Origin of the sequence: Sphingomonas sp. 2R-10 (genome assembly GCF_030062225.1) — a bacterium.
In the GTDB taxonomy this organism is placed as follows: Bacteria; Pseudomonadota; Alphaproteobacteria; order Sphingomonadales; family Sphingomonadaceae; genus Sphingomonas.
In genome coordinates this window covers 56,863-111,006 of the sequence record NZ_JASCXF010000004.1, presented here as the reverse complement: position 1 = coordinate 111,006, position 54,144 = coordinate 56,863, and the positions used below count along the sequence as shown (strand labels likewise).

General features: G+C 68.1%; 62 protein-coding genes, 1 tRNA gene and 1 pseudogene (2 of these 64 cut by a window edge). 34 read left to right on the top strand and 30 right to left on the bottom strand.

What is annotated here, in order from left to right:
* The 3 genes in view from QLH51_RS03100 to QLH51_RS03090 are tightly spaced (at most 14 nt apart) and all read left to right on the top strand, a layout consistent with a single transcriptional unit that may run on beyond the window.
* Nucleotides 1-1,997, top strand: partial view of a YdbH domain-containing protein gene (locus QLH51_RS03100; RefSeq protein WP_206428782.1) — the 3' portion only. Its footprint begins 1,174 nt before the window's first position; the window shows 1,997 of its 3,171 coding nt (coding positions 1,175-3,171); the start codon falls outside the window, past its left edge; it ends in the stop codon at nt 1,995-1,997.
* Nucleotides 1,998-2,011: 14 nt separating this feature from the next.
* Nucleotides 2,012-2,188 (top strand): YnbE family lipoprotein, encoded by a 177-nt coding sequence (locus tag QLH51_RS03095; RefSeq protein ID WP_283514223.1) that lies wholly within the window; start codon nt 2,012-2,014, stop codon nt 2,186-2,188.
* A gap of 2 nt (nt 2,189-2,190) precedes the next feature.
* The gene (locus QLH51_RS03090; protein WP_125654488.1) at nt 2,191-2,574 is read left to right on the top strand and encodes a YdbL family protein; all 384 of its coding nucleotides are present in this window, start codon (nt 2,191-2,193) and stop codon (nt 2,572-2,574) included.
* Nucleotides 2,575-2,715: 141 nt separating this feature from the next.
* On the opposite strand, the gene QLH51_RS03085 is transcribed toward QLH51_RS03090, so the two are convergent.
* Entirely contained in the window at nt 2,716-2,898 is a 183-nt protein-coding gene (locus QLH51_RS03085) for a hypothetical protein (RefSeq protein ID WP_125654490.1), read from the bottom strand.
* Nucleotides 2,899-3,067: 169 nt separating this feature from the next.
* On the opposite strand from QLH51_RS03085, the gene QLH51_RS03080 reads away from it, so the two are divergent.
* The 5 genes from QLH51_RS03080 (at nt 3,068) to QLH51_RS03060 (ending at nt 5,707) form a co-directional block, all read left to right on the top strand.
* Nucleotides 3,068-3,388 carry an AtpZ/AtpI family protein gene (locus tag QLH51_RS03080; RefSeq protein WP_125654687.1) on the top strand — a complete coding sequence of 107 codons (321 nt, stop codon included), beginning with the start codon at nt 3,068-3,070 and terminating at the stop codon, nt 3,386-3,388.
* A gap of 66 nt (nt 3,389-3,454) precedes the next feature.
* A complete protein-coding gene (locus QLH51_RS03075) occupies nt 3,455-4,213 on the top strand; it encodes a F0F1 ATP synthase subunit A (RefSeq protein ID WP_283514222.1) in 759 nt (252 codons plus the stop codon).
* Between the two features lie 40 nt (nt 4,214-4,253).
* Entirely contained in the window at nt 4,254-4,481 is a 228-nt protein-coding gene (locus QLH51_RS03070; protein ID WP_055759731.1) for a F0F1 ATP synthase subunit C, read from the top strand.
* Between the two features lie 109 nt (nt 4,482-4,590).
* Nucleotides 4,591-5,082, top strand: a complete 492-nt coding sequence (locus QLH51_RS03065; protein WP_125654494.1) for a F0F1 ATP synthase subunit B family protein — start codon at nt 4,591-4,593, stop codon at nt 5,080-5,082.
* Complete coding sequence (locus tag QLH51_RS03060; RefSeq protein WP_125654496.1) at nt 5,075-5,707, top strand: F0F1 ATP synthase subunit B family protein; 633 nt, start codon at nt 5,075-5,077, stop codon at nt 5,705-5,707. The genes QLH51_RS03065 and QLH51_RS03060 overlap by 8 nt, the downstream gene beginning before the upstream one ends.
* 25 nt (nt 5,708-5,732) lie before the next feature.
* Here QLH51_RS03060 and QLH51_RS03055 read toward each other — a convergent pair whose 3' ends face one another.
* Nucleotides 5,733-5,861, bottom strand: a complete 129-nt coding sequence (locus QLH51_RS03055) for a hypothetical protein (RefSeq protein WP_283514224.1) — start codon at nt 5,859-5,861, stop codon at nt 5,733-5,735.
* Between QLH51_RS03055 and QLH51_RS03050 the strand changes: the two genes are divergently transcribed.
* The 6 genes from QLH51_RS03050 (at nt 5,806) to QLH51_RS03025 (ending at nt 10,440) form a co-directional block, all read left to right on the top strand.
* A complete protein-coding gene (locus QLH51_RS03050; protein ID WP_241217854.1) occupies nt 5,806-6,306 on the top strand; it encodes a DUF805 domain-containing protein in 501 nt (166 codons plus the stop codon). The two genes, QLH51_RS03055 and QLH51_RS03050, sit on opposite strands and share 56 nt — an antisense overlap.
* A gap of 72 nt (nt 6,307-6,378) precedes the next feature.
* Nucleotides 6,379-6,699 (top strand): DMT family transporter, encoded by a 321-nt coding sequence (locus QLH51_RS03045; RefSeq protein ID WP_125654500.1) that lies wholly within the window; start codon nt 6,379-6,381, stop codon nt 6,697-6,699.
* Nucleotides 6,700-6,847: 148 nt separating this feature from the next.
* Entirely contained in the window at nt 6,848-7,156 is a 309-nt protein-coding gene (locus QLH51_RS03040; protein ID WP_206428784.1) for a hypothetical protein, read from the top strand.
* Nucleotide 7,157: 1 nt separating this feature from the next.
* Nucleotides 7,158-8,147: an oxidoreductase gene (locus QLH51_RS03035; RefSeq protein WP_125654502.1), complete on the top strand. Its 990-nt coding sequence runs from the start codon at nt 7,158-7,160 to the stop codon at nt 8,145-8,147.
* 174 nt (nt 8,148-8,321) lie between these two features.
* Nucleotides 8,322-10,253, top strand: coding sequence for an excinuclease ABC subunit UvrC (gene uvrC / locus QLH51_RS03030; protein WP_125654504.1), 1,932 nt, complete (start codon nt 8,322-8,324; stop codon nt 10,251-10,253).
* Nucleotides 10,231-10,440, top strand: a complete 210-nt coding sequence (locus QLH51_RS03025; protein WP_125654506.1) for a type II toxin-antitoxin system CcdA family antitoxin — start codon at nt 10,231-10,233, stop codon at nt 10,438-10,440. Before uvrC ends, QLH51_RS03025 begins: the two co-directional genes overlap by 23 nt.
* Nucleotides 10,441-10,570: 130 nt before the next feature.
* Here QLH51_RS03025 and QLH51_RS03020 read toward each other — a convergent pair whose 3' ends face one another.
* Entirely contained in the window at nt 10,571-10,795 is a 225-nt protein-coding gene (locus tag QLH51_RS03020) for a hypothetical protein (protein ID WP_125654508.1), read from the bottom strand.
* 190 nt (nt 10,796-10,985) lie between these two features.
* On the opposite strand from QLH51_RS03020, the gene QLH51_RS03015 reads away from it, so the two are divergent.
* From QLH51_RS03015 to QLH51_RS02990, 6 genes are all read left to right on the top strand, one after another.
* Nucleotides 10,986-11,942, top strand: coding sequence for a polysaccharide deacetylase family protein (locus QLH51_RS03015; RefSeq protein WP_125654510.1), 957 nt, complete (start codon nt 10,986-10,988; stop codon nt 11,940-11,942).
* Nucleotides 11,939-12,850: a GNAT family N-acetyltransferase gene (locus QLH51_RS03010; protein WP_206428785.1), complete on the top strand. Its 912-nt coding sequence runs from the start codon at nt 11,939-11,941 to the stop codon at nt 12,848-12,850. Before QLH51_RS03015 ends, QLH51_RS03010 begins: the two co-directional genes overlap by 4 nt.
* A 331-nt stretch (nt 12,851-13,181) precedes the next feature.
* The gene (locus QLH51_RS03005) at nt 13,182-13,466 is read left to right on the top strand and encodes a hypothetical protein (RefSeq protein WP_125654512.1); all 285 of its coding nucleotides are present in this window, start codon (nt 13,182-13,184) and stop codon (nt 13,464-13,466) included.
* A gap of 46 nt (nt 13,467-13,512) precedes the next feature.
* Complete coding sequence (recO, locus tag QLH51_RS03000; protein WP_125654514.1) at nt 13,513-14,244, top strand: DNA repair protein RecO; 732 nt, start codon at nt 13,513-13,515, stop codon at nt 14,242-14,244.
* Between the two features lie 63 nt (nt 14,245-14,307).
* Nucleotides 14,308-15,351, top strand: a complete 1,044-nt coding sequence (gene leuB, locus QLH51_RS02995; RefSeq protein ID WP_125654516.1) for a 3-isopropylmalate dehydrogenase — start codon at nt 14,308-14,310, stop codon at nt 15,349-15,351.
* A 105-nt stretch (nt 15,352-15,456) separates the two neighbouring features.
* Nucleotides 15,457-16,569, top strand: coding sequence for a glycosyltransferase family 2 protein (locus QLH51_RS02990; RefSeq protein ID WP_125654518.1), 1,113 nt, complete (start codon nt 15,457-15,459; stop codon nt 16,567-16,569).
* A 178-nt stretch (nt 16,570-16,747) separates the two neighbouring features.
* On the opposite strand, the gene QLH51_RS02985 is transcribed toward QLH51_RS02990, so the two are convergent.
* Nucleotides 16,748-17,980 carry a glycosyltransferase family 39 protein gene (locus QLH51_RS02985; protein ID WP_125654520.1) on the bottom strand — a complete coding sequence of 411 codons (1,233 nt, stop codon included), beginning with the start codon at nt 17,978-17,980 and terminating at the stop codon, nt 16,748-16,750.
* A 110-nt stretch (nt 17,981-18,090) separates the two neighbouring features.
* Here QLH51_RS02985 and QLH51_RS02980 point away from each other — a divergent pair, with 110 nt between their 5' ends.
* Complete coding sequence (locus QLH51_RS02980; protein ID WP_125654522.1) at nt 18,091-19,314, top strand: SAM-dependent methyltransferase; 1,224 nt, start codon at nt 18,091-18,093, stop codon at nt 19,312-19,314.
* A 79-nt stretch (nt 19,315-19,393) separates the two neighbouring features.
* Here the strand turns inward: QLH51_RS02980 and QLH51_RS02975 are convergent, their stop codons facing one another.
* From QLH51_RS02975 to QLH51_RS02945, 7 genes are all read right to left on the bottom strand, one after another.
* Nucleotides 19,394-20,143, bottom strand: a complete 750-nt coding sequence (locus tag QLH51_RS02975; protein WP_125654524.1) for a helix-turn-helix domain-containing protein — start codon at nt 20,141-20,143, stop codon at nt 19,394-19,396.
* Between the two features lie 96 nt (nt 20,144-20,239).
* Nucleotides 20,240-20,509 (bottom strand): HPr family phosphocarrier protein, encoded by a 270-nt coding sequence (locus QLH51_RS02970; protein ID WP_125654526.1) that lies wholly within the window; start codon nt 20,507-20,509, stop codon nt 20,240-20,242.
* A complete protein-coding gene (locus QLH51_RS02965) occupies nt 20,506-20,913 on the bottom strand; it encodes a PTS sugar transporter subunit IIA (protein ID WP_125654693.1) in 408 nt (135 codons plus the stop codon). Before QLH51_RS02965 ends, QLH51_RS02970 begins: the two co-directional genes overlap by 4 nt.
* A gap of 23 nt (nt 20,914-20,936) precedes the next feature.
* Nucleotides 20,937-21,827 carry an RNase adapter RapZ gene (gene rapZ, locus QLH51_RS02960; RefSeq protein WP_125654528.1) on the bottom strand — a complete coding sequence of 297 codons (891 nt, stop codon included), beginning with the start codon at nt 21,825-21,827 and terminating at the stop codon, nt 20,937-20,939.
* Nucleotides 21,827-22,234, bottom strand: a complete 408-nt coding sequence (locus QLH51_RS02955) for an HPr kinase/phosphorylase (RefSeq protein WP_125654530.1) — start codon at nt 22,232-22,234, stop codon at nt 21,827-21,829. Before QLH51_RS02955 ends, rapZ begins: the two co-directional genes overlap by 1 nt.
* Nucleotides 22,231-23,805: a sensor histidine kinase gene (locus QLH51_RS02950; protein ID WP_125654532.1), complete on the bottom strand. Its 1,575-nt coding sequence runs from the start codon at nt 23,803-23,805 to the stop codon at nt 22,231-22,233. The genes QLH51_RS02955 and QLH51_RS02950 overlap by 4 nt, the downstream gene beginning before the upstream one ends.
* Before the next feature lie 165 nt (nt 23,806-23,970).
* Nucleotides 23,971-24,681, bottom strand: coding sequence for a response regulator transcription factor (locus tag QLH51_RS02945; RefSeq protein WP_125654534.1), 711 nt, complete (start codon nt 24,679-24,681; stop codon nt 23,971-23,973).
* Between the two features lie 339 nt (nt 24,682-25,020).
* Here QLH51_RS02945 and QLH51_RS02940 point away from each other — a divergent pair, with 339 nt between their 5' ends.
* The 3 genes from QLH51_RS02940 to QLH51_RS02930 all read left to right on the top strand — a co-directional run bounded on the left by QLH51_RS02940 (nt 25,021) and on the right by QLH51_RS02930 (nt 27,103).
* Complete coding sequence (locus QLH51_RS02940) at nt 25,021-26,628, top strand: phosphoenolpyruvate carboxykinase (RefSeq protein WP_125654536.1); 1,608 nt, start codon at nt 25,021-25,023, stop codon at nt 26,626-26,628.
* A gap of 114 nt (nt 26,629-26,742) precedes the next feature.
* The gene (locus tag QLH51_RS02935) at nt 26,743-26,925 is read left to right on the top strand and encodes a hypothetical protein (protein WP_164516053.1); all 183 of its coding nucleotides are present in this window, start codon (nt 26,743-26,745) and stop codon (nt 26,923-26,925) included.
* Nucleotides 26,915-27,103 (top strand): hypothetical protein, encoded by a 189-nt coding sequence (locus tag QLH51_RS02930; RefSeq protein WP_125654540.1) that lies wholly within the window; start codon nt 26,915-26,917, stop codon nt 27,101-27,103. The genes QLH51_RS02935 and QLH51_RS02930 overlap by 11 nt, the downstream gene beginning before the upstream one ends.
* 197 nt (nt 27,104-27,300) lie before the next feature.
* On the opposite strand, the gene QLH51_RS02925 is transcribed toward QLH51_RS02930, so the two are convergent.
* Nucleotides 27,301-28,050 (bottom strand): YaaA family protein, encoded by a 750-nt coding sequence (locus tag QLH51_RS02925; RefSeq protein ID WP_125654542.1) that lies wholly within the window; start codon nt 28,048-28,050, stop codon nt 27,301-27,303.
* A gap of 187 nt (nt 28,051-28,237) precedes the next feature.
* On the opposite strand from QLH51_RS02925, the gene QLH51_RS02920 reads away from it, so the two are divergent.
* Nucleotides 28,238-29,542, top strand: a complete 1,305-nt coding sequence (locus QLH51_RS02920) for a tetratricopeptide repeat protein (RefSeq protein ID WP_125654544.1) — start codon at nt 28,238-28,240, stop codon at nt 29,540-29,542.
* A gap of 690 nt (nt 29,543-30,232) precedes the next feature.
* On the opposite strand, the gene QLH51_RS02915 is transcribed toward QLH51_RS02920, so the two are convergent.
* Nucleotides 30,233-30,703 (bottom strand): Lrp/AsnC family transcriptional regulator, encoded by a 471-nt coding sequence (locus tag QLH51_RS02915; RefSeq protein WP_125654546.1) that lies wholly within the window; start codon nt 30,701-30,703, stop codon nt 30,233-30,235.
* 177 nt (nt 30,704-30,880) lie between these two features.
* Between QLH51_RS02915 and QLH51_RS02910 the strand changes: the two genes are divergently transcribed.
* Genes QLH51_RS02910 through QLH51_RS02900 form a run of 3 tightly spaced genes read left to right on the top strand, consistent with a single transcriptional unit; the run spans nt 30,881 to nt 34,253 of the window.
* Nucleotides 30,881-32,734: a sensor histidine kinase gene (locus QLH51_RS02910; RefSeq protein WP_125654548.1), complete on the top strand. Its 1,854-nt coding sequence runs from the start codon at nt 30,881-30,883 to the stop codon at nt 32,732-32,734.
* The gene (locus QLH51_RS02905; protein ID WP_125654550.1) at nt 32,731-33,714 is read left to right on the top strand and encodes a polysaccharide deacetylase family protein; all 984 of its coding nucleotides are present in this window, start codon (nt 32,731-32,733) and stop codon (nt 33,712-33,714) included. Before QLH51_RS02910 ends, QLH51_RS02905 begins: the two co-directional genes overlap by 4 nt.
* 44 nt (nt 33,715-33,758) lie before the next feature.
* The gene (locus tag QLH51_RS02900; RefSeq protein WP_125654552.1) at nt 33,759-34,253 is read left to right on the top strand and encodes a nucleoside deaminase; all 495 of its coding nucleotides are present in this window, start codon (nt 33,759-33,761) and stop codon (nt 34,251-34,253) included.
* 311 nt (nt 34,254-34,564) lie between these two features.
* Here QLH51_RS02900 and rplA read toward each other — a convergent pair whose 3' ends face one another.
* Complete coding sequence (rplA, locus tag QLH51_RS02895) at nt 34,565-35,263, bottom strand: 50S ribosomal protein L1 (RefSeq protein ID WP_055789759.1); 699 nt, start codon at nt 35,261-35,263, stop codon at nt 34,565-34,567.
* Between the two features lie 4 nt (nt 35,264-35,267).
* Nucleotides 35,268-35,705: a 50S ribosomal protein L11 gene (gene rplK, locus QLH51_RS02890; protein ID WP_055995235.1), complete on the bottom strand. Its 438-nt coding sequence runs from the start codon at nt 35,703-35,705 to the stop codon at nt 35,268-35,270.
* A 160-nt stretch (nt 35,706-35,865) separates the two neighbouring features.
* On the opposite strand from rplK, the gene QLH51_RS02885 reads away from it, so the two are divergent.
* Entirely contained in the window at nt 35,866-36,699 is an 834-nt protein-coding gene (locus tag QLH51_RS02885) for a hypothetical protein (RefSeq protein ID WP_125654554.1), read from the top strand.
* Nucleotides 36,700-36,814: 115 nt separating this feature from the next.
* On the opposite strand, the gene QLH51_RS02880 is transcribed toward QLH51_RS02885, so the two are convergent.
* The 7 genes from QLH51_RS02880 to QLH51_RS02850 all read right to left on the bottom strand — a co-directional run bounded on the left by QLH51_RS02880 (nt 36,815) and on the right by QLH51_RS02850 (nt 42,128).
* A complete protein-coding gene (locus QLH51_RS02880) occupies nt 36,815-37,324 on the bottom strand; it encodes a hypothetical protein (RefSeq protein ID WP_125654556.1) in 510 nt (169 codons plus the stop codon).
* A gap of 11 nt (nt 37,325-37,335) precedes the next feature.
* Entirely contained in the window at nt 37,336-38,361 is a 1,026-nt protein-coding gene (locus tag QLH51_RS02875) for a M15 family metallopeptidase (RefSeq protein ID WP_283514211.1), read from the bottom strand.
* 164 nt (nt 38,362-38,525) lie between these two features.
* Nucleotides 38,526-39,065: a transcription termination/antitermination protein NusG gene (gene nusG / locus QLH51_RS02870; RefSeq protein WP_055789753.1), complete on the bottom strand. Its 540-nt coding sequence runs from the start codon at nt 39,063-39,065 to the stop codon at nt 38,526-38,528.
* Between the two features lie 34 nt (nt 39,066-39,099).
* The gene (gene secE, locus QLH51_RS02865; protein WP_082443319.1) at nt 39,100-39,297 is read right to left on the bottom strand and encodes a preprotein translocase subunit SecE; all 198 of its coding nucleotides are present in this window, start codon (nt 39,295-39,297) and stop codon (nt 39,100-39,102) included.
* A gap of 221 nt (nt 39,298-39,518) precedes the next feature.
* Complete coding sequence (locus QLH51_RS02860; RefSeq protein ID WP_125654560.1) at nt 39,519-40,097, bottom strand: YqaA family protein; 579 nt, start codon at nt 40,095-40,097, stop codon at nt 39,519-39,521.
* A 72-nt stretch (nt 40,098-40,169) separates the two neighbouring features.
* Nucleotides 40,170-40,245, bottom strand: a tRNA-Trp gene (locus QLH51_RS02855).
* A gap of 128 nt (nt 40,246-40,373) precedes the next feature.
* Nucleotides 40,374-42,128: a fatty acyl-AMP ligase gene (locus QLH51_RS02850; protein WP_125654562.1), complete on the bottom strand. Its 1,755-nt coding sequence runs from the start codon at nt 42,126-42,128 to the stop codon at nt 40,374-40,376.
* Nucleotides 42,129-42,253: 125 nt separating this feature from the next.
* Here QLH51_RS02850 and QLH51_RS02845 point away from each other — a divergent pair, with 125 nt between their 5' ends.
* From QLH51_RS02845 to QLH51_RS02825, 5 genes and pseudogenes are all read left to right on the top strand, one after another.
* Complete coding sequence (locus tag QLH51_RS02845; RefSeq protein WP_206428788.1) at nt 42,254-42,784, top strand: regulatory protein RecX; 531 nt, start codon at nt 42,254-42,256, stop codon at nt 42,782-42,784.
* Between the two features lie 154 nt (nt 42,785-42,938).
* On the top strand, nt 42,939-43,436 hold the full coding sequence (locus tag QLH51_RS02840) for a cold shock domain-containing protein (protein WP_206428789.1): 498 nt from the start codon (nt 42,939-42,941) through the stop codon (nt 43,434-43,436).
* A 4-nt stretch (nt 43,437-43,440) separates the two neighbouring features.
* Nucleotides 43,441-43,932, top strand: coding sequence for a DUF192 domain-containing protein (locus QLH51_RS02835; RefSeq protein ID WP_125654568.1), 492 nt, complete (start codon nt 43,441-43,443; stop codon nt 43,930-43,932).
* 45 nt (nt 43,933-43,977) lie between these two features.
* Nucleotides 43,978-44,370 (top strand): NADH:ubiquinone oxidoreductase subunit NDUFA12, encoded by a 393-nt coding sequence (locus QLH51_RS02830; RefSeq protein WP_125654570.1) that lies wholly within the window; start codon nt 43,978-43,980, stop codon nt 44,368-44,370.
* Between the two features lie 215 nt (nt 44,371-44,585).
* Nucleotides 44,586-44,819 (top strand): annotated as a pseudogene (locus tag QLH51_RS02825) (DUF2155 domain-containing protein); the annotation flags it as partial.
* Between the two features lie 35 nt (nt 44,820-44,854).
* Here the strand turns inward: QLH51_RS02825 and aat are convergent.
* From aat to QLH51_RS02785, 8 genes are all read right to left on the bottom strand, one after another.
* A complete protein-coding gene (gene aat / locus QLH51_RS02820; RefSeq protein ID WP_443018812.1) occupies nt 44,855-45,601 on the bottom strand; it encodes a leucyl/phenylalanyl-tRNA--protein transferase in 747 nt (248 codons plus the stop codon).
* A 142-nt stretch (nt 45,602-45,743) separates the two neighbouring features.
* Complete coding sequence (locus QLH51_RS02815) at nt 45,744-46,793, bottom strand: c-type cytochrome (protein WP_125654573.1); 1,050 nt, start codon at nt 46,791-46,793, stop codon at nt 45,744-45,746.
* A complete protein-coding gene (locus tag QLH51_RS02810; RefSeq protein ID WP_125654575.1) occupies nt 46,790-47,383 on the bottom strand; it encodes a cytochrome c oxidase assembly protein in 594 nt (197 codons plus the stop codon). Before QLH51_RS02810 ends, QLH51_RS02815 begins: the two co-directional genes overlap by 4 nt.
* Nucleotides 47,380-47,760, bottom strand: coding sequence for a hypothetical protein (locus QLH51_RS02805; RefSeq protein ID WP_206428790.1), 381 nt, complete (start codon nt 47,758-47,760; stop codon nt 47,380-47,382). The genes QLH51_RS02810 and QLH51_RS02805 overlap by 4 nt, the downstream gene beginning before the upstream one ends.
* Nucleotides 47,757-50,282: a cbb3-type cytochrome c oxidase subunit I gene (locus QLH51_RS02800; RefSeq protein ID WP_125654577.1), complete on the bottom strand. Its 2,526-nt coding sequence runs from the start codon at nt 50,280-50,282 to the stop codon at nt 47,757-47,759. The genes QLH51_RS02805 and QLH51_RS02800 overlap by 4 nt, the downstream gene beginning before the upstream one ends.
* The gene (gene coxB, locus QLH51_RS02795; RefSeq protein ID WP_125654579.1) at nt 50,279-51,262 is read right to left on the bottom strand and encodes a cytochrome c oxidase subunit II; all 984 of its coding nucleotides are present in this window, start codon (nt 51,260-51,262) and stop codon (nt 50,279-50,281) included. Before coxB ends, QLH51_RS02800 begins: the two co-directional genes overlap by 4 nt.
* A 107-nt stretch (nt 51,263-51,369) precedes the next feature.
* The gene (locus QLH51_RS02790; RefSeq protein WP_206428791.1) at nt 51,370-52,767 is read right to left on the bottom strand and encodes a glucoamylase family protein; all 1,398 of its coding nucleotides are present in this window, start codon (nt 52,765-52,767) and stop codon (nt 51,370-51,372) included.
* A gap of 73 nt (nt 52,768-52,840) precedes the next feature.
* Nucleotides 52,841-54,144, bottom strand: the final stretch of a protein-coding gene (locus tag QLH51_RS02785) for a TonB-dependent receptor (protein WP_125654581.1). The gene runs 1,678 nt beyond the window's last position; the window shows 1,304 of its 2,982 coding nt (coding positions 1,679-2,982); its start codon lies beyond the right edge, outside the window — the gene reads right to left on this strand; the stop codon is at nt 52,841-52,843.

The window sequence follows — 54,144 nt, the reverse complement described above, 5'->3', positions numbered from 1 at the left end:
ACCGGCTGGCCTTCGTCGCTGCCAGCGGCGCGCGCGCGACGCTGCGCGACGGTCCGGTCCGCTGGGTGTCGGGCAAGGGCGTGACGCTGAACGGCACGCTGGCGACGGGCGGCGGCGGGTTGCCGGCGGCCAGCGTGCGGCTGGCACAGGCGGCGCCCGGCGCGCCGGTCACCGGCACCGCGACGATACAGCCCTATGCGGCCGGGGACGCCCGCCTCGCGCTCGCCCCGGTCCGCTTCCGCACCGCCGCCGACGGCACGACCGCGATCCAGACCCGCGCCGAACTGTCGGGACCGTTCAGCGGCGGGCGGGTCGACCGCCTCGCGCTGCCGATCGACGCGCGCTGGGACGGCGGCGGGCGGCTGCTGGTGAATACGGGTTGCGTGCCTGTCGCCTTCGACCGCCTGCGCGTGTCGGCGCTGACGCTCGATCCCGCGCGGCTGCGGCTGTGCGCGGTCGACGGGGCAATGGTCCGGCTGGCGAACGGGCGGATCGGCGGCGGGGTCGCGATCGGCGCGACGCGGTTGCAGGGGACGCTCGGCGGCACCCCGGTCACGCTTGCGGCGGCGAACGGCCGTTTCGCGCTGAACGATCTCGGCTTCACGCTCTGCGAGGTGAAGACCCGGCTCGGCAGTCCGGAGCGGGTCAGCGTCCTCGACCTCGGCACGCTGACCGGTCGCATCGCGGGCAGCGCGGTCGCCGGCGCCTTTGCGCAGGGGCAGGGGCAGATCGGCAACGTGCCCCTGCTGATCCGCGAGGCGGCGGGCGACTGGCGGCTGGCCGGCGGGGTGCTGTCGCTCGACGGCGACGTCGGCGTGCGCGACGCCGATGCCGAACCCCGGTTCGAACCGCTGCGCAGCGACGATTTCAGGCTGACGCTCAGCGGCAACGACATCCGCGCCGGCGGTACGCTGCGGCATCCGGCAAAGGGCGTGAAGGTCAGCGACGTGACCATCGTCCACGACCTCGCCACTGGCCGCGGCAATGCGGTGCTGGCGGTGCCGGGCATCACCTTCGGCGACGGGCTTCAGCCCAACGAACTGACCCGCCTGACACTGGGCGTGGTGGCCGATGTGAAGGGCACCGTATCGGGTCGCGGCGACATCGCGTGGAGCCCCGACGGCGTCACCAGCACCGGCACCTTCCGCACTGCCGGCACCGACCTCGCCGCCGCCTTCGGCCCGGTGAGCGGGCTGGCGGGCGAGATCCGCTTCACCGACCTGCTCGGCCTCGTCACCGCACCGGGACAGGTCGCGACCATCGCCGAGGTCAATCCGGGCATCGCCGTTACCGACGGCGTCGTCCGCTATCGCCTGATCGAACGGATGCGGGTGCAGATCGACGGTGGCCGCTGGCCGCTGGGCGGGGGTGAGATGGTGCTGGAACCGACGATCCTCGACTTCGCGGAGGATCGCGAACGCCGCATGACCTTCCGCGTGACCGGCGTCGACGGCGGGCTGTTCCTGCAACAGTTCCAGTTCGACAACCTCAACGCCTCGGGCGTGTTCGACGGCGTGCTGCCGATGATCTTCGACGCCAATGGCGGCCGGATCGAAGGGGGCAAGCTGCAGTCGCGCGGCCCGGGCAACCTGTCCTATGTCGGCGAGGTGTCGAAGGAGGATGTCGGCTTCTGGGGCAATCTGGCGTTCCAGGCGCTCAAGTCGATGGACTATCGCCGCCTGTCGATCGAGATGGACGGCCCGCTGGCGGGCGAGATGCTGACCGCGATCCGCTTCGCCGGGGTCAGCCAGGGGAAGGGGACGTACAGCAACTTCCTGATCCGTCGCCTCGCGAAGCTGCCGCTGGTGTTCAACGTCCGGATCAGGGCGCCCTTCCGCCAGCTGATCGACTCGGTGCAGAATTACTACGATCCGAAGCGGCTGATCGAACGCAACCTGCCCGCGTTGCAGGCCGAACAGCGCCGCCGCGAACAGGGCTTGCCACCCGCACCGCTCGACACCACCATTCAGCCCTCCGAAAGCGAGACCGTGCCATGACCGACACCGTGACGATGTTCAGAGCCTTTATGATCGGCGGCACCGCATGTCTCGCGGCCGGGTGCGTCAACGTGGCGGCGCCCGACAAGCCGATCGTCATCAATCTGAACATCAACATCACGCAGGAAGTGGTGTATCGTCTCGACGGCGAGGCGAAGACCCTCATCCAGGACAATCCAGGGATATTCTGACCATGCATGCTTTCGTCAAATACGGCCTTGCCGTTGCCGCCTTCGTCGCGGTGGCCGGGATTGCCGGCACCGCATGGGCGCAGCGCGATCCCGCCTATCAGGCGGCGCGCGCCGCGGGGCAGATCGGCGAGCAGCCCGACGGCTATCTCGGCGTCGTCGGCAGTGGCAGCGCCGATTTGCGCGCGATGGTCGCCGACCTGAACATCAAGCGCAAGGCCGCCTATACCCGCGGCGCACAGGCCGGCGCGACCGTCGAACAGTTTGCGTTCGTGAGCGGCTGCAACCTGATCGCGCAGACCAGGCCGGGGGAGAAGTACAAGACGCCGGGCGGCAGCTGGGAAACCCGCGGTGGCGGTGCGCCGGAACGTGATCCGCGCTGCGTGTGAGGGATTGAAAAAAGGCGCATCATGCGCTATCTCGATAATGCGGTATCTGATTTCAGGGATACATCTCCAGGCCCCGGTCGTGCCAGCGACCGGGGCCTTCTACTTTACGGGGCCGGCTGCCAGGCCGACCCCGTCCCGCCGCTACTTCGAGCGGGCGACCTCGATGATTTTCAGCACCAAGGTCGCGAAAGCCACCATCAGCATAGTTACGCCGATGATGACGGTTGCGGTATCGTTATCCAGTTCAATCACCTCCTTCGCGGCCGATGTGTCGACCGCGGGACCGATGTCGCGCGAATCCCGGTCGGTGAAAGTCGGCGGCAATGGTAGAGTTCGTCTCTACCATTGCCACGCCCTTCGTTCATCCTCCGGAAAGCTTTCCGCGCGAACGCTGCGGTTGACTCGAAACCGTCACCTTCCTAAAGCGCGCCTGCCTTGGCGGGCTCGCCATCCGGCGCATATCCGGCCCGACCGATAGGTCGTGGAGGGGATGATGGCGGAGAACGAGCCCGGACTAGACCCCTTGCCCGAAGATGCCCGGATCACCTCGCTCGATGAGCGATTGCGACGGGCGAAGACGGACGAGGCGATCCGGACCGGCCAGGCGCGCGACGAAGCGGGGGAGAAAAACTACCGCCTCGGCAATCGCGTGCTGGCTGAACTGATCGGCGGGATGGTCGGGGGGGCGGTGATCGGGGGAACCCTCGACTATCTGCTCGGCACCTCGCCATGGCTCCTGCTCGTGCTGCTGTTCCTCGGGATCGTCAGTGCGTTCAGGAATATCATCAGGATTTCGAACCGGCGTCCGGACTGATCAGTCCTCGGGCGCCTTGGCATATCGGGGCGAAGCGACGTGGCGCAGGCAGGCAAGATCGATCCGATGCACCAGTTCGAGGTGCAGACGATCTTCAACATTCCCCTGGGCGATCACGTCCTGCCGTTCACCAATTCGGCGCTGTGGATGATCGTCGCGGCGGCCGCGCTGTTCGTGTTCATGATCGGCGGCATGAAGCAGCAGCAGGTGCCCGGTCGCTGGCAGATGGCGGTCGAGGGCTTTACCGGCTTCATCGACAAGCTGCTCGCCGCGAACATCGGGCATGAAGGGCGCAAGTACCTGCCCTATGTCTTCTCGCTGTTCATGTTCATCCTGTTCGCCAACGTCGTCGGCCTGCTGCCCTTCGGCCTGGTCGGGCTGCACCCGTTCACCGTCACCAGCCACTTCACGGTGACCGGCGTCCTCGCCATCGCCAGCTTCTCGATCGTGCTGGTCGTCGGCCTGTTCAAGCACGGCCTGCGGTTCTTCAGCCTGTTCGCGCCGAAGGGCACGCCGATCCCGGTGCTGCTGCTGGTCGCACCGATCGAGTTCGTGTCGTTCATGGTCCGCCCGTTCAGTCTCGCGCTGCGACTGTTCGTGGCGATGACCGCGGGCCACATCCTGTTGAAGGTGCTGGCGGGCTTCATCATCAATTCGACCGCGACCGGTGCCGGCATCGGCGTGCTGGTCAGCGTGCCCAGCTTCGCGCTGATGGTCGGCGTGTCGGCCCTCGAAATGCTGGTCGCCGGCGTGCAGGCATATGTCTTCGCGCTGCTGACCTCGCTCTACATCAACGATGCCGTGCACCTGCACGACCATCACTGATCCCAACCAACATACAGATTTTTCCAAGGGAGTTTTCGACATGGAAGCAGACGCCATCAAGTTCCTCGGCGCCGGTCTCGCAGCCATCGGTGCCGGCCTCGCCGCACTCGGCGTGGGCAACGTCTTCGCCGCTTTCCTGCAGGGCGCGCTGCGCAACCCGTCGGCCGCTGCCGGCCAGCAGGGCAACATGTTCATCGGCTTCGCCGCCGCCGAACTTCTCGGCCTGCTGGCGTTCGTCGTCGCCGTGCTGCTGATCTTCGTCGCGTAACAGCGTGACGCCCGGCGCGGGGTTTGCCCGCGCCGGATCTCCGGCCCCTTGCGGGCCGGTTTCGGCCGGGCGATGGCGCCCGGTCGACCAGACCAATACGGGACGTTTCATGCCGCAAATCGAGCAGCTCGCCGCGACCTGGGGGTCGCAGGTCTTCTGGCTGGTGCTGACCTTCGGCATCGTGTTCCTCGTCGTGGGCCTCGGCATGGTGCCCAGGGTGCAGGGCACGGTCGACAAGCGCGACCAGGGCATCGCCGCCGACCTCGCCGCCGCCGATCGCGCGCGCGCAGAGGCCGACGCGACCGAAGCGGCATGGCGCACCCGCGAAAACGCCAGCCGCGAAGCCGCGCAGAAGCTGCTTGCCGAAGCCCGTGCCAAGGGTGCGGCGGCGACCGCCGAACGGCTGGCCGCCGCCAATGCCGAGGTGCAGGCGCGCGTCGCGCAAGCCGGAGCCGACATCGCCGAGCAGCGCAGCGCCGCGCTCGGTCAGATCGAACAGGTCGCCGCCGAAGCCGCGCAGGCGATCGTCGCCCGCGTGTCGGGCGTGCAGGTCAGCGAACAGGACGCGCAGGGCGCGGTGAAGGCGGTGCTCCATGGCTAATCCCAACGTCGCCCAGCATGGTAGCCCCACGTTGAACGAAGCGATTCACGAAGAGGGCCTGCCCCGCACCGGTGGCGATGCCGTCGGCAGCGAGCATGGCAGCGTGACCGGCGCCAACCATCCCGATCCGACCGCGCTGGGCCTCGACGGCACCGCATGGGTCAGCGCGGCGATGCTGATCTTCCTGATCGTGCTGGTCGTGAAGGGCGTTCCCGCCGTGATCGGTCGCCTGCTCGACGGACAGATCGCCGCGATCCGTACCCGCCTCGACGAAGCGCGCACGCTGCGTGCCGAGGCCGAGGCGCTGCGCGACGAATATACCGCAAAGATCGCCGGGATCGAGGCGCAGGCCGCCGAGATGGTCGCCCATGCCGAAGCCGAGGCGCAGGGCCTGCTGGCCAAGGCCGAGGCCGACGCCGCCGACCTGACCCAGCGCCGCGCGAAGATGGCGACCGACAAGATCGCCGCCGCCGAACGCGCCGCTATCGCCGAGGTCCGCGCGACCGCCGCCGATGCCGCCGCCAAGGCCGCCGGCGCGCTGATCTCCACGCACCTGACCGGCGATGCCGATCGCGCGCTGGTCGACCGCACCATCGCCGGGCTGGGTGGCAACCGGCTGAACTGATGGCGTCGCACCGGACCCCGCGGTTTCAGCTGACGCGGCTGACCCAATGGTCCGGTCGCGAACCGCGGCGGCTGTTCTGGCCGTGGGTTGCCTGTGTCATGGTCTTGAACATGATCGCGGGGATGGCTGCGGGCGTGCCGATGGTCTTCGGCATCGTACGCAACATGGCGGCGTTCGCTGCCGCCCACCCCGATCGGGCCACGGTCACCTCTGGACCGGGCCAGTATTCCGTGCAGATCGACGGGCCGGTTCCGCCCGAACTGATGCTGGAGCCGATGCGCGGGTTCATGCCCGTCGTCGCGATCGTCGCGCTGCTGTCGGTCCTGCTGCTCGCGGCGGCGGTCGTGCGGCGATTGCACGATTCGGGGCGTCGAGGCTGGTGGGGGCTGCTGCCGCTGCCATTTCTCGCCACCGGTTTGATCGCGATGATCGTCGTGTTCGGCCGCGTCGGCTTCTCGCCGGCCGAGCCGGATGTCGTACCGTTCGTCGTGCTGTTCCTGAACAACATCCTGTACCTTGCGGCGCTCGCCCTCCTAGTCGTGCAGCTGTGCCGGCCGAGCGACCCCGGACCCAACCGGTTCGGTCCGCCGCTGGACTGACGTTTCGCACGGCCTCTTTCGGGTTTCCGGCCGTGCCCTTCCCGTTCCGAGCCCGCAAATGGAGAAAGCGATATGGCATGGGCCATTCTCGCGGTTGCGGTCGTGTGTGAAATCATCTGGGCGCTCAGCCTGAAATGGGCGGCGGGGCAGGGGACGCTGCTCGCCTCCACCGTGCCGATCACCCTGTCGTTCGTGAACATGGGACTGCTGGCGCTGGCGATGCGCGGCATTCCCGCCGGTACCGCCTATGCGGTGTGGACCGGGCTGGGTGCGGTCGGCGTCATCATCGGCGGCGCGGTGCTGTTCGGCGAACGGATCGCGCCGCTGCAGGCCGGGTTCATGGTGCTGATCGTGGTCGGCGTCGTCGGCACGAAGCTGTTTGCGCAGGCGTGATCGCGCCGCCGCCGCCACGATGCGGGCAGATGACGGCGAAGCGCCGTGGCGGCGGCACGCGCCACCGGCCGACGGACGCGCGCCGCTTGGCGAGGGCGGGACGGGGCGCTAAGTCCTGCATGGGCACCATGCCCATGGAGAGTTCCCTGTGAAATTCCTGATGACTGCCATGCTGATCGCGACCCCGGTCGCCGTTGTCGCCCAGACCGCACCGACCTCCGCCCCCGCTCCGGCGCCGGCCGCCGCCAGGCTGACCATCGACAGCAGCATCGAGACGATCGCCGCGAATCCGAAGGGCAAGGCGATCCTCGATGCCAACTTCCCCGGCATGGTCGCGCACGAATCCTATGCGATGTTCAAGGGCATGAGCCTGAAGCAGGTGCAGCCCTATGCCAATGGCCGCATCACCGACGAACAGGTCGCGAAGGTTGCGGCCGAACTGGCCAAGCTGAACTGACATGGTGCGCGTCGGCCTGATCGGGTTCGGCCTGGCCGGCGCGTCGTTCCACGCGCCGCTGATCGCGGGCGTCGAGGGGATGGAACTGGCGGCGATCGCCACGTCGCGCCCGACCGATCGCTTTCCTCAGGCGGTGCGCCATGCCGATCCGGCGGCGCTGATCGCCGACGACGGTCTCGACCTGATCGTCATTGCCACTCCCAATAACAGCCACGCCCCGCTGGCGCAGGCGGCGCTGGCCGCCGGACGGCATGTCGTCGTCGACAAGCCGCTCGCCATCGACGATGCCGATGCGGTCGCGCTGGTGCAGCTGGCACGCGGCACCGGACGGCTGCTCAGCGTGTTCCACAACCGTCGCTGGGACAGCGACTTCCTGACCGTCGAGCGCCTGCTGCGCGAGGAGGCGCTGGGTGAGGTGCTGCTGGCCGAGTTCCGTTGGGACCGGTTCCGCCCGGCGATCAAGCCCGGCTGGCGCGAGGAGGGCGGCCCGGGTAGCGGGCTGCTTAACGACCTCGGCCCGCATATGATCGATCAGGCGATCCGCCTGTTCGGCATGCCCGACGCGGTCGCGGGCGATGTGCTGACGCAGCGTCCGGCTGCGGGCGTCGACGACTATTTCGAGATCGTGCTGCGCTATGGCGATCGCCGCGTGACGATCGGCTCGGCCTCGCTGGTCGCCGCGCCGCGCCCCCGCTTCGCGCTACACGGGACGAAGGGCAGCTTCGTCAAATACGGCATCGACCCGCAGGAAGCGGTGCTGCGCGCCGGCGGCATGCCGACTGACAACGGCTATGGCATCGAACTCGACAGCGCGTGGGGGCTGCTGACCGACGCAGAGGGCAATGCCCGTCCGGTCCGGTCGGAGGCCGGCAACTGGCGCGGCTATTACCGCGCGATGCGCGACGCCATCCGCGGCGGGGGCGAGGTGCCGGTCGATCCGGCCGATGCGGTGCGGGGCTTGCGGATCATCGCGGCGGCGCGGGCGGGGTAGCTCTTTTCCGTTTGGCCGCAGACGTCATCCCAGCGCAGGCTGGGATATTCCCCGGTTCTTTCCGCGTCCTTGCAACGGGAATGCCCCAGCCTGCGCTGGGGCGACGTCTGCGGCGGGGTGCGATCGCTTTGCACCGACTGGCGCAACCGCCCGGCACGTCCTAAATCGGCGGCAATGTCGGAAACCCCCAACGCCCCCAATCGCTTCCACGAGGACAAGGCCAGCTTCACCGTGCGCGGGTCGGATGCGCCGGACATCGACGCCGGGGTCGCCGCGATCCGCAACGTGCTGGCGACGCTGCCCGTGCGCCCGGGCGTCTACCGGATGCAGGATGCGCGCGGCGAGGTGCTGTATGTCGGCAAGGCGCGCGCGCTCAAGAACCGCGTGGCGAACTATACGCAGGTCACCCGCCTGACCAGGCGGTTGCAGCGGATGGTGTCGCAGACCCGGTCGATGACGATCGTCACCACCAACAACGAGGCGGAGGCGCTGCTGCTCGAAGCGCAGCTCATCAAACGCTATCGTCCGCCCTACAACGTGTTGCTGCGCGACGATAAGTCGTTCCCGTTCATCCTGCTGCGCGCCGATCACGACTTTCCGCGCATCCAGAAGCATCGCGGCGCCCGCCGGGCGAAGGGCAATTATTATGGCCCCTTCGCCAGTGCCGGGTCGGTGACGCAGACGCTGAACGCGCTGCAGAAGCTGTTCCTGCTGCGCTCGTGCACCGACGGCTTCTTCAAGACGCGCGACCGGCCGTGCCTGCTGTACCAGATCAAGCGCTGTTCGGCCCCGTGCGTGGGGCGCATCGATCAGGACGCCTATGCCGAGCTGATTGCCGACGCGAAGGATTTTCTCGGCGGCAAGTCGACCAGGGTGCAGGCGAAGCTGGGCGTGCAGATGCAGGCGGCGGCGGAGCGACAGGACTTCGAACTCGCCGCCGTGCTGCGCGACCGGCTGAAGGCGCTGACATTCATCCAAGGCAGTCAGGCGATCAACGCCGATGGCGTCGGCGACGCCGACATCTTCGCCATGGCCGCGCGCGAGGGGACGATCGGCATCCAGGCGTTCTTCATCCGCGGTGGCCAGAACTGGGGCCATCGCAGCTTCTTCCCGGCGCACACCAACGACGTGCCCGAGGACGAGGTGATGTCGGCATTCCTGATGCAGTTCTACGAAGAGGTCCCGCCGCCGCGCAACGTCTTCGTCGACCGCGATCTGGCGGAAGGCGAGGTGCTGGCCGAGGCGATGGCCGAGCGCGCCGGGTTCAAGGTCGCGCTGTCGGTCCCGCAGCGCGGGGTGCGCCGCCGCCTGCTCGATCAGGCGAAGCGCAATGCCGAGGAGGCGCTGGAACGGCGCAACGCCGAATCGACGACGCAGGCCAGGCTGCTGCGCGAGGTCGCCGACCTGTTCGAGCTGGAGGGGCCGCCGAACCGGATCGAGGTGTACGACAACAGCCATATCCAGGGGACGAACGCGCTGGGCGCGATGGTCGTCGCCGGGCCGGAGGGCTTCCGCAAGGGCCAGTATCGCAAGTTCAACATCAAGCAGGCGCAGACCAACGACGACTTCGCGATGATGAAGGAGGTGCTGACCCGCCGCTTCGCCCGCGCGCAGGAGGAAAATCCCGACCGCGAGATCGACCGCGACGGCAATGGCTGGCCCGACCTCGTCCTGATCGACGGGGGCAAGGGACAGTTGAGCGCGGCGAAGGCGGTGCTGGAGGACCTCGGCATCGAGGACGTCTGCATGGTGGGGGTGGCGAAGGGCCCGCATCACGGCCGCGACGGGCGCGAGGTGTTCCACCTGATGGACGGGCGCGAACTGACGCTGCCGGTCAACTCGCCGGTGCTGTTCTATCTTCAGCGACTGCGCGACGAGGTCCACCGCTTCGTCATCGGCGCGCACCGCGACAAGCGGTCGAAGGCGATCGGCGCGAGTCCGCTCGACGACGTGCCCGGCATCGGGCCGGCACGGAAAAAGGCGCTGCTGATGCACTTCGGCACCGCCCGCGCGGTGCGCAACGCCAGTCTCGAGGATCTGCAAAAGGCGCCTGGAGTCAGCCGGGCGATGGCGCAGGGGGTCTATGACTTCTTCCACGCCCGCTGACGTCGCGCTCGACGTCGCGCTGGTCGCGCAGGCACAGGCAGCGGGGATCGACGTCGCGGCGACCTGCCACGGTGCGCTGCGTCATGCGATCGACGAGACGGCGCGGGCCGGGTTGCGTCAGGAGACGGCGGCGGCGATCGTCGAGTGGAACGACTGGGTAGGCACGCCCCCGCAACCGGACGGATAGCCCCGCGCCACGAACGTCACCCCGGCGCAGGCTGGGGTCTCCAGCGGATCCTGCTGCGTGCACTACGGGGAGATCCCAGCCTGTGCCCGGATGACGTTCGTTCAGATCGAACCGATCGGACGCAACGCCGTCAGGCCTGTCCGATCCCCCGCTGGATGAAACTGCGGATCGCGCGCCAGCGGCGCGCCTCGCCCGTGTCGCCGCGGCTCGTGGCGCAGGCGCTGTGCGATCCCGCCACCTTGGGCGCCTCGCGACCGTGCCGCGCGACGAGAAAGATGGCGTCGGTGCGGTCGATGTCGTCGATCATCCAGCCCTCCGGTAATAAAGTTACGCTCGCCAACGTGGCGTCTGCCATTCCTGTTCCAGTTGGAAAAGCCCGATTTCACGCATTTTGCGGGGGCAAATATGTTACGATACAGAAACAATATGCCGCACGTGCGAGATAGCGTGGTTAACGGCGCGTTGGTGCATGGCGTACGAATTATTCGGGCGCGACCGGTTGCGCTTCATGGGATTTTTACGCGGAATCGTGCAGGACATTGCCTATGGCGACGCCGGTCTTCCTCACCATCGACACCGAATTGATGTGGCGGCACCACGCCGCCGCCCTGCCGGCCGATACCGTTATCGCCCGATCGCTCGAACCCGCCGGGGTCGGGGTGACGTGGCAGCTCGAACGGTTGCGCGCGCATGGGCTGAAGGCATGTTTCTTCGTCGATCCGCTGCCCGCGCGGCTCTATGGCATGGGTGCCATCGCCCCGACGGTCGAGGCGATCCTGACGGCCGGGCAGGAGGTACAGCTGCACCTGCACCCCAACTGGGTAGGCGCGGCGGTCGGCGACCGGGGGCAGGCGCATGGCCGGTTCGAACTGGTCGACCTGTCGCGGCAGGAGCAGCAGGACCTGCTGGGCGAGGCGCGCGACCTGCTGCGTGCGGCGGGCGCGTCCGATCCGGTGGCGTTCCGCGCCGGCAGCTACAGCGCCGACGACGCCACGATCGATGCGCTGGCGGCGCTCGGCTTCGCCTATGACAGCAGTCACAATGGCGCGCACCATCCATGGCCCAGCGCGATCTCCCTGCCGCCCGGGCTGATCGCGCCGGTCGCGCATCGCGGGATGATCGAGCTGCCGGTCACCACCATCGCCATGCCGGGCGGCGGACGGCGGCATTTCCAGATCTGCGCGCTGTCGGCGGCGGAGATGCGCGCCGCGCTCGCCCATGCCGCCGCGAACGATCATGCGGCGGTGACGATCGTCAGCCACGGCTTCGAACTCGCCAACCGGCAGGGGACGCGCGCCAATCGCGTCCATGTCCGCCGGTTCGAGGCGCTGTGCGCGACGCTGGCCGGGCGCGCCGACGCGCTGCCTACCACCCATTTCCGCGACCGCCCGGTGCTGCGGCTGGGGCAGGACGACCGCCCGCTGCCCGCCAGTGCCGTGCGCACCCGGTGGCGACAGGTGGAACAGCTCTGGTCGAACATCGTCGAGGAACGCGCGGCGTGAGCGTCGCCGAGCGCTGGCCGCTGAAGTTCCAGATCGGCGCGCGCACGCTGTTTTCGGTCCGCCGCCGGCTGGTCCGCGTACCGCTCGAACTGCGCGACGTGCTGTCGGGCGAAGCGCCCGCGCTGCCGCCGCTGCCGCGCAGGGCGGACGGCTGGTCGGTCACCTCGTTGCCCGAACCGTTGCTGGATGCGCTCCGCCCCGAGCGCGGCATCGCCTTCGTCCGGCAACACTACACCCGCTATCACACCGACCTGACCACCGGCTTCGACGCTTGGTTCGCCGGCCTGTCGGGCAACGCCCGCTCCGGCCTGAAGCGCAAGGCGAAAAAGCTGGCCGAGGCGAACGACGGCAGCCTCGACGTCCGCACCTATCGCACCCCGGCCGAACTGGCCGAGTTCCACGGCCTTGCCCGCCGGGTCGCGGCGCGGACCTATCAGGAAAAGCTCTTGGGCGCCGGCCTGCCCGACACAACGGCGTTCCGCGCGGGCATGCAGGGCAAGGGTGCTGCGGGCGAGGCGTTCGGCTGGCTGCTGTTCGTGGGGGGCACTCCGATCGCCTATCTCTACTGCCCGATGGCGCAGGGCGACGTCCGCTACGACTATGTCGGCCACGATCCGGCATGGAGCGACTGGTCGCCGGGCAGCGTGCTGCACATGGAAGCGTTCCGTACCCTGTTCGCCGACCCCGTGGCACAGCGCTTCGACTTCACCGAGGGCGAGGGGCAGCACAAGCGCCAGTTCTCGACCGGCGGCACCCCCTGCGCCGACCTGCTGCTGCTGCGCGGGACGATCGCCAATCGGGCGACGGTGGCGGGGTTGCGCGCGTTCGATGGCGGCGTGGCACGAGTGAAGCGGGCGCGGGAGTGGCCGGTGGTCGGGCGGCTGGTGGCGCGGGTGCGGCGGGGGTAGCGCGGTCCAAAGGTCACGAAAGTCACACTCGTGCGCATTGTGCGAACTGGCCGGACGTTGCGTGCGTTCGACCGAGTAATCCACTGATTCAAACAGCCGAACGGAAGATGGCATGGCCGGGCTAGTGTAGGAAAGCCACAACCCTGAATGATCGTCATCCTCGCGCCGGCGGGGATCCATACACGCAGCGGTCGAGGATCGATCGCGAACGTTGGCGCATATGGATTCCCGCCTGCGCGGGAATGACGATAGAATTGTCCAGCAGGAAGGCGTTGCCCTTGGGCGAGGCGAACCTCTACGCGAAAGGTATTGATCGGAAAGGATTACGTTGATGATCCGACGCGTGGTGCGCATGGCCGATCGGGAATGGATAAGGGTCGGATGGGTCGGCTCGCAAACCGCGCGCCATCGGTTGCTCGCCTGCATTCCGCTGATCCTGCTCGGTCTGTCGGCGCTAGCGATCGAGTCGATCGACTATGACGGGGCTGGACTGTTGATACTGACGGGGGTCGTACTGAGCGTTTGTGCGACGCTGGCATTCGAATGGCGGCGGATGGCGGCATTGGGGAATGCAAGGCGGTCGGAACGGGTGTTTCGCGCAAGCAAACGTACATGATCGATTGCGGTTACCTCCGTTTGCGATCCCCTGCTAAACCCACCCCATGCACCTGACCACTACCGCGATCCTGCTCTCCGCGCGTCCGCACGGCGAGCATGGCGCGATCGTGCGGGCGCTGACCGAACACGCCGGCGTCCAGCCCGGTTATGTCCGCGGCGGGCGGAGTCGGGCGATCCGGCCGATCCTGCAACCCGGCAACCTGATCCGCGGCGACTGGCGGGCGCGGACCGATACGCAGTTGGCGGCGCTGACCGTCGAGCTGATCGACAGCCGTGCGCCGCTGTTCGCCGAGCCGCTGGCCGCCGCCGCGATCGACTGGATGTGCGCGCTCACAGCCTATGCGCTGCCCGAGGCGCAGCCCTATCCCCGCATCCATGCCGCGCTCGACGGACTGCTGGCGGCGATCGCGGCGGCGCCGGGCGCGCGCGACTGGGTCGGCGGGCTGGTGCGCACCGAATTGCTGATCCTGTCCGAACTGGGTTTCGGCCTGTCGCTCGACGAATGTGTCGCGACCGGTGTGGGCGAAGACCTGACCCATGTCAGCCCCAAGAGCGGCGGCGCGGTGTCGCGCGCGGCGGCGACCGGGCTCGAACACCGGCTGTTGCCGCTGCCCGCCTTCCTGACCACGGGCGGACCGGCAAGCTGGGACGCGGCGTTCGACGGGCTGGCGCTGTCGGGGCATTTCCTGTCGCGCGACCTGCTGGGGTTGCGCGGGCAGGACGTGCTGGCCGCGCGCACCCGGCTGGTCGAGCGATTGAAAAGGACGGTTGCGTGACCCGCCCGCCATGGGGCAGGAGCGCAACCGCGCAATCTTCGTGCGCGAACCATGGATGATATGATGGCTTTGATCGCGATATTGCCCGGCGACGGGATCGGACCGGAAGTGGTGGCGGCGGCGCGGCAGGTGCTGGATGCGCTGGACCTCGGCCTGACGTTCGAGGAAGCGCCGGTCGGCGGTGCCGCCTATCGCGCGCACGGCCATCCGCTGCCGCCCGCGACGCTCGATCTGGCGCAGCGTGCCGATGCAGTGCTGTTCGGTGCGGTCGGCGATCCCGAATTCGACAATGTCGCGCGCGGGCATCGCCCCGAACAGGCGATTCTCGGCCTGCGCAAGGCATTGGGCCTGTTCGCCAATCTGCGCCCGGCCAAGCTGTTCGCCGGGCTGGAGGACGCCTCGGCGCTGCGCCCCGAAGTCGCCGCCGCGATCGACATGGTGATCGTGCGCGAACTGACCGGCGACGTGTATTTCGGCGACAAGGGCCGCGGCACGACCGCCGACGGCCTGCGCGAGGGCCACGACCTGATGCGCTATGACGAGGCCGAGGTCGCGCGCATCGCCCGCGTCGCGTTCGAGACCGCCCGGACCCGCAACCACAAGCTGTGTTCGGTCGACAAGGCGAACGTGCTCGAAACGTCGCAGCTGTGGCGCGACGTGGTGATCGAGGTGTCGGCCGACTATCCCGACGTCGCGCTGACCCACATGTATGTCGACAATGCCGCGATGCAGCTGGTGCGCAACCCCGGCCAGTTCGACGTGATCGTCACCGGCAACCTGTTCGGCGACATATTGTCGGATCAGGCGAGCATGTGCGCCGGATCGATCGGCATGTTGCCTTCCGCCGCGATCAATCAGGACAGGAAGGGCCTGTACGAACCGATCCATGGTTCGGCCCCCGATATCGCGGGGCAGGGCAAGGCGAACCCGCTGGCGACGATCCTGTCGGCGGCGATGATGCTGCGCCACTCGCTGGGACAGGCCGACGCCGCCGACCGGATCGAGGCGGCGGTGACGGCGGCGCTGGTCGCCGGCCATCGCACCCCTGATCTGGGCGGCACAGCGACGACGCAGGACATGACGAACGCGGTGCTGGCGGCATTGTGATCCGCATGCGCTACCGTATCCCCGCGCAGGCGGGGATCCAGGGCCACGAACGACATCGCCTGCGGCACTGGACCCCGGCCTGCGCGGGGGTACGGTAGCGCGGACATGACTCCCCTCGAGCTCGCCATCGTCGTCCCCGTCTTTAACGAGCGCGGCAACGTGCCGCTCCTCGTCGCCGCGCTCGATGCGGCGTTGGCGGGCATTGCGTGGGAGGCGATCTTCGTCGACGACGACAGCCCCGACGGCACCGCCGACGTGGTGCGGGCGGTCGCCCGCCACGACCCGCGCATCCGCGTGCTCCACCGCATCGGCCGGCGCGGGCTGTCGACCGCCTGTATCGAGGGGATGTGCGCCACCGCCGCACCGCTCGTCGCGGTGATCGACGGCGATTTGCAGCATGACGAGGCGCTGTTGCCGCAGATGGCGGCGGCGCTGGTCGCCGACCCGAGCCTCGACCTCGTGATCGGATCGCGCTTCGTCGCGGGCGGCGGGACCGGCGCATGGGATGCCGATCGCGTCGCCAAGTCGGCACTCGCCACCCGCCTGTCGCGCCGCGTGCTGAAGGCCGATCTGTCCGACCCGATGAGCGGGTTCTTCATGATCCGGGGCGAAGCGGTGCGCGGCGTCGTGCCGCGACTGTCGGGGATCGGGTTCAAGATCCTGCTCGACATCCTCACCGCCGCGCCGCAGCCGCTGAAGTTCGTCGAGCTCCCCTATGTCTTCCGTACCCGCGCGGTGGGGGAGAGCAAGCTCGACCATGTCGTGGCGCTCGAATATCTCATCGCGCTGTACGACCGGATGTTCGGGCGGGTGGTGCCGGTGCGCTTCGTCATGTTCTCCGCGATCGGCGCGGCGGGGGCGATCGTGCATCTGCTGGCGCTGGGTGCCTGCCTCGAACTCGGCGCCGGCTTCATCGCGGCGACGATCGTCGCGACGGTGGCGGCGATGACGTTCAACTTCTTCCTCAACAACCTGCTGACCTATCGCGACCGGCGGCTGCGGGGCGCGCGGGCGCTGGTGGACGGCTGGGTGTCGTTCTGCGCGGTGTGCTCGGTCGGGGCGGTCGCCAATGTCGGCGTCGCGGCGTTCCTGTACGACGTGCGCGGCGGGGCATGGGCGCTCCCCGCGCTCGCCGGCATTGCGGTCGGCGCGGTGTGGAATTTCGCGCTGTCGTCGCGGTTTACGTGGGGGCGGTACGGGCGGAAGCGGGCGGCTTAGCTTCACGCGGAGGCGCGGACGGCGCGGAGCGGTTGCGATCGGGAGACGTCACCTTTCTGCCCATAGCGGTCAAGAGACGCTGTCGCGGCAGTCGCAACCCCTCTGCGTCCTCTGCGCCTCTGCGCGAAAATCCTGCTCTTCTCCGCGTCTTCGCGCCTTCGCGTGAACCCGAATCCTTCTACCGCCAGCTATCGAACCACATCCACCGATTGAACGCCTGCGGCCCGTCCAGCGGCGCGGCGGAGATGATCGGGTAGAAATATACGAACAGCAGCAGCGCGACCAACGCGAACCCCTCGTCCGCCCGCGCCAGCCGCCCGCGGCCCCATGCGTGGAACGCCCCGGCCAGCGCCATGCACAGCCACAGGCTCGACAGATGATAGTAATAATAGAATCCCAGCGACTTGGGGATCACCGCCCACACCGCCAGCGATCCGATCCACAGCAACGCGATGCCGGTCAGTGCCGGCACCCGTCGCCGCAGCCCCGCCCACAGGCACGCCCATACCGCGACCAGCCCGCCCCACATGATCGCCGGATTGCCCAGCAGCAGCACCCCGCGCTGCACACCATGGTCGGGTTCGTAGAAATACCAGATCGGCCGCACCAGCAGCGGCCAGCTCCACCAGCTCGACTGATAGGGGTGGGCTGCAAGGATCTGCGTCTGCCGCTCGTACATCTCGCGCTGGAACGGGACCAGCCGCGCCAGCGTCAGCGGGTCCTGCGCATAGAAGAAGGCGGGGGCGAAGGTCGCGAAATAGGTCGCGATGCTGACGCACCCGAACAGCGCCAGCGCCGGGAACAGCGCCAGCCCCGGCCAGTAGTCGCGTCCGTCGCTCTTGCCCCACACCAGCAGCAGCCCCGCGCCCGCGACATAGGGCACCGCCGCCCATTTCACCCCGACCGCCAGCCCGAACAGCACCGCCGACAGCGTCAGGCGCAGCGCCGGGCGACCGCGCATCGACCACAACAGCGCGGCGATGCCCAATGTGACGAACGCGCCCAGATACACTTCCAGCATCGCGGTGCGCGCCTCGACCAGCAACGTCTGGTTGAGCACCGCCAGCGCCGCGCCGAACGCCGACACATGCGTCCGCCGGAACAGCAATTGCAGGCACGCGAACACCCCCAGCACCGTCGCGGTCCCGGCCAGCGTCCCCATGATCCGCCAGCCCCACGGATTGTCGCCGAACAGCGCGATGCCCGCCGCGATGAACGCCTTCGCCACCAGCGGATGTTCGGTATTGACCGGATAGGCCAGCGCCAGCAGCGTCCGCGCGGCGGGCACGTAATGCACCTCGTCGAACGACAGCTTCCCCGGCCGGCCGAGCCCCCAGGTAAAGAGCAACTGCGCCACGCACGCGATCAGCAGGGCGGTGGTCCACGGGCGATCGCGCAGGCGGGAGAGCATGGGCCGGGGGTGTAGCGGATCATCGCGTCCGTGCAATCCTCCCCGGCAAGGACAGGATTGCGTGCCACCCGCCCATCACTTGCCACAATCCGTCCGTATCGGACCGGGCCATGGCTCTGATCGACACGTTTCTCGCGCGTACCGTCCGCCGCGGTACGCTAACCCTGACCCATGCCGATGGCCGGACCGTCACTTTCGGCACCCCCGACCCCGCCTTTCGCGACGTCGCGATCCGCTTCACCAAGGCCGGCGTCGCGGGTCGCATCGTCCGCCATCCGGCGCTGGGCGCGGCGGAGGCGTTCATGGACGGCGAGCTCGTGATCGACCGGGGCGACATCCGCGACCTCGTCGAGCTGCTGACCGGCAATACGCCATGGGGGCGGGGCAGTTCGCTCCGGCCTTCGCTGCCGATCCGCCTGTTCGACGCGATCCGCCACCGCATCGACCGCGTCAACATGGCCCGCCGGTCGAAGCGCAACGTCGCGCATCACTACGACCTGTCCGACCGGCTCTACGCGCTCTTCCTCGACACCGACCTGCAATATAGCTGCGCCTATTTCACCGATCCCGCGGGCGCCCTCGAACAGGCTCAGGCGGACAAGAAGGCGCATATCGCCGCCAAGCTCGCGCTGAAGCCCGGCATGCGGGTGCTCGACATCGGCTGCGGCTGGGGCGGCATGGCGCTGTACCTGCACGAAAAGACCGGTGCCGAGGTGCTGGGCGTCACCCTGTCCGAGGAACAGATCAAGGTCGCCCGCCGCCGCGCGGAGGAAGCCGGCGTGTCCGACAAGGTGAAGTTCGAACTGATCGACTATCGCCACGTCACCGGCCGGTTCGACCGGATCGTGTCGGTCGGCATGTTCGAACATGTCGGGCCGGCGCATTACGGCGCGTTCTTCCGCAAATGCCGGGAATTGTTGAGCGACGACGGTGTGATGCTGCTGCACACCATCGGCCGGATGGGCGTGCCCGGCGTCACCGACACCTTCACGACGAAATACATCTTCCCCGGCGGCTACAACCCGGCGCTGTCGGAGATCGTGCGCGGCTATGAAGGCACCAAGCTGATCGCGACCGATATCGAGGTGCTGCGCGTCCATTACGCGCTGACCATCGACCGGTGGTATGAGCGGACGGTGGCGGCGAAGGACCAGATCGTCGCGCTGTACGACGAACCCTTCTACCGCATGTGGACCTTCTACCTCGCGGGCGCCGCCGCGGCGTTCCGCCATGGCGGCATGGTCAACTACCAAGTCCAGCTCAGCCGCAACCGCCTGACCCTGCCGCTGACCCGCGATTACATGGTGGAGGAGGAACGCCGGCTGCGGGGGTGACCGGCGATCGGCGCCCCCAGCCGCCCCGCCATACCGCCGCCTTCGCGGGGGGTATGGCGGGCGACGTCCGGACCGGATGCTACTCGATCGTCACCCCGACGACCTTCCAGTCGCCGCCTTCCTGATCCAGCGTCACCGTCTCCACCTTCTCGCCGCCGGTCGCGAAGCGGGTGCGGAACTTTAGCATTTCGACGCCGGCGGGCGGGACGGGGATGTTCTCCTGCCCCAGCAAGGTGCGCGACACGACCGCGCCCAGCGGCGGACGCACGCGCTGCGACACCTCGGTCCAGACCTGTTCGCTGTTCAGCTTGCGGAACGCCGTGCCGAACCGGGCATAGCTGTCGGTCCAGCGCCCGGCATCGACCAGTTCCAGAAACCGGCGCGCCGCTTCCGCAGCGGGGGTAGCCGGGGCGGTCGTCGGCGGGGGCGGGGCCTGTACCGTAGCGGGCAGCAGGGTCAGCGCGAGCAGGCCGAGGGCGAAGGTCATGAGCATCACTCCGATCAGAACGGGCAAACGGCGACGTGCCGGTGCCGCGCCGGTCACCGGCGCCCGTTCCTGATCGTTCGCCGCGCGGCCCGCGTCGTCCCCGAACCTTGTGTCCCCCGAATTTTCGGGGGCCTCTGCATCCAGCAGCAGTCGCGCCGCCTCGCGACTGCTCGACACCGCCAGCTTGCGCCGCGCATCGCGCAACCGTTCGTTGATCGTGTGTACCGACAGCCCCAGCGTCACCGCCACCGACTTCGCATCATGCCCGCGCACGATCAGCCGCAGCGTCTGCTTTTCCTTTTCGGTCAGGGCGTCGAGGGCCGCTTTGCTCGGCAGGGTCATGGCTTCGGGCCTATGGCCGGGCGGGGAGTGCGGCCACCCCTAAAAATTTGTGACGGGAAAGGCCGTGTCCAGAAAGCCCACGGTCGCCTCCCCCCTTCAATCCTCGCCGAACCGATCCTCGACCAGCTGGCACAGCTGCCCCACCACCGCTTCCGCGCCATCGCCCGACGCGCTGATCGTGATATGGTCGCCCTTCGCGGCGCCCAGCATCATCAGTCCCATGATCGACGTGCCGGTGACGCGCGATCCGTCCTTTTCGACGTTCACCTCGATCGGCTGCCCGGCGGCCATCGTCACGAACTTGGCCGAGGCGCGCGCATGCAGCCCGCGGCGGTTGGTGATCTGGACGGTGCGCGTGACGGTCATGCCGCCGCCTCGCCCAGCACTTCGGACGCGACCGAGATATATTTGCGCCCCGCCTCGCGCGCGGCGGCCACCGCCTCGGCGACCTTCATCGCCTTGCGCGCGCCGCCCAGCCGGATCAGCATCGGCAGGTTGATGCCCGCGATGACCTCCACCCGGCCGGTCTCCATCAGCGAGATGGCGAGGTTGCTGGGCGTGCCGCCGAACAGGTCGGTCAGCACGATCACGCCCTGTCCGGTATCGACCGCGGCGATCGCCTTGGCGATGTCGGCGCGGCGTTCCTCCATATCGTCCTCGGGGCCGATGCACACCGTCTCGATCCGCTCCTGCGGACCCACGACATGCTCCATCGCCACGACGAACTCCTCGGCAAGACGGCCGTGCGTCACCAATACCAAGCCGATCATGTTCGTCGTCGTTCCCACATCCGTCATGGCGCCTGCCGTGCGCCTTCGAGCGAATCCTGCGGCGCGGAGCCGAGGTCGCGATGGTGTATCGTGGGCGAAAATCCGTTCCCGCGCAACCATGCCCCCATCCGCTCCGCGACATGGACCGAGCGGTGGCGCCCGCCGGTACAGCCGAACGCGATGGTGACATAGGATTTGCCCTCCGCCTGATAGCGGGGCAGCAGCGTCAGCAGCATCGTCTCGAACGATGCGATCGCCGCGTCGTAGGCGGGATCCGCCCGGACATAGGCGGCGACGTCGGCGTCGAGGCCGGTGCCCGGGCGCAGCACCGGGTCCCAGTGCGGATTGCGCAGGAACCGCATGTCGAGCACGATATCGGCGTTGCGCGGCACGCCGCGCGCGAACCCGAACGACAGCACCGACAGCACCGGCTCGCTGCTGCCCGGTTCGGCGAAGGTGTCGCGCGTCCATTGCGCCAGGTCGGCGCGCGAGAAATTGGTGGTGTCTAGCAGCCGGTTGGCGAAGGCGCGCAGCGGCTCCAGCACCTCGCGCTCGCTCTCGATCCCGTCGGCGGCGGTCCGGTCGAGCGCCAGCGGATGGCGCCGCCGCGTCTCGTTGTAGCGGCGCTCCAGCTCGGCCTGGCTGCTGTCGAGGAACAGCACGCTGACCCCGAAATCGGGCCGGGCGCGGATCGCCGCGACGATCTGTTCGGCGTCGAAGTCGCGGGTGCGCGTGCCGATGCCCACCGCGAGCGGCCGTTCGGCATCGGCGGGGGTCGCGGCGATCAACTGGCCGAGCAGGCGCAGCGGCAGGTTGTCGACGATGTCCCAGCCGCTGTCCTCCAGCGTCTTGAGCACCGTCGACTTGCCCGCGCCGGACATGCCGGTGACGAGCAGGATATGGGCGTGCTGCATTATCGTGCGATCCCGTCGAGCATGAGGCGGATTCGCGCCGGCGCCGATGCCTCGAGCAGCGACAGCGTATAGGCGGGCAGGGCGATGCCCGCGATCGAGTGCGTGGCCGGCTCGGGCATCCGCCCGGGTGTTCCCGCCTCGACCCACAGCGCCACGGGAACGTCGCGGCTGAACGGACGCTCGACGATGCCGATCCCGCGCACCTCGATCCGCCCGGCGATGTTGTCGGGCGGCGTCGCGTGGAGCGTGCCGTCACGGGCCGCGACGATCGTATAGTCGTCGCTGACCAGCATCGCCCCGTCGTCGATCAGCCGCAGCGTCAGGTCCGACTTGCCCGATCCGGACGGCCCGGCGATCAGCACGCCGCGCCCGTCGATCGCGACGCAGCACGCATGGATCGCGCTCACGCGCCGGCCACCGGCAGCTGCACGACGAAGCGCGCGCCTTCGCGGTGGTCCCTGCGTGATTCGGCGGCGATCATACCGCCATGCCCTTCGACGATGGTCCGGGCGATGGCAAGGCCAAGGCCCGAATGCCGTCCGAACGCCTCGTCGCCCGGCCGCACCGAATGGAAGCGACGGAACACCGCCTCGCGCTGTTCGGGGGGCACGCCGGGGCCGTCGTCGACCACCTCGACCTCGACCAGGTCGCCGTCGTTGGTCCCGGCGATCCGCACCGTGCCGCCGGGTGGCGAGAACGAGACGGCGTTGTCGATCAGGTTGGCGAACACCCGTTCCAGCCGCGCCCCCTCGCCATGGACCACCAGCACCTCGTCATGGTCGAACGTCAGCGTGACGTCCCGGGCGATCCCGCGATCGGTGCGATAGTCGACCAGCGCGGCGATCAGCGCGCCCAGGTCGACGGCCTCGAACTTCGCCCGCGCCAGCTGCGCATCGAGCCGCGACGCGTCGGAAATGTCGGTGATAAGCCGGTCGAGCCGGTGGACATCGTCCTGCACGATCGCCAGCAACTGCGCGCGCAGGTCCGGGTCCTGCACCGCGCCGAGGCCGTCGACCGCCGATCGCAGCGACGCCAGCGGGTTCTTCAGTTCGTGCGTGACGTCGGCGGCGAATGCCTCGGTCGCGTCGATCCGGCTGCGCAGCGCGCCGGTCATGTCCGACAGCGCGCGCGCCAGCATCCCGATCTCGTCGCGGCGGCTGGGCAGGCGCGGCACCACGACTTCGCGGTCGCGGCCCAGCCGCACCCGGATCGCGGCGCGCGCCAGCATCCGCATCGGCCGCACGATGGTGCGCGCAAGGAACAGCGACAGCAGCACCGACAGCAGCACCGCGACGCCGAGGACGAGGCTGAGGCGCGCGCGCTCGGTCCGCACCGTCTGCGTGATGTCGCGGGCGTTGACCGTCGCCATCAGCACCCGGTCCTCGGGCAGCGGCGCGGCGGCGGTGACCACCGGCGTCCGGTCGGGCGCGCGCCACACGCTGGCCGCGGTGCCGCCGGTGGTGCGCACCGTCACCACGTCGGGCCAGCGCAGGCCGCGCCCCGGCGCGCGTTCGCGGTACAGCGGGTCGCGTTCGTTGCCGACCACCGTGTCGATCCCGGCGTCCAGCGCGCGGGCGGCATCCTGTTGCCATCCGTCCTTGTCGGGATCGACCAGCTGGAAATTGCGTACCCCCAGCGCCCGGCTGTCGGCGACCAGCCGCCCGCGCCGGTCGTAGATGCGCAACCGCAGCCCCGACTTGCGCGCGAAATTGACCATTTCGTCGGTGCGGTCGTCGGGCGGCATCAGCGACAGCGCCTCGGCGATCAGCCGCACCTCGCGCTCCGCCTGCGCCACCCGCCCGTCGACGATCCGCGCGCGATAGCTGTCGAGATAGAAGAACCCGCCCGCCAGCAGCGCCAGCGCGAAGATGTTCACGAACAGGATGCGCGGCGTCAGCGACACGCGGCCGGACCAGCGCAGCGACAGCGCGCCTTCGTCCGCGGGCGGCGCGTCGTCGGGGAGTTCAGGGGCAGGCATCAGCGCTGGGCCCTTCCGGCGCGCAACATCCGTTCGTCCTGAGTAGCCATTGAGCTTGTCGAAAGGGCGTATCGAAGGACTGTCCGGCGGCAAGTGCTTCGATACGGGTCTTCGACAAGCTCAGCCCCTACTCAGCACGAACGGTTGGATTCTGGAAACATAGACCTATTCGTCCGCGAACCGATACCCTGCGCCATACAGCGTCTCGATCGCGTCGAATTCGCGGTCGACCTGCCGGAATTTCCGCCGCAACCGCTTGATATGGCTGTCGATCGTCCGGTCGTCGACATAGATGTCGTCCTGATAGGCGGCGTCCATCAACTGGTTGCGCGTCTTGACGATGCCCGGGCGGCTGGCCAGCGTCTCGAGGATCAGGAACTCGGTGACGGTCAGCACGACGTTCTCGCCGTTCCACGTCACCTTGTGCCGCGCCGGGTCCATCGCCAGCCGCCCGCGCTCCAGCACCGCCTGGGCCGCGGCTTCGCTGCCACCGGGCTCGCCCGCCTGCGCCGGTTCGGCCCGGCGCAGGATGGCGCGGATGCGCGCGATCAGCAGCCGTTGCGAGAACGGCTTGGCGATATAGTCGTCGGCGCCCATCGCCAGCCCCAGCGCCTCGTCCAGCTCGTCGTCCTTGCTGGTCAGGAAGATCACCGGCAACCGGCTCCGCTCGCGCAGGCGGCGCAGCAGTTCGAGCCCGTCCATGCGCGGCATCTTGATGTCGAGCACGGCCAGGTCGGGCGGGTTCTCGGCAAAGGCCTTCAACGCGACCTCGCCGTCCGAATAGACCCGCGTCACGAACCCCTCGGTCTGCAACGCGATCGAGACGGAGGTCAGGATGTTGCGGTCGTCGTCGACCAGCGCGATCGTGGCGGTCATGGGCGGAAATCCGTGTGCATCACGTCCGACGGTTACGGGAAAGGGGCGTCCCGCTCAATGCCCTGCGCCCGGGCGTGGGGGACATTCATTCTTTGGGCTGAACCTCCGCCCGACGGTCATTCCGGATCAGGACCGGGGCGACGGGAAGGGTAACGAGCGCATCCCTCGTCTCATATATATCATATAATTCGTTCGCTAACCCATTGGGCGCGCCCGCAAAACGTGCCGATGATATTGTTGTTTAACGTGTTTGACGGACTGCCTCGTCGCGCTTACAGCAACGGGAAATCGCGGGACGGGACTACCGTTCGCGAGTCGAGACCCGAGGGAGAACACAGCATGGCGATCGTGACGCCCGAACATGGCCTGTCGGCAATGGGGATCGAAACCCATGCCGACGTCCACTGGAACCTGCGCACGCCGCAGCTGGTCGAGGCGGCGGTCGCGCGCGGCGAGGGGCGTCTGGCGAAGGACGGCCCGCTGGTCGTCACCACCGGTCGCCACACCGGCCGCAGCCCGCAGGACAAGTTCATGGTCCGCGATGCCGTGACCGAGGATACGGTGTGGTGGGGGAAGACCAACCGGGCGATGACCCCGGAGCATTTCGCGACGCTCAAGGCGGATTTCCTCGCCGAGCTGGTCAACGAACCGACGCTGTTCGTGCAGGACTTGTTCGGCGGGTCGCAGCCCGAACACCGGGTGAAGGTGCGCGTCATCAACACGCTGGCATGGCACAACCTGTTCATCCGCACGATGCTGGTCCGGCCGGGGGATGGCGATCTGGCGGGCTTCGTTCCCGACTTCACGATCATCGACCTGCCCAATTTCCACGCCGATCCGACACGCCACGGCTGCCGCAGCGAAACCGTGATCGCCGTCAGCCTGACCGAGAAGCTGATCCTGATCGGCGGCACGCAATATGCCGGCGAGATGAAGAAGTCAGTGTTCGGACTGCTGAACTTCCTGCTGCCCGAAACCGGCACGATGCCGATGCACTGTTCGGCCAATATCGGGCCGAACGGCGATACCGCCGTGTTCTTCGGGCTGTCGGGCACCGGCAAGACGACGCTGTCGGCCGATGCCAGCCGCACGCTGATCGGCGACGACGAACATGGCTGGTCCGACACCGCGGTCTTCAATTTCGAAGGCGGCTGCTATGCCAAGATGATCCGCCTGTCGGCCGAGGCCGAACCGGAAATCTTCGCGACGACCAGGCGCTTCGGCACCGTTCTCGAAAACGTGGTGATGGACGCCGACACCCGTGCGCTCGATCTCGACGATCCGAGCATCGCCGAGAATTCGCGCGCCGCCTATCCGATCGAGTTCATTCCCAATGCGTCGGCCGACAATATGGGGCCGACCCCCAGCAACGTGGTGATGCTGACCGCCGACGCGTTCGGCATCCTGCCGCCGATCGCGCGGCTGACCCCCGATCAGGCGATGTATCATTTCCTGTCGGGCTACACGTCGAAGGTCGCGGGGACCGAGATCGGCGTGACCGAGCCCGAGCCGGTCTTCTCGACCTGTTTCGGCGCGCCGTTCATGCCGCGCCACCCCTCGGTCTACGGCAACCTGCTGAAAGAGCGGATCGCGAAGGGTAATGTCGATTGCTGGCTGGTCAACACCGGCTGGACCGGCGGCCAGTATGGCGAGGGGCGCCGCATGCCGATCAAGGCGACGCGCGCGCTGCTCGCCGCCGCGTTGGACGGGTCGCTGTCCGACGGAGAATTCCGCACCGATCCCAATTTCGGGTTCGAGGTGCCGGTGTCGGTGCCGGGCGTCGATGCCGCGATCCTCGACCCGCGCAGCACCTGGGCCGACGGTGCCGCCTATGACCGCACCGCCGCAAAGCTGGTCGACCTGTTCAACGCCAATTTCGCGCAGTTCGCCGATGCGGTCGACGCCGGCGTCCGCGCCGCCGCGCCTAGGACGCGCGAACTGGCTTGAGGGTAGGAGAGGAGCGCCCCCGCCACGCAAGCGGGGGCGCCGTTTCCGCCGGAGCCTTCTCCGCCGCTCCGGCGTTTCCGCGTCATGCCCCGCGATCCTGCCCATCCGCCCGCCGTGCAGCAAGCCGCGCTGACGCTGCGCGCCGGTCGCAGGCTGCGCGTGAAGGCAGAAGTCGGCGTTACGCCCGCCGGCCTGCTCTCGATCGGCGCGCTGGTATCGGCGATCCTGTTGTCGAGCGCCGCGATCGCCGTCGCCGCCCGCACGCCGCGGGACCGCAGGGGCCGCGATGTTCCTTGATTCCGGCGCGTGGCCGCCGCCCCCCGACGGCTACGAACCGCCGCGCCCGCCCGCGCGCCTGACCCGGCCGCAGGAACGCGTGATGCTCGGCAGCATCGGCCTGTTCCTGCTGGTGATGTTCATCGGCCCGCTCGCCGGATCGTCGGTGATCGCCGCGCTGGCCGCGCTGTTTTCGTGAACGTCGGCAGGAAGAAGAAACAGGGGTTCACGCGGAGGCGCGGAGACGCGGAGGAGTTTCGTCCGGCGCTGACGGTCCGCGAACGGGAGACGGCTTCCTCGGTTGCAGCGAGCGACAAGGCCGCTGGCGCGGCAGGAGGGTGAGCGCGGACGCAACTCCTCCGCGCCTCCGCGCCTCCGCGTGAACCAAATCTTCCTCTACCGAACGAACGTCCACCGATCCCCGTCCGCCCCGACGAACCGATAGCCGTCGCTGTCGAACCCCCGCATCGCGTCCACTTCGGTCACGCGGTGTTCGCACATCCACCGCGCCATCATGCCGCGCGCCCGCTTCGCATGGAAGCCGACGAAGCGCGGCCCTTCCGGCCCGTCCTCGCGGAAATCTACCTCGATCACCCGCACGCCGTCCGGCAGCCTGCCTGCCACCGCGTGCCAGTATTCCTGGCTGGCAAGGTTCAGCACCACGTCCGACCCGCTCGCCGCCACGTCCGCCGCCAACAGTGCGGCGATCCGCCCGTTCCAGAAGGCGTAGAGGTCCTTCGCCCGCCCCGGTGCCCAGCGCGTGCCCATCTCCAGCCGGTAGGGCCGGATCGCATCCAGCGGCCTGAGCAGCCCGTACAGCCCGGACAGGATGCGGACATGCGCCTGCGCAAAGTCGAACGCGGGAGCCTCCAGCGACTTCACCTCGAACCCGGCATAGACGTCGCCCGCGAACGCCCACAGCGCCGGCCGCTCGGGCGCGTCGGCGAAATCGCGATACCGCTGCGCATTAAGCTGCGCCAGCTTGGGCGAGATCCGCATCAGGCTGCCGAGCTTCGCCGCCCCCAGCCGCGCGGCCCCGCGCGCGATTTGCCCGGTCTCGTCGGGAAACCGGGGTGTGCTGGCGCGCAGGTCGGGCAGGGCGCTGTCATAGTCGAGCGTCTTGGCGGGGGACAGGATCGCGATCATCGCGCCCGCCTATCGCCCCGCGCGGAACCCGTCAAAGGGAGGGAGCCGATGCGTTCAACGCGCGTTCACCCGCCGTCGGGCAACGCAACGTTACGCGCGTGCGCTTGTGTGGCCGCGACGTTCGACCTAGATGGGCCGCGCCTGCCGGGCGCTCAGTCCAGCACCAGTTTTCGGGAGAGATCACGGCATGACGTTCGTTTCCAAGGCTGCCCTCGCCGCCATGCTCGGCCTGGGTGCAACCCTGGTCGTCACCCCGCCGGCCGATGCCCAGCGCAAGAAGAAGGAGGAGGCGGCCCCCGCCGCCCCGCAGATTCAGGTCGGCGAGGCGTTCCGCACCGCCGCGCTCGCCGCCGACGCCGCGATCAAGGCGAAGGACTTCGCCACCGCCGATCAGCAGATCGCCGCGATGCAGGCTGCGGCCACCGCCGGCAATCAGGATGAAGCCTATTTCCTCGCCCAGCTGAAGGTCTCGGCCGCGCAGGCGAAGAACGACCGTCCGGCGCTCGCCGCCGCGATCGACGAGCTGCTCGCCAGCCCCAAGCTGAAGCCCGAGGAGCGCGGCGGCCTGTACTATAACCGCGGCGTCCTCGCGCTCGACACCAAGCAGACCGACGTCGCGGTGCAGAATTTCGAACGTGCCAAGCAGGCGGGCTATGCCGAGCCGGACCTCGAACTGCGCCTCGCCAGCATCGCGATCCAGAAGGGTCAGGTCGATCAGGGCCTCGCCAGCCTCGACAAGGTCATGGCCGCGCGCAAGGCATCGGGCCAGCCGGTTCCGGCCAACTGGTACGACGTCGCCATCTCGCAGCTCTACCGGTCGAACCGTCCGGTCGAGGCGGGTCAGTGGGCGCGCCGCAAGCTGGCCGAATATCCGACGCAGGCGAACTGGCGCACCGTGCTGGCGCTGTTCCGCGACCGCGCCGACAACAAGGGCGCGACGCTGGGCAACCAGGCCCGCGTCGACGTGCTGCGCCTGATGCGCGACACCAAGTCGCTCGCTGACCAGAACGACTATCGCGACTATGTCCAGACGACGCAGGACATCGGCCTGCCCTATGAGACGGTCGCGGTGATCGACGAAGGCCGCGCCGCCGGCAAGATTCCGGCCTCGGCCAGCGTCTTCAACCAGCTGAAGACCACCGCCCAGACCCAGATCAAGAACGACGGTTCGGTCGCCGCGCTCGAAACGCGCGCCAAGGCCGGCGCAAACGGCCGTGCCGCGCTGGCCGCGGGCAACGTCTATCTGGCGACCGGCAACAATGCCAAGGCGGTCGAGCTGTTCAACCTCGCGCTGCAGAAGGGCGGCATCGACGCCGACGAAGCCAACACCCGCATCGGCATCGCCCATGCCCGTGCCGGCCAGTCGGCCGAAGCCAAGGCGGCCTTCGCCAAGGTCACCACCGGCCCGCGCGCAGAGATCGCCAGCTTCTGGACCTTCTACGTCGACAACCCCCGCGTCACCGCCTCGACCCCGGCGGTCGGCAACAACTGATCGCGGTCGGTGTGAAATGAAGCGGCCCGGACAGGCGACTGTCCGGGCCGTTCTGGTTTAGAGTTTGATCCATCCCTGTTGAAACGGGCGTCATCCCAGCGAAGGCTGGGATCTCCCGGTGGTAGCGCGCAGCAGGCGCCGATGGAGACCACAGCCTTCGCTGGGATGACGTTTCCAAACGGATGCGTCAAACGCCAGAGCGACTGAATATACCCAGATCCGTTCGGTTCGAGTAGCGATCGAGCGAAGTCGAGATGAAGCAGGTGAACATGTCCCCGGCATGTTCAGGATTGTCCGGGGGACAATCCGGCCTGCTTCATCGTATCGAGAACGGGGTTCCGCTGGGCAGGCGTTCTCGACGGACGCTTCTCGACAAGCTCGAAGCTGCTCGAACCGAACGGGGAGGAGATAGGGGACGGGAATGGTAGGAACTTTACCGTTCGTCCTGAGTAGCCGCTGAGCTTGTCGAAGCGGCGTATCGAAGGACCGTGGCGCCAAGTGCTTCGATACGGGTCTTCGACTACGCTCAGCCCCTACTCAGCACGAACGGTTTGGCTCAGTAGAACTCCGCTTCTAATCCCGTTCGGTTCGAGCAGCTTCGAGCCTGTCGAGAAGCGCCCGTCGAGAACCCGCCGTTCGGGCCCCCGCTCTCGACCACCCCGACCCGAACGGCACTCCGGAAAGCAAACCTCACTCGCCCGTAACCACCGGTATCCCCGGCAGCGCCTTCGACGTCCGTACCGTCGGCGACGTCTTGACGCTCGCGACGTTCGGCGCGGTGATAAGCTGCGTCGTCAGCATCGACTGGAACGTCTCCAGGTCCGCCGCGACGATCTTCAGGATGAAATCGATCTCGCCGTTCAGCATATGACATTCGCGCACTTCGGGGATCGTCGCGACATGCGCCTCGAACGCCGCCAGGTCGCTGCCCGCCTGGCTCTTCAGGCTGACCAGCGCGAACACCGTGATGGTGAAGCCCAGCAGCCGCGGGTCCAGCGTCGCATGATAGCCGCGGATCGCCCCCGCTTCCTCCAGCGCGCGCACCCGGCGCAGGCACGGCGGCGCGGTCAGCCCGACGCGTTCGGCCAGTTCGACGTTCGTCATTCGCCCGTCCTCCTGCAACAGCGCAAGGATTTGCCGGTCGATACGATCGAAAGCCATGGGTCGGGGTCCGTGATTGGGTACGAATGAAACCGTTGCCTACAGCATTATAAAATTACGCGGAAGCGCAATTGTCCCACATTGCGACGTGCCGAAAATGGGCAGTTCCGTATTGCGGTGCGGCACGTTAAGGATCGGGCGGACCACGGATGTGCGTGGCGACCAGGCGGGTGAGCAGTGCGCTTCGACGATACCCTCGAAACGGTTCTCGCCTCCGATTTGACGGGGGAGGGGGCACGCGCGTCGGCGTGGCGCCAGCTGGTCGACCTGATCGGTCGCGGCCGTGCGCTCCCCGATCCGCGCGCCATCGCCCTGCTCCACGACCTGCGCGACGGTGTGCCGCGCACCGTGCGCGTCGCCAGCGCCCGCGACCTCGAATATGCCCGCCCGCCCGCCGTGCTGGTCGACCTGATCGCGACCGACGTGATCGAGGCGGCGTTGCCCGTCCTGCGCAGCGCCACGCTGTCGGCCGGCGAATGGCTGGCGCTGCTCCCGCGCCTCACCCCCGCCGCGCGCGGCGTCGTGCGCAACCGGCGCGACATCGACCCCGCCGTCCAGCGCGCGCTCGACAGCTTCGGCAGCACCGACCTCGTGCTCGGCGACGATCGCGAGAGCGTGGACGCCGCGCCCGCCGACAACGCCGGCCCGGTCGAGACCCCGGCCTTCGCCGGGGTGACGCAAGTGGATGGTGGGTCGGGCGACGTTGAAGAGACGGCCGAGCCCGCGTCCACGTTCATCGATCCCGACACGACGCTCGCAACGACCGAACCCGACCAGGACCGTCACCCCAGCGAAGGCTGGGGTCTCTCGCAGCAGGCGAACGACGCCAGCCCCACAGAGACCCCAGCCTTCGCCGGGGTGACGCCTGTTGCCGATACCCCTTTGGCGGACGCTCCCGCGGCGAACGACGAACCCGAACCCGCCGACCCCGCCGGCCCGTTCAGCATCACCGATGTCATGGCCCGGATCGAGGCGTTCGAACGGACGCAGGACGTTGCCCCGCCGCCCCCGCTCGCGCGCCATGACAGCTTCCGCTTCGAAACCGACGCGACCGGCATCCTGCGCTGGGTCGACGGGGTCAGCCGCGCGCCGCTGATCGGGCTGTCGCTCGATTTCGGTGCCGCGCCCGGCCATGCCCGGTTCGACGGGATCGCCGCCGGTGCGCTGCGCCAGCGCAGCCCGTTCCGCGACGCGCGACTGGTCATCGGCGGCGACAGCGATGCGGCCGGCGAATGGTGCGTGTCGGGCGTCCCCGCCTTCGACCACGCCACCGGCCGCTTCACCGGCTATCGCGGCACCGGCCGCCGCCCGCGCCGTGACGAACGCGCCGAGCCTGCGCCCCATCGCGACGCCGGCGTCGCCCAGCTGCGCCAGCTGGTCCACGAACTGCGCACGCCCGCCGGTGCCATCGCCGGTTTCGCCGAGATGATCGAGGCGCAGCTGCTCGGCCCCGTGCCGCCGGTCTATCGCGACCGCGCCGGCGCGATCCTCGACCATTCGCGCGAACTGGTGGCGGTGATCGACGATCTCGACCTCGCCGCGCGGATCGACGGCGACGCGCTCGACCTGCGCGCCGACAGCGTGGCGTTGCGCCCGGTGTTCGACGTCATCGCCGGCGACCTCGCCTCGCTCTGCGCGCTGCGCGGCACGTTGCTGGAGATCGAGCCGACCGACCTGTCGGTCACCGGCGATCGCCGCGCGGTCGAACGGCTGCTCGCCCGCCTGCTCGCGACGCTGGTGTCGGCGGGCGAGGCCGAGGAGTCGATCTATGTCCGCATGGGGCTGGAGGGCGACGGCCATGTCGCGATCGTGCTCGACCGGCCGCAGGCGCTCGACGCATGGCCCGGCGACAGCGTGTTCGACGTCGACGACGACGAACAGGACCAGTCGCTGCTCGGCACCGGCTTCGCGCTGCGCCTCGCACGCAACCTCGCCAGCGAACTGGGCGGCACGCTCGTCTTCGGTTCCGCCACGCTGACGCTGCGCCTGCCCGCGGCGGAGGCCGAAGTCGGGCAGGCGCTCAGCCGGTGAGTCCGTTCCGGCCCGCCGACGGCCGGCCGGTCGTCTGGCGCGACGGCTTCGGCACCCGCTTCACCGTGTTCGTCGATACCGAGGAGGAGTTCGACTGGCGCGCGCCCTTCCGCCATGACGGCTGGAGCGTCGACACCGTCGCCGCGCTGCCCGCCGCGCACGCCCGCATGGCGGCGATGGGGGTGGAGAGCTGCTATCTGGTCGACTATCCGGTCGCGACCGATCCCGCCGCGATCGACGCGTTGCGCCACGTCGCCGCGCACGGCCGCGCCACCATCGGCGCGCAGCTCCACCCATGGGTCAACCCGCCGTTCGACGAGGCGCTGTCGCCGCGCAGCAGCTTTGCCGGCAACCTGCCGCCCGCGCTCGAAGCCGCCAAGCTCGACCGCCTGACCGCCGCGCTGACCGCGATCACCGGCACCGCGCCCGTCGTCTATCGTGCCGGCCGCTACGGCCTCGGCCCCAACACGCTGCGGCTGCTGGCGGCGCGCGGCTACGCCCTCGATAGCTCGATGCGCGCGCGCTACGATTACGGCGCGCAGGGCGGACCGGACTATCGCGCGATCGGCAACCACGCCTTCCGCACCGGCCCCGACGGGGCGATCCTCGAACTGCCGCTGACCACCGTCTTCACCGGCCGCCTGCGCCGCGGCGGTCAGCCGCTCTATCGCGCCGCCGGCCGGATTCCGCGCGGACGGGGCCTGCTCGCCCGCCTCGGGCTCCTCCACCGCGTCGCGCTGACGCCCGAGGACATGCCGCTGGCCGACGCACTGGAGGCGGTGCGCGTCGCGGTGGGGGAGGGGGTGCGCGTCCTCAACTTCGCCTATCACTCGCCCAGCCTCGTGCCCGGCCACACCCCCTATGTCCGCGACGCCGCCGATCTCGCCGCCTTCTGGCAGTGGTGGGATGCGGTGTTGGCGCTGCTCGACCGGCTGGGCGTCCGCCCGGCGTCGAGCGACGAACTCCTCGCCGCCGCCTGATCCTTTCGCGGTCCCTGCGCGTTGGGCGGAAAAGGGGACCCAACATGCTGACGACGCAGGATGAAATGTGGATGCGCCGCGCGATCGCCATCGCCCGGACCAAGGGCGACGACCCGTCCTGCTCGCCGCTGGGATCGATCATCGTCCGCGATGGCCGCGTGCTTTCCGCCGAACCGAACCAGACCGAGATACTGCCCGACGCCACCGCCCATGCCGAGATGATGGCAATCCGCCGCGCCTGCGAGCGCGAGCGCGACATGGAACTGCGCGGCGCCACGCTCTATTCCACGCTGCAACCCTGCGGCATGTGTACCATGGCCTCGATCTGGTCGAAGGTCGCCCGCGTCGTCTACGGCGCCGGCCGCGCCGACGTCCATGCGATGTATTTCGAGGACCGCCATATCGATACGCTGGGCTTCATCGCCGATGCCTGGCGCGATGACATCGTGATCGAGGGCGGCTGCCTGCGCGCCGAATGCGCCGCGCTGTATTACGGCCCGGACGACGACGTGCCGCAGGACGAGCAGGGGAATATCTGATCCACACCGTCACCCCGGGCTTGAGCCGGGGTCCCGCTTCTTCTTCTACTCAGCAGCGAGGCAGAAGGTCCCCCGGTCAAGTTCGGTTCGGCGCGACGGACGCACCACCATCCGTCATCCCGGCGAAGGCCGGGATCCATTGTGTCGGGTGCTGTCGACAGGAACGCCACGCAAGAAAAAGGGGCCGGAAGCGCGAAGCCTCCGACCCCTTTTCTGTAGCGGACGACGCAGAAGTAAATTCCGCGTCGCCGGTCGGGGCTCAAGCCCCGCCGGCCGGCCTCGGGCCGTGCCCTGGGGCACGGCGTCGGCGCTTACGCGCCTGCAACCTCGGCCGTGTCGACCTTGATCCCCGGGCCCATCGACGAGCTGACCGCAACCTTGCGGACATACTTGCCCTTGGCGCCCGACGGCTTGGCCTTCACCACCGCATCGACCAGTGCGTCGAAATTCTCGCGCAGGTCGGCGGCCGAGAACGACGCCTTGCCGATGCCCGAATGGATGATGCCGGCCTTTTCGACGCGATATTCCACCTGGCCGCCCTTGGCCGCCTCGACCGCGGCCGCGACGTTCATCGTGACCGTGCCCAGCTTCGGGTTCGGCATCAGGCCCTTGGGGCCCAGGATCTTGCCCAGACGACCGACGAGGCCCATCATGTCCGGGGTCGCGATGCAGCGATCGAAATCGATCTTGCCGCCCTGGATCGCGTCCATCAGGTCCTCGGCACCCACCACATCGGCACCCGCCGCGGTGGCTTCCTCGGCCTTCGCGCCGCGGGCGAACACGCCGACGCGCACGGTCTTGCCGGTGCCCTTGGGCAGCGTCACCACGCCGCGGACCATCTGGTCGGCGTGACGCGGATCGACGCCCAGGTTCAGCGCGACTTCGATCGTCTCGTCGAACTTGGCGGTCGCATGGGTGCGGGCAAGCGCGATCGCTTCATCCACACCGTACAGCTTTTCGCGATCGATCGCGGTGGCGAGGGTCTTCGCCTTCTTGGTCAGCTTGGCCACAGTCTTAACCCTCCACCACTTCGAGGCCCATCGCGCGGGCCGAACCTTCGATGATCTTCGTCGCCGCGTCGATGTCGTTGGCGTTCAGATCCTTCATCTTGATCGTGGCGATCTCGCTCAGCTGCGAACGCTTGATCTTGCCCGCGACCGACTTGCCCGGCTCCTTCGAACCCGACTTCAGGTTGATCGCCTGCTTGATGAGGTACGTCGCCGGCGGCGTCTTCGTCTCGAAGCTGAACGAACGGTCGGCATAGACGGTGATGATCGTCGGCAGCGGCGTGCCCTTGGCGATATCGCCCGACGACGTCTGCGCGTTGAACGTCTTGCAGAATTCCATGATGTTCACGCCGCGCTGACCCAGCGCCGGGCCGATCGGCGGCGACGGCTTGGCTTCGCCCGCCGGCACCTGCAGCTTGATATAGCCGGTAATCTTCTTGGCCATGTTCACTCTCTCTCAAGTTTAGCGGTTCGTGCGGCGCGGCCCTTTCGGACCGGCCTCCCGCCATGGTTTCCAAAACTGTCGTTTGGGAAGCGGCGCGCGTAGCGGAAAAGCCGCCCCCTTGCAATGTTGGATTCCGCCTGATCCGGTGGCGGCCATGCCAATGTCCAGCCCACGCCCCTATTCGCGCAAGCAGGCGCTGCAAAACGCCGCGTTCCTCGCCGAACTCGAACGCACCGGCAACGCCCGCGACGCCGCGCGCACCCTGGGCCTCAACCGCTCGATGCTGACCAAGCGCCGCAATGCCGACCCCGACTTCGCCCAGCGGTGGGAGGCGGCGCTGACCCTCGCCGCCGCGCGCCTTGCCAGGCCCGACCAGACCGAGGGCCCGGCGCGCGTCGTCCGCTCGAACGGCCGCCTGCAACTGCGCGTCTCGAAGACCCGCACCATCGACCGCGACGCCGAACAACGCTTCCTCGCGGCGCTCAGCGCCACCGCCAATGTCCGCCTGTCCGCGCAGGCCGCCGGCTTCGCCCATTCCAGCTTCTACGCCCGTGCCCGCCACAACCCCGGCTTCGCCCGCGAGATGCGCGTGGCGCTTGCCATGGGCTCCGAACGGCTGGAGGCAGCGCTGCTCGAAAGCAGCCTGCCCGAGAGCAGCACCCACGACCATTGGCGCCACAACGATCCCCCGCCGATCCCGCCGATGACGGTCGCGCAGGCGATGCAGATGATCGCGTGGAACGACAAGCGCGCGAAAGGGCTGGCCGAACCGGAGCTTGCCCGCAAGCGCGGCGAGAGCAACGCCGACTGGATCGCGCGCAAGGTGCGCGATTATCGCGCCGGGCAGATGCTGGATGAGGAGGAGATGCGGATGCTCGAGTTCGCGCAGCTGGAATGGCGGCGGGGCGGGCGGCGGACGCAGTGGGAGCCGGGCGGTTGGGAGGTGGCGTTGGAGATTGCGTTACGGGGGAAGGGCGGCCGGCTGCGTGACTAGTAGTCCGCACCACGCATTCTCCTTCTGCAATCTCCCGCGCAAGCTGTTCGTAACACACCGCCGTCGCAAGTCGCTCCCATCGGCGCAAGCACAGTTACCTCGCCTTTGAAGGACGTCATCCCCCGGGTTCGCTTCCGGCGATCTCGCGTGCCATCCGTGCATAATATGCCGCCGACCCTCGGTTTCCCGCCGCCTCGAAGCGCTGTGCCGTGGCGTTCGCGCCTGCGGTGCCGGTTCGGAAAACTGCTGCCGTCTCATTCGGACGAAGTCCGTCAGGCTGCACGACCTTCAGCGCGCGGTCGAAACGATAGGCCGTCATCAACTGCGTATCTTCGGCGCGCAACAAGCCCTGTACCGGGCGCCCGTCCGCGACCCGACCAAGGAAGAACTGATAGGGTGCCCGCTCGCCCAGCCGCAGCACGCCCAACCCCTGTGCCAGCCCGTTGGAACAGGCGCCGAGCCAACGCAAAGGCCGCCGGCCAAGGTCGGCGGGGGGCAGGACCTTGCACGCCGCCGAGGTGTCGGCTGCTGCTGTTGCGCCGCTGTCGGCCGTGCAGGCGCAGGCGATCGCTGCTGCTGCTGCCGCCACGAACAGCCGCGACTGGTATAGAACGGGGTGGATCATCGCACGTCCGATCACAGGTTGAAACTATCGAGCAGCGTCGTACTGCATTCGAAATGCATCGCGTCATCGACGCTGAACGTTGCACCCCAATACCATCCAGCGTCGTTGAAGAACGGCGCCAGCGCGTCGAGCCCGCGGTTGGAATGGTGCGAACCGCGCTGCTGCAGATAGCCGGCAATCCTCAGATCGATCGCCGTGCCGAAGGCGTGGTTCGAAAGCTTGGTGCTGGATCCGCGTTGCAGGCGGTTGACCAGCATACCGGCGTTGCTGACCAGTCGATATAGTTCGGGCTGTTGCTGTCGAACCGCCGCGAAAACCTGTCGCAGGCTGGCAACGGCTGGCCGGATCCCATGCACCCGGAACGGCCCGACATTCTCGAGTACCAGCAGCCTCAACAGCTTCGGGTTGGTGACCGGACCATCGTCTTTATAGGATATGGCGCTGGGACGGCCGCCGAAGCGCCTGATCTGGCTGTCTTGGTTCGGCGAGGACAGTCCGCGGTTGACGCTGTTGCGAGCCGGTAGTCTGGTCGCCGCTTTCCAGAACGCCTTGCGCTCGGCAGGCGGTTCTGATGCAGGCGCTGCCGGCGAGGCTTTGGGAATGGCTGGTGCGGTCGGCCTTGCTGGCGTACGCGGTGCCGGCTGGGGTCGCGCCGTGCCCGGCGGGGAAGGGCGGATGGTTCGGCCGGGCGCGGCTGGAGCCGGCGTCGCGGCTGCCTTCGTCAGGTGGCGCCATGTCGGTCCGTTGACGTCTACCCGGCCATCGGGGTGGCGCAGCAACCGCCGTTGCAGCCGTTCGATAGCATGGATGGCTAAGCGTCCGCATCGGCGATCGATCGGTCCGGGGTCGAACCCGGCCTGTTTCACAAGCGTCTGGACGATGCCGACGTCGGCGGGACGATTGCGCCCGCCAAGACCAACCGAGGCGTGTATATGATGCGGTGTCATGCCGTTTCCCCGACGTACTGTTTCGCCGTGCCACTCGAAACAATACCGAAAAGCAGGTCGGGTTCCAATCGCACAACGACGCTCCGTCAACGGATTTGCCCGAATGGCCGCCTCGTTGCCGAAGAAGCAAAAACGGCGCAGGGCTTGTCGCCCTACGCCGCTAACGTCGGTCGGGTTGCACCCGCCGGCCGGTGTCCGCCGTCTCACGAATAGCGTTCGCTATTCGTGTGCGGACAGCAAGTCAGGCGTTCGCCTTACTTGCTTCGTTCCACTTGCTCGAAATCCAGTTCCACCGGGGTCGCGCGCCCGAAGATCGACACCGAAACCTTCACCTTCGACTTGTCGAAGTCCAGTTCCTCGACCACGCCGTTGAAGCTCGCGAACGGGCCGTCCAGCACCTTGACCGAATCGCCGATCTCGAAATCGACCTTGATCTTCTGCTTGGTGGGCGAGGCGGCGGCCTCTTCCTTGCTGTTGAGCATCCGCGTGGCTTCCGCCTCGCTGATCGCCTGCGGCTTGCCCGACGATCCCAGGAATCCGGTCACCTTCGGCGTGTTCTTGACGAGGTGGTACACCTGGTCGCTCAGGTCCAGCTTCGCCAGCACGTAACCGGGCATGAACTTGCGCTCGGACTGCACCTTCTTGCCGCGACGGACTTCGGTCACATTCTCGGTCGGCACCTCGATCGCCTCGACGGCGTGGTCGAGGCCCAGGCGCGTCGCCTCGGTCAGGATCGAATCGCGGACCTTGCCCTCGAAGCCGGAATAGGCGTGAATGATGTACCAGCGCGACATGGGTGTCCTTAAAGCTATTGGGGGGCGGCGGCGGTTACTGCGCGAGCTTCAGCAAGCCCTTGACGATCGCGTCGAACGCCGAATCCACGCCAAGGAAGAAGACCGCGAGCAGCGTCGTCATGATGACGACCATCACCGCCGTCATCACCGTTTCCTTGCGCGTCGGCCACGTCACCTTGGCGGTTTCGGCCCGGACCTGCCGCATGAATTCGACTGGGGTAACCTTCGCCACGTGTGCCTGACCTTCGCTAACGGTTTGACCGACTGCCGGACACAAGGCCCCGTCCGGTTCTGTTCGAACCGGCGCGGCCCATCCACGCTGTCGGATTGGGCATGGTATCTAGCGTCGAACCGCCCGCCGTGCAAGCGCAGCGGGGACGGGGGATTATGGTGTGTCTGGAAATGGCCGGCACCGCCCGGAACGCGCTCGTTCGCACGTTTCCGGACAAGCGCCTACAGTAGCGAAACCGCCGCGAACCCGCCGACCAGCGCCACGACCAGCAGCGTGCCGATCAGCGTCAGCCGCTTCTCGATGAAGTCCTGCACCGGCTGGCCGTATTTCTTGAGCAGGAACGCGATCAGGAAGAAGCGGAAGGCGCGGGTGATCGCCGCGGTCAGCACGAACAGTCCGAAATTGAACTTGGCGAGGCCCGACGCGATCGTCACCAGCTTGAACGGGATCGGCGTCAGCCCTTTCAGCAGGATGATCGCCGCGCCATATTCGGCGAACCCGGCCTGGAACTTCGCCGCCTTGTCCTGCAACCCGTACAGGTTGATGACCCACGCGCCGACCGTGTCCCACAGGAAATAGCCGATGGCATAGCCGACCATGCCGCCCAGCACCGACGCGATCGTGCAGATCGCCGCGATCTGGTACGCGCGGCTGCGGTGCTGCAGGATGACCGGGACCAGCACGACGTCGGGCGGGATCGGGAAGAACGAGCTTTCGCAGAACGACACGACGGCAAGGCTGCGCACCGCATGGCGATGGTTGGCGAGGCGGAGCGTCCAGTCGTACAGCGCGCGGAACATCGTCGTCGGTCCTGCTTGATCGTGGCGGGGACGGGATGCCCCGTTCGGCGGGGCGGTTGGCGCGGGGCGCGCTGGCACGAGTGGAGGGATTCGAACCCCCGGCCCTCGGTTTTGGAGACCGATGCTCTACCAGCTGAGCTACACTCGTGTGCGGACGCGGCCTCTATCCCGGTCGAACCGGAAGGGCAAGGCCGATTCTGGCCTAGCCGTCCGGGGCCTTGTAGGAAAGCGCTAAATCCTCCCCGGCGTGGGGAGGGCGCTTGCGTCATCAGGCGCCTATGCGGCGATCGCGTACGGCTTGATGTCCCCGTCGAGGTACAGTTTCCGCGCCTTCGCCCGGCTCAGCTTCCCCGACGACGTCCGCGGCAGGGTGCGCGGCGGGACCAGTTCGATGACGCAGTTCATGCCGGTAACCGACCGTACCCGCTCGCGAATTTCCTCGCGCAGCCGCTGCCGCTCGGCCTCGTCCGACGCGCGGCACTGCACCAGCACCGCCGGGGTTTCCTCGCCGCCCGGCGTCGTGATCGCGAAGGCGGCGATGTCGCCGGCCTTGAACCCGGGCAGCTGCTCGACCGCCCATTCGATGTCCTGCGGCCAGTGATTCTTGCCGTTGACGATAATCATGTCCTTGGCCCGGCCGACAATATAGACATATCCGTCAGATAGATAGCCCATGTCCCCGGTGTCCAGCCAGCCATCGGCCATGCACGCCTCGGTCGCTTCCGGATCGCGGAAATACCCGCTCATCAGCGACGGCCCCTTGCACCACAGCTTGCCGATCGCCCGCTCGGGCAGGGGGGTGCCGTCTTCTTCGCGGATTTCGACCAGCATGTCGCGCACCGGCTTCCCGCAGTTCACGATCGCACGGTAGCGCTGCGGCCGGTCGGCGCGGCCGGCGTGGCCGGAAAGTTCCGTCTCTTCAACCAGTTCGACGACGATCCCTTCCCCCGGCGGCATGATCGCCACCGCCAGCGTCGCCTCGGCAAGGCCATAGGACGGCAGGAATGCCGACGCCTTGAACCCGGCATCGGCGAAGGCGTCGACGAACGACTGCATCACGTCCGGCCGGATCATGTCGGCGCCGTTGCCCGCCAGCCGCCAGCGTGACAGGTCGAACCGGTCCGCCGCCTTGGTCTGGCTCGACATCCGCCGCGCGCAGATGTCGTATCCGAACGTCGGCGAGTAGGAAATCGAATTGCCCGTGTTGCGGGTGATGAGGTCGAGCCACGCCAGCGGACGCCGGGCAAAATCCTCTGTTTTCAGATAGTCGGTCGAAACCTGGTTGGCGACTACCGACAGGAAGCAGCCGACCAGCCCCATGTCGTGATACCACGGCAGCCACGAGATGCAGCGATCCTCCTCGCCCACTTCCATGCCGTGGCTATGCGCGGCAAGGTTGTTGAGCAGCGCGGCGTGGGTGATCTCGGTCCCGTGCGGGAAGCGGGTCGAGCCGCTCGAATATTGAAGGTAGCACACGTCGTCGCTCGACGCCTGCGGCAGGTCGACGACCGGCGCGTCGGCGGCGGAAAAGCTTTCCCAGTCAATGCCTTCGACGCCCGAGATGCGTGCCGCCTCGCCCGCCATCGCTTCCAGTTCGGCCGGGTAGAACAGCGTCCTGGGGTCGCAGCTCGCCAACTGGACGCGCAATTGCTCGACATACGCCTCGCGCCCGCCGAACGACGTGGGCAGCGGCAGCGGCACCGGCCATGCGCCGGCATAGACCACGCCGAAGAACAGCGCGGCGAACTCCGCCCCCGTCTCGGCGATCAGCGCGATCCGGTCGCCCGGGCGCACGCCCTTCGCGATCAGGCGGCAGGCCTGCTGCAACGCATCCTCGCGCATCTCGCGGAACGGATAGGGGCGTTTCAACGTGCCGCGCGCATCGTGGAAGTTCAGCCCGCGCGTGCCGAGCGCGGCATAATCCATTGCCTCGCCCAGCGTCGCGAAGTCCGCGAAACGACGCGGCAACGCGTCGACCGTCGGGGTCGCTTCGGGGGCAACTGCAATACTTCCTTCAGGATTCGTCGTCATTCTTGTCCAACTCTCAGGCCCGTTCGCGCGATACGCGGCGTTCGAAGCGTGTCGCCATAGCGGCAAAGGACCGCGCGGCACAGTTCATTTCAAAATCGCGACGTAGTGTGGCACAAACATGGCGCATGTCCCGCACCCCCCGTCGTCCGCTCCCGCCGCTCGACCAGCCTGCCCTGGAACGCGCCGCCTTACGCTATGTTGAACGCTATGCGACCACCCGCGCGAAGCTGGCCGCGTACCTGACCCGCAAGCTGCGCGAGCGCGGCAGCGATGGACCGGTCGATGTCGCGGGTCTTGCCGACCGGATGGCCGAACTGCGCTACGTCGATGACCGCGCCTTTGCCGAGATGCGCGCGGCCTCGATGACCCGCCGGGGGCTGGGTGCGCGCCGGGTACGCGACGCGCTGCGCCATGCGGGGGTGGGGGAGGAGGATGCAGGCGCCGTCGCCGACACGCTGGACGACGGCGCACAGGCAGCGGCGCTGGCCTTTGCGCGGCGCAAGCGGATGGGGCCGTTCGCCATCGCGCCGGTCGAGCGCGAGCGGCGCGAAAAGCAGATCGCGGCGATGGTGCGCGCGGGGCACGCGCCGTCGCTGGCCCGGCGTATCCTGTCGCTCGACCCCGCCGATCCCGACGACGCGCTGTTGCTGGAATGACGCGCAAAGAAATCGTCGCGTTCGCGAAACATCGTGTTAGGATACGCCCCGGGGGGAGCACGCAACGATGCGTCTGGAAGCGCGAACAATTGCCGATGATTGCGTGGCAGCACCGGTGACGGGGGGTAATCTGCCCTCGTCCGGCGAAGATATTTTGCCTGCGGTTCGCGGCGTCATCAAATGGTTCGACGTCACGCGCGGCTTCGGTTTCGCGGTGGCTGACGATGATGGCATCGGTGATGTTTTGGTGCATTTTTCGGTACTGGAGGCGCATGGCCGCCGGACCCTGCCCGAAGGGGCCATCATCCATTGCAACGTCGCGCGGCGCGCGCGCGGGCATCAGGCGATCGAGATCGTCGAAATCGACCTGTCGAGTGCGATCGAACCGGTCCGTCGCGTCGCCGAGCGGCCCGACCGGCTGGCGCTGGCCGATCAGGCGGGACCGTTCGAACCGGTGTCGGTCAAATGGTTCAACCGCCTGAAGGGATACGGATTCCTGGTGCGCGATGCCCGGCCCGGCGACGTGTTCGTCCATATGGAGACGCTGCGCCGCGGCGGGATCGAGGAGGTCGACCCCGAACAGCGGCTTGTCGCGCGCATCGTCGAGGGGCAGAAGGGGCCGTTGGCCGTAGTGGTCGAAACGGGCGAGTGAACGCGTGAACAAGCGGCGAATTTCCGGGCTGGCGGCGATTGCGCTGCTGGTGGCGACCGGGGCGTGCAAGGGCGAGGCCGGAAGCGGCGAATCGCGTTCCGAACACGGCATGGTGGTGAAGCCGGTGACGGTCACCACCGCCGACGGCAAATCGCACATGTTCAAGGCGGAAGTCGCCGCGACCGAGGCGCAGCAGCAGCAAGGGCTGATGTACCGCCCGCCGCTGGCGCCCGATGCGGGGATGCTGTTCGCGCCCTATCCACCCGATGGCGGGCCGCCGCGCGCGGCCAGCTTCTGGATGCGCAACACGCCCGGTTCGCTGGACATCATCTTCATCCGCCAGGACGGCACGATCGCCACGATCGGCGAGAATGCCGTGCCGTTCTCCGACGCGAAGGTCGATTCGGGCGAACCGATCGCGGCGGTGCTGGAACTGGGCGGGGGGCGTACCGCCGAACTGGGCATCGCGGCGGGGGACAAGGTGACGTGGAAATGATCGGCCCCATTGTCGTGGGGCGTGGGGGACGCTAAGCGAACGCCCATGGGTATCCTCGCGAACGCATTCACCTGGTGGAACGGTGCCACCTTCGGCACCTGGCTCGGCTTGCGCGGCAAGACGCAGGTCGGCACCGACGACCTCGGCAACGCCTATTATCAGGGTGGACGCGATACCAACGGCAATCCGCGCCGCTGGGTGATCTATTCAGGGTCGAACGACGCCAGCCGGGTGCCCCCCGAATGGTTCAGCTGGCTGCACCACCAGATCGAGGGTACGCCCGATGAGTCGCTGCCGCCGGTGCGCCAGTGGCAGAAGCCGCCGATCGCGAACCAGACCGGCACCGCGCTCGCCTATCGTCCGCCCGGCGTCCTCGACAAGGGCGGTGCCCGCGTCCGCGCCACCGGTGATTACGAGGCGTGGAGCCCCGACGCGTGAATCCGCGCCGCTGGCTGGCCGGGCTGGCGATCGCGGTCCTGCTGGCGGTCGGCGGATGGTTCGGCTGGCGTAGCTGGCAGTCGCGACAGGCGACGCCGGACAGCCCGCGTGCGGAGATCGCCGTCCCTGAATCGGCCCGTCCGCGTCCCGGCGGGCCCGAAGTCGTCAGCGTCGACGCCGGGCTCGACAGCCGCCTGCTCGCCGGTGCCACGCCGATGGCCGGGCGGGTCGCGGTGGTCGGCCTGCTGAACAAGCGCAACGGCGAAACCCGCAACCTGACGCTGAAGCCCGGACAGGCGACGCGCATCGGCGACGTCATCGTCCGCCTGCGCGCGTGCGAGCGCACCGCGCCGTGGGAGCAGGAGCAATATACCGGCGCGTTCGTGCAGCTGGACGTGCGCGGCACCGATGCGAAATGGCGCCGCGCCTTTTCGGGCTGGCTGTTCAAGGAACGCCCTGCGCTGAACGTCGTGCTGCACCCGATCTACGACGTCTGGCCCAAGAGCTGCACGATGTCCTTTCCCGACACCGGCCCGGAAACGGTGTCGGCCGGGGCGGGCGCCGCACCCGCGGCCAGCGGCACGCGGCGGTCGAGCGCGCCGAAATCGGCCGAGGCCGCTCCGGCACCGGCCGAACCCAGCCCCAGCGCCGCGGACAACAGCGCGGAATAGGTCGCGCGCGGGATTTCCACCACGCCCATCGTCGCCAGATGGTCGGTCTGGAACTGGCAGTCGAGCAAGCGAAACCCGCCGGCGCGCAACCGCGCGACCAGCCATGCCAATGCGACCTTCGACGCGCTCGGCGCGCGGCTGACCATCGATTCGCCGAAGAACGCCCGCCCCAGCGCCAGCCCGTACAGCCCCCCCGCCAGCCGGTCGCCGTCCCAGATTTCGACCGAGTGGGCGAGGCCCATTTCGTGCAGCCGCAGGAAGGCGCGCTCGATCGTCGCGTTGATCCATGTCTCCGGCCGGTCCGACGCGCTTTCGGCGCACAGCGCGATGATGTCCTCGAACGCCCGGTCGGCGGTCACGCGATAGCGATCGGACGCCACCAGCTTGCGCAGCGAGCGAGAGAGGTGGAACCCGTCGAGCGGCAACACGCCGCGCATCCGGGGTTCGACCCAGTAGACGCCGGGCGCATCGCGATCGTCGGCCATCGGAAAGATGCCGCTGGCATAGGCCTGCAACAGCGTCTGCGGATCCAGGTCGAAATCGGGGGCCATCGGACGCATCCTAGAGCGGTTTCCGGTCGGACTGAACCATCGTCATCGTCCTGCCGCGCCACCGATCCGGGGCTTCACTGAAGTGCTCGGACCGGTAACCTGTCTCGTGGCCCCGAACCACAAGATACCGATCAGGCCGACCAATCGCCGCTTACTCCCCCGCCAGATAGCGCGCGACCGGTTCGATCATGTCCTCGGGGATGCGCCGGGCGATGACCGGCATCGTCGCCTGGTCCTTGCGCGCATCGACCACTTCCTTTTCGCCGCGCCAGTGGCGCAGCCGCCCGGCGATATAGACCGCGCGCTGCCCGTCAATGACCGGGAAGCGCTTGGCGCTGGCGGCATCGTGGCAGCTGCGACAGGCGGGCAGCTGCTTGTCGGGCAGGCCGCGCTCGACGATCCGGCGTGCGGCGACGTCGCCATTGCCGCCGCGACCCGGCGCGATCCCCGGCATGGCGGCGAAACGCTGCGCCAGCGCCCCGCGCTCCTGCGGCGTCAGCTGCGCGGCGGCGTTGCCCATGACCGCGCTCTGGCGCTTGCCGGTGGCATAGGCTTCGAGTGCGGCGGCGAGATAGGCGGGGTCCTGTCCGGCGAGGATCGGAATGTCGCGCTGTCCACGGCCGAGGCCGTCGCTGCCATGGCAGCCGGCGCAGCTGTCGAACCGGCCGTTCGCCGCGCCGATGCCCTGCGCGTTGCTGCCCGCCAGCACGCGATATTCCTGCGGGGTCATCGTTGGCAGCTGGCGGACGAAGGCGACCATGCGCCTGACCTCGTCGGGGCGGTCCTTTGCCGCCCATGCCGGCATCCCGCTGAACTTGACGCCGTGTTCGAGGATCCAGAAGAGCTGGCGGTCGGTCCATTCCCTGGCGTTCTTCGACAGGTCGGGGGCAGGGGGCGTCGCCGCCTGCATCAACGGCAGGGGGCGGACGCCTGGCGCGCCGTGGCACGACGCGCAGGACGATGCGTAATAGCCCGCCGCGCTGACCAGCCCGCTATCGTCCTTCGCGTCCTTCGGGGTCGAGAACGCGGCACGGGTCTGCACCGAATTGCGCATCACCCAGTGCAGGAACCAGTCGGTGACCGCCCAGTGCCCCGACGATGCCGCGACGTTGAACAGCCCGGACCACGCATAGGCCATGCCCAGCGCGAAGATGCCGAGCAGGGTCACGACCACGCGCTTCCAGGTAAGGCGGATGGTCATGGCGTCGGCTCCGGTTGCCTGAGAAGCGTGGCGAGCAGCGCGAGCCCGCCGAGGAAATAACTGGCCGCGCCGACCATCAGCATGACGACCCCGCCCAGTTGCTGGTCGGCGAGCGCATCGTGCATCCCGTGCGCCATCGCCGGATAGAGCGGGCGCGGGGCGAGGCCGATCAGCGCGCCGAGCAGCGTCATGTGCATCGAGGTGAGCAGCAGCGCGCCGACCCCGGCCGCGCGCCGGTCCGGCCCCGTGCCGAGTACCGCCGCCCACAGCAGCCATCCGGCGGCGAGGAACATCGCCTGTTCGACGACCATCGCCCAGCCATGGCCGTCGGCCAGCATGCGCAGCGCGGGCAGGTGCCAGCCCCATACCGTCGCCAGCTCGACCAGCGACATGGCCAGCGGGGTGACCACCAGCGGCCAGCGGCGGGCGGGGTGGAAGCGGGTATCGGCCAGTCCGAAGGCAAGCAGCGGCGCGGCGACCGCCACCGCGATCATGTGCCCGGCCATATGCCCGACCATCCCCGCGTGTGCCGCCGCCAGCCACCCGGCGGGCAGCAGGACCAGTCCGGCGATCAGGCTGACGCGCCTCATCGGCAATCCGTCAGGAACAGCACCGGCGCGGCGGTGAAGATCACTCCGACGAAGCTCAGCGCCGCGAGCAGCACGGTGGAAAAGGCGAGGAAGCGGATGCGGTCGGTGTCGGTGCCTTCCTCGTGCGGCGGGGTGTCGCCCGGCACGCGCGATTGCAGGTGCGCGACGACCCCGGCGGCAAGGATGAGGAGCAGCGCGACGATCGTCCCTGCGGCATACAGGACCGGCAGGCGCGGGAAGCCCCCTAGCTTCGCGCAGTGGATCGCCGCCCACAGGTACGAGAACAGGAAATGCCCCGCCCACACCGTCGGCGGCACGATCAGCGACCAGAGCGTGACCTTCAGCCGGGCCACCATGCCATGCAGCCCGCGCTTCATGCGACCCCCGGGAACAGGCCGATCGTCGCATAGGTGACGATGGCGGTCAGGGCCATGAAGTGCTGGTAGACCGTGATGTTGCGCAGGTCGGCATCATGGGTCGGCGTCATCCGCCCGGCGATGCTGCGCGCCAGCGTATAGGCCTGCATGATCGCGCCCACCCCGGCATGGACGGTGGTCCAGATCACCAGTACCCACACGATCGCGGGATAGCTGTGCAGTTCGGGGTCGAGCCCGGTGGTCAGCGGCCCCTGTAGCCCGGCCCAAATGCCGGCGAGGCTGGCGACGATGCCAAGCGCCAGCAACCCGCGCGCCGCCGTGACGCCGCCCCGCCGGTTGCTCTCTCGCGCGGCAACCGTCGCGATCCAGCTGACCGCCGCGACGCCCAGCGCCACCATCGGCCAGAACACGCCCGGTCCGTCCATGCCCGGCCCGGACGGCGGAAATTCGGGATGCACCGTCCAGAAGAAATAATAGCCGAAGACGAGGCCGGAAAAGGCGGTGGCATCGGCCATCATCGTGATGAACATTGCCCACCACCCCGGCGCGGCCGATCCGGAAACGTAGAGTGGCAGTTCGATGCCGTGCCCGATCGGCTTGGACGGTTTTTCGGGGATTTCGGCGGTGCCGGTCCACAGCCAGTAGAGGACGAACCCCAGCGTCGCGACCGCACCCGCCAGCGACCACCAATAGAGGTGATAGGTGGTGAGGATGAACACGCTGCCCAGCGCGATCGCGGTCAGCATCGGTACCCAGCTGGGCGTGCCCAGCCGCACGACATAGAGCGGTCGCGCGTCGAGCACGGTGGTCACGATCGTCTCGCGCCGGCCTTCTTCCGCATCGGGCAGGAAGAAGCGACCTTCGTCGACCTTCTTCACGAAATCCTTCTGGTCCCAGATCGGATAGCGGCTCTCGATCAACGGGACCGATCGGATGCCCCAGTCCTCGTCGTCGGGATGCGCCAGCCATTCGAGCGTGCCGGCATGCCACGGGTTGCGCACCGCCTTGGGCCGCCACGGCGACCGCCCCAGATCGATGCAGACCACCAGCGTACCGAGCGCGAACAGATAGGCGCCGATCGTCGAGGCGAGGTTGAGATAGTCGATGCCGAGTTCGCTGGGATAGGTGAACACCCGCCGCGGCATCCCGTACAACCCGCTGAAGTGCATGGGAAAGAAGGTGAGGTTCGCACCGACGAACAGCATCCAGAACGCGGTGCGGCCCAAGCGGTCGGACAGCTTCTTGCCGGTAATCAGCGGCCAGTAATAGTACAGCCCGCCGAACAGGGGGAGCAGCGTACCGCCGATCAGCACGTAATGCAGGTGCGCCACGACGAAATAGGTGTCGTGCGCCTGCCAGTCGAACGGCGCGATCGCCACCATCACCCCGGTCAGGCCACCGATGACGAAGATGGCGAGCGACCCGCTGGCGTACAGCAGCGGCGTCGACCATTTGACCTTGCCGGCCCACAATGTCGCGATGAACGCGAAGATCTGGATACCGGTCGGGATCGCCACCGCTTCGGACGCGGCGGAGAAGAAGGCGAGGCTGATCTTGGGCAGGCCGGTCGCGAACATGTGGTGGACCCACAGCCCGAACGACAGGAACGCGGTGCCGACCGCCGCCAGCACGATCCACGGATAGCCCAGCAGGTGGCGCTGCGCGAAGGTCGGGATCATCATCGCGAACAGCGCGATCGAGGGCAGGAAGACGATATAGACTTCCGGGTGGCCGAAGATCCAGAACAGGTGCTGCCACAACAACGGGTCGCCGCCGCGCGTCGCATCGAAGAACGGCCAGTTGAGCAGCCGCTCCATCTCGAACAGCACGTCGCCGGCGATCAGCGGCGGGAAGGCGAACAGGATCATCACCGCGACGACGAGGATGTACCATGCGTAGAGCGGCATCAGGTTCAGCCGCATCCCCGGCGGCCGGCATTTCAGCACGCCGACGATCAGCTCGACCGCGGCCGCGACCGACGACACCTCGATGAAGCTCAGCCCCAGCATCCAGATGTCGGCGCCGAGCCCCGACAGGTCGGTGCGGGTGGTGAGCGGCGGATACATGAACCACCCGCCATCCGGCGCGGCGTTGAAGAAGATCGATCCGCCGACGAATACTCCGCCCAGCAGGAACGACCAGTAACCGAACGCCGACAGCCGCGGAAAGGGCAGGTCGCGCGCACCCAGCAGCTGCGGCAGCAGGATGATCGACACCGCCTCGAACATCGGGACGGCGAACAGGAACATCATCATCGAGCCGTGCAGCGTGAACAGCTGGTTGAAGGTGTTCGCCGACACCACGTCGTTCTCGGGCACCGCCAGTTGCGTGCGCATGATGAGCGCCAGTACACCGGCGAACAGCATGAAGCCGAAGGCGGTCAGCGTGTACCACGCGCCGACGCGGTTGTTGTTGCAGTCGGTCCAGCGCAGGAAGATGCCCTGCGGCGCCTTCCATACCGCGCGCAGCCGTTCCTCCTGCGCGGCGCGGAGCGCGGGATCGTCTTGCGCGTGCAGGCTCATTTCAGGCTTTCCAGATAGGCGGCGATCGCCTGCGCATCCTGCACCGGCATTTGCGGATAGGCGGGCATGCGCGCGCCGGGCTTCACCGCGGGCGCGTCGGTGATGAAGCGGACCAGCGCGGCACGGGTCATCGGTTGCGTCCCCGCGCCCAGCGACGTGCGGCTGCCGATATGGGTCAGGTCGGGGCCGATCAGACCGGCGGCGGGGGTACCGGCGATCGAATGGCAACCGGTGCACCCATTGGCAGCGAACGCACGCGCCCCTGCGGCGGTGCCGGCAGTCCCGGTGGCCGGGGTGGCGGGGCCGCGCTCGTTCGCCAGCCAGCTATCGAAGGCTGCCGGCTCCATCGCCACGACGTCGAACGCCATCAGCGCGTGGCTGAGGCCGCAGAATTCGGTGCACACGCCGCGGAACTTCCCGGGCTTCGTCGCGCGCACCACCAGCCGGTTGGTGCGGCCGGGGATCATGTCCATCTTGCCGGCAAGGCCCGGGATCCAGAAGCTGTGGATCACGTCGCCGGCGGTCAGATCGAACTGGACCGTGCGGCCGACGGGAATGCGGATCTCGTTGGCGGTGACGACCGGGGCCGCGCCCGGTGGCTGGTAGCGGACGCGCCACCAGAATTGCTCGCCCTGCACCGCGATGCGCAGATCGTCCCGCGCGACGCGCAATGGTCGCATCGCCGGCAGGCTGTAGAGCAGCAGTCCCAGCAGCACGACCACCGGCAGCACGCCGCCCAGCCAGCCGATCAGACGCATCCCGCCCGACAGCGTCAGCCGCCCTTCGGGCGCACGCACGGCGGCGATCATCAGCGCGGCGACGCCCGCGGCGATCACCACCGCGCCGACCAGCATGACGACGGTCAAGTGACGAACGGTCGCCGCCTCTTCGCCGAAGACGCTCAGCGCCGACTGGTGACGATTGCACGCCCCCAGCGCCAGCAACGCGGCGGCGCCCAGACTGGCCCTGATGCGGCGCATGTTCCCCCTTCGCCCCCGTGCCGGATTATACGACACGGTAGCGAAACGAAATATCGGTGCGCGTGTTCCACCGGCCTGGTCGTTGGTCCGCTGTGCGCCGGGAGCACCTATGCCAGCCAGCCGCCCTTGAACCCCGCGCGCTCCAGCCCACGGCGGATATGCGGATTGCGGCGCATCACCTCCCACACCATTCCCGACCGGCGGTTCTCGATCATCAGCACGATCGGTCCCTGATCGATGCCCAGATAATCGCCGTCGACCCAGCCGATGCCGGGTACGATCCTGCCATGCTTCAACGGTTCGTCGGTCCGCGTCAGCGTCGGGTTGAACGAATCGAGGAAGCCGTATTTGTCGTAGATGCCGGCGCCATAGCGGGCGTGCATCGTGGCGATCATCGGCTCGACGATCTCGGGTGCGAAGGCGATCGATCCCAGTGCCGCGGTGGGGGCCAGCGTACCGTCGTCGCGCTCGCCCGGTCCGCGCGCCGAATAGCTGAAGAACTCGCGCTTCCGCCCGTCGATCGTCACCGCGAAATCGCCGGGGCCGTCGCATGCGGTCAGGCCCCAGCAGTCGTTGCCGTAGCCGACCTTGCCGCCCGGATTTTCGTTGGCATAGGCGCGCTGGGCATGGGTCGCGCGGCGGCTGTTCTCGAAATAATCGATGCCCTTCGACGCGATGTACGGATCGCGGATGCCGCGGAAGTCGATCCAGACATGGCTGTACTGATGGCCGAACATCGGCGCGAACTGCAGATGCGGCTCGCCCCAGCGATTGCCCCAGCTCGCCTCGAACTTCTGCGTCAGCGCCCCCCATGTTTCCGGTGGCAGCGGATGGGTCGGGCTGGCCAGCGCCAGCACGTACAGGATCACGCCCTCGTTATAGATGTTCCAGTCGGACCGGATGAAGCCGCTTTCCGGATGCCAGCCCATCGACACGAACGGCGGACGCGGCACGATCCAGTCCCATTCGACCGCGCGATAGATCTGTTCGGCAAGGTCGCGGATGCGCGCCTCGACCGGGTCGGCGCGATCGAACCAGCTCTGCGTGAACAGCACGCCGCCCAGCAGCAGCGCGGTATCGATCGTCGACAGCTCGCACCGGGCGAAGCGCTGCCCCTTCGTCACGCCGAGGAAATGGTAGAAGAAGCCCTTGTAGCCGCTGAACCCGGTTTCGCCGTCGCCCTGCGGCGCCTTTGCGAAGAAATCGAGCAGCGCGAGGGTGCGGGTGGCATGTTGCTGGCGGGTGATCCAGCCATGCTTCTCGCCCACCGCATAGGCGGTCAGCGCGAAGCCGCACGCCGCGATCGACGCGAAGCTGGGCGTCGGCCAGCGATCCATCGCCAGCCCGGTGTCGGGATCGGCGGTGTCCCAGAAGAACCGGAACGCGCGCTCCTGGATATCCGACAGCAGGTCGGGCGCCGTGGCGGGCGCGATCCCGGTCCGTCCAGTGCAGGCCCCGACAAGTGCGGCGGTGCTGGCGGCAAGGAAGAAACGGCGATCGATCACGGGCAGGCCCCTTTGCTGGATACAAAAATGCCGGGGCAGGCGGGGGAGCCTGTCCCGGCAGGGGAGGGAAGGGTTAGAAGCGGTAGCCGACGCGGAACTGGATGCGCCGGGGCAGCGTGAGCAGATCGCGGCCGATCCGCGCAGGATCGAGCGTGTCGACGACCTGACCGGTTGCCGGATTGATCTGATTGTTGAAGAAATCGTCGAAGCCGGAGAAATTGTTGTTGTTGAACGCGTTCAGCAGATCGACCGCAATTTCGGTTTCGCCGCCAAGGATCTTCAGCTTGTTCGCAAGGGTCAGGTTGACCTCGCAGAATGCGAACACGCCCTTGATGCAGTTCTTGTCGGGATAGCGCGCGCTGAATTCGTTGAACCCGGACGTCGCGCCGTTGGTGCCGTCGGTGACCCGGAACGCCTGGCCGCTGCCGAACGTGCTGAGCGTCGAGAACTGGAAGCCCAGGGGAAGGTCGACGATACCGGACAGGACGACGCGGTGACGTTCGTCGCCGTTACGGGGCCGCCATCCGTAATCGTCGGGCGTGACGGCATCGAGGCTGAAGAGATCGCCGCCATTCTGTTCGCCCTTCGACAGGGTATAGGCAACGTTGACGCCCCAGCCCGAAACCTCGGTATAGGGCTTGTCGGCGGTGAAGTAGATCGCCTTGTACCGCGTATCCAGGCCGTCGAAACCGATCAACGCGTTCGAGAAGCCGAACGGGGTCAGCGGCGTCGTGTTGCAGCACGGGCCAGTCCCGCCGTTCTGACGGGTGGCAAACAGGTTGGTATAGCCGTTGCGACCACGCTGGTACGAGCCGGTCAACGCAAGCTGCCAGGGGCCGACCTGCTGGCGCACGCCAAGGCTCACCTGATCGTTGACGGGCGGCTTCGTATTGTTCTTGACCGCGAACAGTTCCGGCGCGCCGCTGGTCGACGTGGCGCGCAGTTCGAGCAGACCCTCGCGGGTCAGATAGCGCGGATCCCAGACGACGGTTTGCAGCCCGTTGCGCGGCTGGCCGTCGCGCGAAAAGCGGAAGACGCCGATCGGGTTGATCGTCCGCGACTGTTCGTCGACCGTGTTGTTGAAGTTGTTGCGATCGTAATAGCGCCCGAAGCCACCAAAGATCACCGTCCGCGCATTGTCGAAGATGTCGTACGAGAAGCCGAAGCGCGGGGCGAAGGCACCGGCGAACGGGTCACGGTTGCTGCCCGTGCTGATGTAGTTTTCCGGATCGAAATAGCTGGTGGCGGGAAGGGCGCGCAGCGCGGCAGCGGCATTTGCCGACGTCACGAAATCGTTGTTGTTGCCGTTGGTTTCGTAATCCCAGCGCAGGCCGAGGTTCAGCTGCAACCGGTCGGTGACGTCCCAGTCGTCCTGAA

Excerpts from the sequence above, each read along its gene's own strand:
- QLH51_RS03095 (WP_283514223.1), top strand. The coding sequence starts at position 2,012 with ATGTTCAGAGCCTTTATGATCGGCGGCACCGCATGTCTCGCGGCCGGG.
- QLH51_RS03090 (WP_125654488.1), top strand. The coding sequence starts at position 2,191 with ATGCATGCTTTCGTCAAATACGGCCTTGCCGTTGCCGCCTTCGTCGCG.
- QLH51_RS03080 (WP_125654687.1), top strand. The coding sequence starts at position 3,068 with ATGGCGGAGAACGAGCCCGGACTAGACCCCTTGCCCGAAGATGCCCGG.
- QLH51_RS03075 (WP_283514222.1), top strand. The coding sequence starts at position 3,455 with ATGCACCAGTTCGAGGTGCAGACGATCTTCAACATTCCCCTGGGCGAT.
- QLH51_RS03070 (WP_055759731.1), top strand. The coding sequence starts at position 4,254 with ATGGAAGCAGACGCCATCAAGTTCCTCGGCGCCGGTCTCGCAGCCATC.
- QLH51_RS03065 (WP_125654494.1), top strand. The coding sequence starts at position 4,591 with ATGCCGCAAATCGAGCAGCTCGCCGCGACCTGGGGGTCGCAGGTCTTC.
- QLH51_RS03060 (WP_125654496.1), top strand. The coding sequence starts at position 5,075 with ATGGCTAATCCCAACGTCGCCCAGCATGGTAGCCCCACGTTGAACGAA.
- QLH51_RS03050 (WP_241217854.1), top strand. The coding sequence starts at position 5,806 with ATGGTCTTGAACATGATCGCGGGGATGGCTGCGGGCGTGCCGATGGTC.
- QLH51_RS03055 (WP_283514224.1), bottom strand. The coding sequence starts at position 5,861 with ATGCCGAAGACCATCGGCACGCCCGCAGCCATCCCCGCGATCATGTTC.
- QLH51_RS03045 (WP_125654500.1), top strand. The coding sequence starts at position 6,379 with ATGGCATGGGCCATTCTCGCGGTTGCGGTCGTGTGTGAAATCATCTGG.
- QLH51_RS03035 (WP_125654502.1), top strand. The coding sequence starts at position 7,158 with ATGGTGCGCGTCGGCCTGATCGGGTTCGGCCTGGCCGGCGCGTCGTTC.
- uvrC (WP_125654504.1), top strand. The coding sequence starts at position 8,322 with ATGTCGGAAACCCCCAACGCCCCCAATCGCTTCCACGAGGACAAGGCC.
- QLH51_RS03025 (WP_125654506.1), top strand. The coding sequence starts at position 10,231 with ATGACTTCTTCCACGCCCGCTGACGTCGCGCTCGACGTCGCGCTGGTC.
- QLH51_RS03020 (WP_125654508.1), bottom strand. The coding sequence starts at position 10,795 with ATGGCAGACGCCACGTTGGCGAGCGTAACTTTATTACCGGAGGGCTGG.
- QLH51_RS03015 (WP_125654510.1), top strand. The coding sequence starts at position 10,986 with ATGGCGACGCCGGTCTTCCTCACCATCGACACCGAATTGATGTGGCGG.
- QLH51_RS03005 (WP_125654512.1), top strand. The coding sequence starts at position 13,182 with ATGATCCGACGCGTGGTGCGCATGGCCGATCGGGAATGGATAAGGGTC.
- recO (WP_125654514.1), top strand. The coding sequence starts at position 13,513 with ATGCACCTGACCACTACCGCGATCCTGCTCTCCGCGCGTCCGCACGGC.
- leuB (WP_125654516.1), top strand. The coding sequence starts at position 14,308 with ATGGCTTTGATCGCGATATTGCCCGGCGACGGGATCGGACCGGAAGTG.
- QLH51_RS02990 (WP_125654518.1), top strand. The coding sequence starts at position 15,457 with ATGACTCCCCTCGAGCTCGCCATCGTCGTCCCCGTCTTTAACGAGCGC.
- QLH51_RS02985 (WP_125654520.1), bottom strand. The coding sequence starts at position 17,980 with ATGCTCTCCCGCCTGCGCGATCGCCCGTGGACCACCGCCCTGCTGATC.
- QLH51_RS02980 (WP_125654522.1), top strand. The coding sequence starts at position 18,091 with ATGGCTCTGATCGACACGTTTCTCGCGCGTACCGTCCGCCGCGGTACG.
- QLH51_RS02975 (WP_125654524.1), bottom strand. The coding sequence starts at position 20,143 with ATGACCCTGCCGAGCAAAGCGGCCCTCGACGCCCTGACCGAAAAGGAA.
- QLH51_RS02970 (WP_125654526.1), bottom strand. The coding sequence starts at position 20,509 with ATGACCGTCACGCGCACCGTCCAGATCACCAACCGCCGCGGGCTGCAT.
- QLH51_RS02965 (WP_125654693.1), bottom strand. The coding sequence starts at position 20,913 with ATGATCGGCTTGGTATTGGTGACGCACGGCCGTCTTGCCGAGGAGTTC.
- rapZ (WP_125654528.1), bottom strand. The coding sequence starts at position 21,827 with ATGCAGCACGCCCATATCCTGCTCGTCACCGGCATGTCCGGCGCGGGC.
- QLH51_RS02950 (WP_125654532.1), bottom strand. The coding sequence starts at position 23,805 with ATGCCTGCCCCTGAACTCCCCGACGACGCGCCGCCCGCGGACGAAGGC.
- QLH51_RS02945 (WP_125654534.1), bottom strand. The coding sequence starts at position 24,681 with ATGACCGCCACGATCGCGCTGGTCGACGACGACCGCAACATCCTGACC.
- QLH51_RS02940 (WP_125654536.1), top strand. The coding sequence starts at position 25,021 with ATGGCGATCGTGACGCCCGAACATGGCCTGTCGGCAATGGGGATCGAA.
- QLH51_RS02930 (WP_125654540.1), top strand. The coding sequence starts at position 26,915 with ATGTTCCTTGATTCCGGCGCGTGGCCGCCGCCCCCCGACGGCTACGAA.
- QLH51_RS02925 (WP_125654542.1), bottom strand. The coding sequence starts at position 28,050 with ATGATCGCGATCCTGTCCCCCGCCAAGACGCTCGACTATGACAGCGCC.
- QLH51_RS02920 (WP_125654544.1), top strand. The coding sequence starts at position 28,238 with ATGACGTTCGTTTCCAAGGCTGCCCTCGCCGCCATGCTCGGCCTGGGT.
- QLH51_RS02915 (WP_125654546.1), bottom strand. The coding sequence starts at position 30,703 with ATGGCTTTCGATCGTATCGACCGGCAAATCCTTGCGCTGTTGCAGGAG.
- QLH51_RS02900 (WP_125654552.1), top strand. The coding sequence starts at position 33,759 with ATGCTGACGACGCAGGATGAAATGTGGATGCGCCGCGCGATCGCCATC.
- rplK (WP_055995235.1), bottom strand. The coding sequence starts at position 35,705 with ATGGCCAAGAAGATTACCGGCTATATCAAGCTGCAGGTGCCGGCGGGC.
- QLH51_RS02885 (WP_125654554.1), top strand. The coding sequence starts at position 35,866 with ATGTCCAGCCCACGCCCCTATTCGCGCAAGCAGGCGCTGCAAAACGCC.
- QLH51_RS02880 (WP_125654556.1), bottom strand. The coding sequence starts at position 37,324 with ATGATCCACCCCGTTCTATACCAGTCGCGGCTGTTCGTGGCGGCAGCA.
- nusG (WP_055789753.1), bottom strand. The coding sequence starts at position 39,065 with ATGTCGCGCTGGTACATCATTCACGCCTATTCCGGCTTCGAGGGCAAG.
- QLH51_RS02860 (WP_125654560.1), bottom strand. The coding sequence starts at position 40,097 with ATGTTCCGCGCGCTGTACGACTGGACGCTCCGCCTCGCCAACCATCGC.
- QLH51_RS02850 (WP_125654562.1), bottom strand. The coding sequence starts at position 42,128 with ATGACGACGAATCCTGAAGGAAGTATTGCAGTTGCCCCCGAAGCGACC.
- QLH51_RS02845 (WP_206428788.1), top strand. The coding sequence starts at position 42,254 with ATGTCCCGCACCCCCCGTCGTCCGCTCCCGCCGCTCGACCAGCCTGCC.
- QLH51_RS02830 (WP_125654570.1), top strand. The coding sequence starts at position 43,978 with ATGGGTATCCTCGCGAACGCATTCACCTGGTGGAACGGTGCCACCTTC.
- aat (WP_443018812.1), bottom strand. The coding sequence starts at position 45,601 with ATGCGTCCGATGGCCCCCGATTTCGACCTGGATCCGCAGACGCTGTTG.
- QLH51_RS02815 (WP_125654573.1), bottom strand. The coding sequence starts at position 46,793 with ATGACCATCCGCCTTACCTGGAAGCGCGTGGTCGTGACCCTGCTCGGC.
- QLH51_RS02810 (WP_125654575.1), bottom strand. The coding sequence starts at position 47,383 with ATGAGGCGCGTCAGCCTGATCGCCGGACTGGTCCTGCTGCCCGCCGGG.
- QLH51_RS02805 (WP_206428790.1), bottom strand. The coding sequence starts at position 47,760 with ATGAAGCGCGGGCTGCATGGCATGGTGGCCCGGCTGAAGGTCACGCTC.
- QLH51_RS02800 (WP_125654577.1), bottom strand. The coding sequence starts at position 50,282 with ATGAGCCTGCACGCGCAAGACGATCCCGCGCTCCGCGCCGCGCAGGAG.
- coxB (WP_125654579.1), bottom strand. The coding sequence starts at position 51,262 with ATGCGCCGCATCAGGGCCAGTCTGGGCGCCGCCGCGTTGCTGGCGCTG.